The sequence below is a fragment of the Treponema sp. Marseille-Q4132 genome (genome assembly GCF_014334835.1).
GTDB classification, from domain to species: domain Bacteria; phylum Spirochaetota; class Spirochaetia; order Treponematales; family Treponemataceae; genus Treponema_D; species Treponema_D paredis.
Window position 1 is genome coordinate 1,210,271 of record NZ_CP060591.1, and the last position, 57,671, is coordinate 1,267,941.

46 protein-coding genes and 1 tRNA gene (2 of these 47 running past the window's edge) are annotated in these 57,671 nt (G+C 48.2%); 24 read left to right on the forward strand and 23 right to left on the reverse strand.

The genetic code is table 11. The annotated features are described in order from the left end of the window. The 4 genes from H9I35_RS05610 to H9I35_RS05625 form a co-directional block, all read right to left on the reverse strand. On the reverse strand, positions 1 to 362 hold the 5' portion of the coding sequence (locus H9I35_RS05610) for a PSP1 domain-containing protein (protein WP_187420586.1). Its footprint begins 565 nt before the window's first position; the window shows 362 of its 927 coding nt (coding positions 1-362); its start codon is at positions 360 to 362; the stop codon falls past the left edge of the window. A gap of 69 nt (positions 363 to 431) precedes the next feature. After that, positions 432 to 965, reverse strand: coding sequence for a YaaR family protein (locus H9I35_RS05615; protein ID WP_187420587.1), 534 nt, complete (start codon positions 963 to 965; stop codon positions 432 to 434). Beyond that, positions 962 to 1,375: a bactofilin family protein gene (locus H9I35_RS05620; RefSeq protein WP_016521960.1), complete on the reverse strand. Its 414-nt coding sequence runs from the start codon at positions 1,373 to 1,375 to the stop codon at positions 962 to 964. Before H9I35_RS05620 ends, H9I35_RS05615 begins: the two co-directional genes overlap by 4 nt. 3 nt (positions 1,376 to 1,378) lie before the next feature. Beyond that, positions 1,379 to 2,401: a M23 family metallopeptidase gene (locus tag H9I35_RS05625; protein ID WP_187420588.1), complete on the reverse strand. Its 1,023-nt coding sequence runs from the start codon at positions 2,399 to 2,401 to the stop codon at positions 1,379 to 1,381. 194 nt (positions 2,402 to 2,595) lie between these two features. Here H9I35_RS05625 and H9I35_RS05630 point away from each other — a divergent pair, with 194 nt between their 5' ends. Then, positions 2,596 to 4,956, forward strand: a complete 2,361-nt coding sequence (locus H9I35_RS05630; RefSeq protein ID WP_187420589.1) for a DUF262 domain-containing protein — start codon at positions 2,596 to 2,598, stop codon at positions 4,954 to 4,956. A gap of 177 nt (positions 4,957 to 5,133) precedes the next feature. Further along, positions 5,134 to 6,174, forward strand: a complete 1,041-nt coding sequence (locus H9I35_RS05635) for a helix-turn-helix transcriptional regulator (RefSeq protein WP_187420590.1) — start codon at positions 5,134 to 5,136, stop codon at positions 6,172 to 6,174. 118 nt (positions 6,175 to 6,292) lie between these two features. Here H9I35_RS05635 and H9I35_RS05640 read toward each other — a convergent pair whose 3' ends face one another. From H9I35_RS05640 to H9I35_RS05665, 6 genes are all read right to left on the reverse strand, one after another. Next, entirely contained in the window at positions 6,293 to 7,783 is a 1,491-nt protein-coding gene (locus H9I35_RS05640; protein WP_187420591.1) for a DUF2779 domain-containing protein, read from the reverse strand. A 1,034-nt stretch (positions 7,784 to 8,817) separates the two neighbouring features. Then, a tRNA-Ala gene (locus H9I35_RS05645) sits at positions 8,818 to 8,891 on the reverse strand. A gap of 486 nt (positions 8,892 to 9,377) precedes the next feature. Then, a complete protein-coding gene (locus H9I35_RS05650; protein WP_187420592.1) occupies positions 9,378 to 11,213 on the reverse strand; it encodes a phosphoenolpyruvate carboxykinase (GTP) in 1,836 nt (611 codons plus the stop codon). Positions 11,214 to 11,644: 431 nt separating this feature from the next. Continuing rightward, entirely contained in the window at positions 11,645 to 13,330 is a 1,686-nt protein-coding gene (locus H9I35_RS05655; protein WP_187420593.1) for an EAL domain-containing protein, read from the reverse strand. A gap of 115 nt (positions 13,331 to 13,445) precedes the next feature. Next, positions 13,446 to 13,967: an SRPBCC family protein gene (locus tag H9I35_RS05660; protein WP_187420594.1), complete on the reverse strand. Its 522-nt coding sequence runs from the start codon at positions 13,965 to 13,967 to the stop codon at positions 13,446 to 13,448. Continuing rightward, a complete protein-coding gene (locus tag H9I35_RS05665) occupies positions 13,951 to 14,601 on the reverse strand; it encodes a TetR/AcrR family transcriptional regulator (RefSeq protein ID WP_187420595.1) in 651 nt (216 codons plus the stop codon). Before H9I35_RS05665 ends, H9I35_RS05660 begins: the two co-directional genes overlap by 17 nt. A gap of 120 nt (positions 14,602 to 14,721) precedes the next feature. Between H9I35_RS05665 and H9I35_RS05670 the strand changes: the two genes are divergently transcribed. Together H9I35_RS05670 and H9I35_RS05675 are read left to right on the forward strand one after the other, a co-directional pair. Beyond that, a complete protein-coding gene (locus H9I35_RS05670) occupies positions 14,722 to 15,252 on the forward strand; it encodes a DNA-deoxyinosine glycosylase (protein WP_187420596.1) in 531 nt (176 codons plus the stop codon). Between the two features lie 33 nt (positions 15,253 to 15,285). After that, on the forward strand, positions 15,286 to 16,374 hold the full coding sequence (locus H9I35_RS05675) for a YkvA family protein (RefSeq protein WP_187420597.1): 1,089 nt from the start codon (positions 15,286 to 15,288) through the stop codon (positions 16,372 to 16,374). A gap of 31 nt (positions 16,375 to 16,405) precedes the next feature. Here the strand turns inward: H9I35_RS05675 and sdaAA are convergent, their stop codons facing one another. Both sdaAA and sdaAB read right to left on the reverse strand, forming a co-directional pair. Then, positions 16,406 to 17,290, reverse strand: a complete 885-nt coding sequence (gene sdaAA / locus H9I35_RS05680) for an L-serine ammonia-lyase, iron-sulfur-dependent, subunit alpha (protein ID WP_187420598.1) — start codon at positions 17,288 to 17,290, stop codon at positions 16,406 to 16,408. Between the two features lie 3 nt (positions 17,291 to 17,293). Next, entirely contained in the window at positions 17,294 to 17,962 is a 669-nt protein-coding gene (gene sdaAB / locus H9I35_RS05685) for an L-serine ammonia-lyase, iron-sulfur-dependent subunit beta (protein ID WP_187420599.1), read from the reverse strand. A 136-nt stretch (positions 17,963 to 18,098) separates the two neighbouring features. Here sdaAB and galE point away from each other — a divergent pair, with 136 nt between their 5' ends. From galE to H9I35_RS05730, 9 genes are all read left to right on the forward strand, one after another. Further along, the gene (gene galE, locus H9I35_RS05690) at positions 18,099 to 19,076 is read left to right on the forward strand and encodes a UDP-glucose 4-epimerase GalE (RefSeq protein ID WP_187420600.1); all 978 of its coding nucleotides are present in this window, start codon (positions 18,099 to 18,101) and stop codon (positions 19,074 to 19,076) included. A gap of 21 nt (positions 19,077 to 19,097) precedes the next feature. Then, positions 19,098 to 20,327: a M20 family metallo-hydrolase gene (locus H9I35_RS05695; protein WP_187420601.1), complete on the forward strand. Its 1,230-nt coding sequence runs from the start codon at positions 19,098 to 19,100 to the stop codon at positions 20,325 to 20,327. Positions 20,328 to 20,355: 28 nt separating this feature from the next. Then, positions 20,356 to 22,113 carry a glycoside hydrolase family 13 protein gene (locus H9I35_RS05700; protein WP_187420602.1) on the forward strand — a complete coding sequence of 586 codons (1,758 nt, stop codon included), beginning with the start codon at positions 20,356 to 20,358 and terminating at the stop codon, positions 22,111 to 22,113. A gap of 207 nt (positions 22,114 to 22,320) precedes the next feature. Further along, positions 22,321 to 24,456: a glycogen-binding domain-containing protein gene (locus H9I35_RS05705; RefSeq protein ID WP_187420603.1), complete on the forward strand. Its 2,136-nt coding sequence runs from the start codon at positions 22,321 to 22,323 to the stop codon at positions 24,454 to 24,456. A 15-nt stretch (positions 24,457 to 24,471) separates the two neighbouring features. After that, positions 24,472 to 24,930 carry a hypothetical protein gene (locus H9I35_RS05710; RefSeq protein ID WP_187420604.1) on the forward strand — a complete coding sequence of 153 codons (459 nt, stop codon included), beginning with the start codon at positions 24,472 to 24,474 and terminating at the stop codon, positions 24,928 to 24,930. A gap of 219 nt (positions 24,931 to 25,149) precedes the next feature. After that, positions 25,150 to 26,337 carry a sugar ABC transporter substrate-binding protein gene (locus H9I35_RS05715; RefSeq protein WP_187420605.1) on the forward strand — a complete coding sequence of 396 codons (1,188 nt, stop codon included), beginning with the start codon at positions 25,150 to 25,152 and terminating at the stop codon, positions 26,335 to 26,337. 244 nt (positions 26,338 to 26,581) lie between these two features. Continuing rightward, positions 26,582 to 28,525 carry an ABC transporter permease subunit gene (locus tag H9I35_RS05720; protein WP_252722733.1) on the forward strand — a complete coding sequence of 648 codons (1,944 nt, stop codon included), beginning with the start codon at positions 26,582 to 26,584 and terminating at the stop codon, positions 28,523 to 28,525. Then, entirely contained in the window at positions 28,522 to 29,409 is an 888-nt protein-coding gene (locus tag H9I35_RS05725) for a sugar ABC transporter permease (RefSeq protein ID WP_187420606.1), read from the forward strand. The genes H9I35_RS05720 and H9I35_RS05725 overlap by 4 nt, the downstream gene beginning before the upstream one ends. A gap of 4 nt (positions 29,410 to 29,413) precedes the next feature. Further along, complete coding sequence (locus H9I35_RS05730) at positions 29,414 to 31,039, forward strand: alpha-amylase family glycosyl hydrolase (protein ID WP_187420607.1); 1,626 nt, start codon at positions 29,414 to 29,416, stop codon at positions 31,037 to 31,039. Positions 31,040 to 31,209: 170 nt separating this feature from the next. On the opposite strand, the gene H9I35_RS05735 is transcribed toward H9I35_RS05730, so the two are convergent. The 4 genes from H9I35_RS05735 to H9I35_RS05750 are packed head-to-tail and all read right to left on the reverse strand — an operon-like array spanning position 31,210 to position 37,163. Continuing rightward, positions 31,210 to 34,083 carry a peptidase M16 family protein gene (locus tag H9I35_RS05735; protein ID WP_187420608.1) on the reverse strand — a complete coding sequence of 958 codons (2,874 nt, stop codon included), beginning with the start codon at positions 34,081 to 34,083 and terminating at the stop codon, positions 31,210 to 31,212. A 57-nt stretch (positions 34,084 to 34,140) separates the two neighbouring features. After that, positions 34,141 to 35,478, reverse strand: a complete 1,338-nt coding sequence (locus tag H9I35_RS05740; protein ID WP_187420609.1) for a tetratricopeptide repeat protein — start codon at positions 35,476 to 35,478, stop codon at positions 34,141 to 34,143. A gap of 3 nt (positions 35,479 to 35,481) precedes the next feature. After that, a complete protein-coding gene (locus H9I35_RS05745) occupies positions 35,482 to 36,669 on the reverse strand; it encodes a pyridoxal phosphate-dependent aminotransferase (RefSeq protein ID WP_187420610.1) in 1,188 nt (395 codons plus the stop codon). Continuing rightward, entirely contained in the window at positions 36,669 to 37,163 is a 495-nt protein-coding gene (locus H9I35_RS05750; RefSeq protein WP_187420611.1) for an Lrp/AsnC family transcriptional regulator, read from the reverse strand. Before H9I35_RS05750 ends, H9I35_RS05745 begins: the two co-directional genes overlap by 1 nt. 158 nt (positions 37,164 to 37,321) lie before the next feature. Here H9I35_RS05750 and H9I35_RS05755 point away from each other — a divergent pair, with 158 nt between their 5' ends. The 3 genes from H9I35_RS05755 to H9I35_RS05765 all read left to right on the forward strand — a co-directional run bounded on the left by H9I35_RS05755 (position 37,322) and on the right by H9I35_RS05765 (position 39,860). Next, the gene (locus tag H9I35_RS05755) at positions 37,322 to 38,164 is read left to right on the forward strand and encodes a Cof-type HAD-IIB family hydrolase (protein WP_252722734.1); all 843 of its coding nucleotides are present in this window, start codon (positions 37,322 to 37,324) and stop codon (positions 38,162 to 38,164) included. A gap of 81 nt (positions 38,165 to 38,245) precedes the next feature. After that, positions 38,246 to 39,043, forward strand: coding sequence for a DUF4846 domain-containing protein (locus H9I35_RS05760; protein WP_187420612.1), 798 nt, complete (start codon positions 38,246 to 38,248; stop codon positions 39,041 to 39,043). Positions 39,044 to 39,143: 100 nt separating this feature from the next. Then, a complete protein-coding gene (locus tag H9I35_RS05765; protein ID WP_187420613.1) occupies positions 39,144 to 39,860 on the forward strand; it encodes a hypothetical protein in 717 nt (238 codons plus the stop codon). A gap of 153 nt (positions 39,861 to 40,013) precedes the next feature. Here H9I35_RS05765 and H9I35_RS05770 read toward each other — a convergent pair whose 3' ends face one another. Beyond that, positions 40,014 to 41,294, reverse strand: a complete 1,281-nt coding sequence (locus tag H9I35_RS05770) for a class I SAM-dependent methyltransferase (RefSeq protein ID WP_187420614.1) — start codon at positions 41,292 to 41,294, stop codon at positions 40,014 to 40,016. 45 nt (positions 41,295 to 41,339) lie between these two features. On the opposite strand from H9I35_RS05770, the gene H9I35_RS05775 reads away from it, so the two are divergent. The 4 genes from H9I35_RS05775 to H9I35_RS05790 all read left to right on the forward strand — a co-directional run bounded on the left by H9I35_RS05775 (position 41,340) and on the right by H9I35_RS05790 (position 46,380). After that, positions 41,340 to 42,095 (forward strand): ParA family protein, encoded by a 756-nt coding sequence (locus tag H9I35_RS05775; RefSeq protein WP_016521991.1) that lies wholly within the window; start codon positions 41,340 to 41,342, stop codon positions 42,093 to 42,095. Next, the gene (locus H9I35_RS05780) at positions 42,088 to 43,044 is read left to right on the forward strand and encodes a ParB/RepB/Spo0J family partition protein (protein WP_187420615.1); all 957 of its coding nucleotides are present in this window, start codon (positions 42,088 to 42,090) and stop codon (positions 43,042 to 43,044) included. Before H9I35_RS05775 ends, H9I35_RS05780 begins: the two co-directional genes overlap by 8 nt. A 409-nt stretch (positions 43,045 to 43,453) precedes the next feature. After that, complete coding sequence (locus H9I35_RS05785; protein ID WP_187420616.1) at positions 43,454 to 45,397, forward strand: DUF4139 domain-containing protein; 1,944 nt, start codon at positions 43,454 to 43,456, stop codon at positions 45,395 to 45,397. A gap of 89 nt (positions 45,398 to 45,486) precedes the next feature. Further along, positions 45,487 to 46,380: a YitT family protein gene (locus tag H9I35_RS05790; RefSeq protein ID WP_252722735.1), complete on the forward strand. Its 894-nt coding sequence runs from the start codon at positions 45,487 to 45,489 to the stop codon at positions 46,378 to 46,380. A 29-nt stretch (positions 46,381 to 46,409) separates the two neighbouring features. On the opposite strand, the gene H9I35_RS05795 is transcribed toward H9I35_RS05790, so the two are convergent. The 5 genes from H9I35_RS05795 to mntR form a co-directional block, all read right to left on the reverse strand. Further along, positions 46,410 to 47,267, reverse strand: coding sequence for a metal ABC transporter permease (locus H9I35_RS05795; RefSeq protein ID WP_187420618.1), 858 nt, complete (start codon positions 47,265 to 47,267; stop codon positions 46,410 to 46,412). 183 nt (positions 47,268 to 47,450) lie between these two features. Then, positions 47,451 to 48,332 carry a metal ABC transporter permease gene (locus H9I35_RS05800; protein WP_187420619.1) on the reverse strand — a complete coding sequence of 294 codons (882 nt, stop codon included), beginning with the start codon at positions 48,330 to 48,332 and terminating at the stop codon, positions 47,451 to 47,453. A gap of 30 nt (positions 48,333 to 48,362) precedes the next feature. Then, positions 48,363 to 49,253 (reverse strand): manganese/iron ABC transporter ATP-binding protein, encoded by an 891-nt coding sequence (locus H9I35_RS05805; protein ID WP_187420620.1) that lies wholly within the window; start codon positions 49,251 to 49,253, stop codon positions 48,363 to 48,365. Between the two features lie 13 nt (positions 49,254 to 49,266). Further along, complete coding sequence (locus tag H9I35_RS05810) at positions 49,267 to 50,217, reverse strand: metal ABC transporter substrate-binding protein (protein WP_187420621.1); 951 nt, start codon at positions 50,215 to 50,217, stop codon at positions 49,267 to 49,269. Between the two features lie 237 nt (positions 50,218 to 50,454). Further along, the gene (gene mntR, locus H9I35_RS05815; RefSeq protein WP_256397993.1) at positions 50,455 to 50,928 is read right to left on the reverse strand and encodes a manganese-binding transcriptional regulator MntR; all 474 of its coding nucleotides are present in this window, start codon (positions 50,926 to 50,928) and stop codon (positions 50,455 to 50,457) included. Positions 50,929 to 51,282: 354 nt separating this feature from the next. Between mntR and H9I35_RS05820 the strand changes: the two genes are divergently transcribed. The 4 genes from H9I35_RS05820 to H9I35_RS05835 are packed head-to-tail and all read left to right on the forward strand — an operon-like array spanning position 51,283 to position 54,334. After that, positions 51,283 to 51,903: an ATP-dependent Clp protease proteolytic subunit gene (locus H9I35_RS05820; RefSeq protein WP_187420745.1), complete on the forward strand. Its 621-nt coding sequence runs from the start codon at positions 51,283 to 51,285 to the stop codon at positions 51,901 to 51,903. A gap of 6 nt (positions 51,904 to 51,909) precedes the next feature. After that, complete coding sequence (locus tag H9I35_RS05825; protein ID WP_187420623.1) at positions 51,910 to 52,815, forward strand: GNAT family N-acetyltransferase; 906 nt, start codon at positions 51,910 to 51,912, stop codon at positions 52,813 to 52,815. A 29-nt stretch (positions 52,816 to 52,844) separates the two neighbouring features. Next, positions 52,845 to 53,645, forward strand: a complete 801-nt coding sequence (locus H9I35_RS05830; protein ID WP_187420624.1) for a DbpA RNA binding domain-containing protein — start codon at positions 52,845 to 52,847, stop codon at positions 53,643 to 53,645. Beyond that, a complete protein-coding gene (locus H9I35_RS05835) occupies positions 53,645 to 54,334 on the forward strand; it encodes an MBL fold metallo-hydrolase (RefSeq protein WP_187420625.1) in 690 nt (229 codons plus the stop codon). Before H9I35_RS05830 ends, H9I35_RS05835 begins: the two co-directional genes overlap by 1 nt. A gap of 46 nt (positions 54,335 to 54,380) precedes the next feature. On the opposite strand, the gene H9I35_RS05840 is transcribed toward H9I35_RS05835, so the two are convergent. Next, positions 54,381 to 57,671 carry the 3' portion of a UvrD-helicase domain-containing protein gene (locus H9I35_RS05840; RefSeq protein ID WP_187420626.1) on the reverse strand. 459 nt of this gene lie beyond the right edge of the window, so only the last 3,291 of its 3,750 coding nucleotides appear in the window; its start codon lies beyond the right edge, outside the window; the stop codon is at positions 54,381 to 54,383.

Consider the following 57,671-nt stretch of genomic DNA (forward strand, 5'->3'; position numbering starts at 1 on the left):
ACCGCTTCTTTTTCTTTAGTCTGCAGCTCTTCCGATCGCTTCGCATCTTCTTTCGAAACGATACGGTCTATATCGACGATATCGTTTCGGCGCACGCCGCGCGGTTTTTTCGTTTCACCGAGTACGAGTGCGATATCGCGTCCGTACCGCGTCGGCACGATAACCCGCATACCTGCTTTTACACCCTGTACGTTTTCCGCCGTCGCATAGATGCTCTCGCGCGAATATTCGAGCTTTAAATGATACAACGGTTTATCCGGAGTAAAATCCGCATCTCCCTGCTCGCTTTCATCCGCAGCATCTTCAAGCGCTTCAAGGTTTTCGCTTTCATCATCTATATCGTTTTCAAAAATATCGCTCATGACAGCCTCTCCCGCACTTTCGCGCGTTTTTCGGTTTTAACAATCGGATTATTAATTTTTACGGCAGCATCAGGACGCCAATACGTCGACGAGCAATCCCTGAATCTCTTCAACCCGCTTCAAAATGAGCAGTTTGTCGATTTGATTCGCAAGAATTTCCGACGCAAGATCGTTGAGTTTTTCATCGATGATCCGCAGCTGCACGACAACTTTTTCTTTTTTCGTCCGCCGATTCGGCATCCGAAATTCTTCAAGCTCAAAGCTGTATTTTACGACGTACTTCATAAGGGCGCTTACCGCACGCCGGTATTCGGCAAAGGCGTCTTCCGACATGGAATCGACAAGCTTGTCTCCGGCGGTCGTCACTCGGTCTTTCAAAAAAACGACCGCGTCTTCGGCAGACATACCCGCGATTTCGGCCGGAAGCCCCGCCGACGCAAGTTCATTCGCTTCTTCGTTTTTTTTCAGCATTGCGGAAAATATTCCCGTCTTTTGCCGAGCGCCCGATTTTTCTTTTTTTTTCGCTTCCCGCGCCGCCTCTCCCGCAGCCGAAGACACCGCGGTAAAATAAAGCGATTGATTAAGCGGGTCGACCGTGTTCATGCAAACGCCGCCTTTGTACGGATGGCTTTCGCTTCGAGATAGCGTTCAGACGACGCAAGATACTTCGCTTCATCTTTAATGGAAATACAATGACCGTGAAAGATCACCTTTTCTTCGATCTGCACTTTTTGCGAAATGATATCGCCGATGACGGCGGCCGACGAAAGCAGCGTTACGCTTTCTTTTGCAATGATGTCGCCGAGTACGATGCCGCCGACAATTGCGGACTTCGCAGTAAGATTGCCGCACAGCCGAGCACGCTCGCCGATCTGCACGTTGCCGTCGGTATGGAGATCGCCGCGTACGTCGCCGTCCAAACGGACTGAACCGTTTATCCGCAGATCGCCTGAAACAGCCGAACCTTCACCGATAACCGTGTTGATCGAAAAGTCGTCGGATCGCAGCGCCATAAATCAGTTCGAAAGCTTTACGTTGATATATTTTGCGGGATCCACGACATCCGAACCGATATGCACTTCGTAATGCAGGTGCGGTCCCGTCGTAACGCCCGTGTTGCCGACATAACCGATGACATCGCGCTGGGAAATAAACTGACCCTTCGTCACGCGGGAAGACATGAGGTGCGCGTAGCGCGTATAGATGCCGTGCTTATGTTTGATAATAATATAGTTGCCGTAACTCGCATCGTAGCCGACCGTAACGACTTGCCCGCTCGCCGTCGCGATGACCGGATCGCCCGAACGATAGGTCGAAAAATCGATGCCCTTATGAATATACCACTGCCCCGAAATCGGATGCACGTTCGGTCCGAACGCCATGGAAATATGCGCGTTGATATTTTTCAAAGGCCAGATACTCGGAATCTCCGTAAAAAGCGTATTTTGATTTTCGAGCATTTTGCCGATCTGTTCGACAGGCTGTACCGCATTTTCCAGATAGGATGCAAGCTGCTTCACGTCTTCCGTTTCACGCATGGAACCCGCTACCGTTTCCTGTGTGCCGAAAAGCGAAGAAAGGTCGCTGTTCGAAACCGACGCACGCGCAACGTTCGAACTGTCGGTAATGCCGAGCAGGGCAAGCGACTGCGATAAGGACGTTTGAAAGCGCTTTGCCGCCTGCATGAGATTCATATTTTCGTCACGCAATTCGTCGAGACTCGCCTGTGTCAAACGGTTTTGCGATGACAGGCGCGATATTTCGGCACGCGAACCGATTGCCTTTCGGTCAAAGTAAAAAAACGAAGCGACAATACCGAAAACAAGCACGACGCCGAGACCGAGTGCGAAAACATTCGTTTGAAAATTAACAACTTTACTCTGGGAATGCGGAACGATCATTATCGTCAGCTTACCGTCGAGTATCTTAAATATGCGGAGCGCCGCATTTTTTATGAAAGTCAAAAAAGAAAAAAACGCGCTGCTCGTTTTTGAAGCAACCTTTTTTTCCAACTTTTTATATTTTTGCGTTCGAGCCACAATCTCGCTCCTGTTCCACCCGAAAATAAGCCCGCTAAGATACAGGCTTCAACGCTCTATTTTAGCACATTCGGCACGGTTATGTCAAATAGTTAAAATCTCCATTTTTCGGCAAATACATCGGCGGCAGCCGTCTTTTTGCAGTAACAAATTGAAGTTAATAAGGCAAAACGCCGAAATAAAGATACAAAGTTATGGATTTTTTTGTAAGGTTTTCGAAAAAAATGACAAATACATTTACTTTAAAAGAAATATCAAACAAAACAATACACGGAAAATATGTAGAAATTCCTTCAATACAAAGAGGTCTTGTTTGGACTCCTAAACAAGTTGAATTCTTGTGGGATTCTATTTTGCGAGATTTCCCGATAGGAGGTTTTGTTCTTTCGGAGAATACCAAAGGTTCTTATGACTTAATGGATGGACAGCAAAGATTTAATTCAATACAGATTGGATTTGCCCAACCGGATAAAAACTCTAAAGCAATTCTTTGGCTCGATCTTAAACCCGGTGATACCGCACGAGGAATTACGCGAAAATATTATGTAAAAGCTACAACGATTTCACATCCGTGGGGATATAAAAACAATGATGAATGCAGTGTACTTTCAGCCAAGGAAAGAAGAACCGCTTTGACATTATATTATGATACAGATTCCAAAAATATATATAAAGATGATATTAAAATAATCGATACATATCCATATGAATCCAAAGATGGTTTTCCTATACCTTTAGCCTTTTTCCTTAATAATGACGCAAGGAATTCGGGAGATTTTTTACAAACTATTACCAAAAGTGTAGAATCCTTACCTGAAAAATGGCAAACAAGATTCTGGAATGAAAAGAATAAGAAATTATTAGATAATAAAAAAGAAAAATTATACGAATTATTTTCTCGAATAAAATCTACATACAGAGTACCTTTTAGTATTCTTCCAAGAGAATCTATAGAAAGAGAAGCCGATACAGAGATGAATTCAGAAGTACAATCCGATTTAGAGATATTATTTAATCGCTTAAATACAGGTGGGACTAAAATAACTCAATCGGATCTATCGTATTCGGCTATAAAAGCATATTGGAGTGAAATTAACAGTAAGAATGAGGAGCTTGCAAAAGAGTTTATGCCGGCTCCAAAATTAGTTATGCTACTTTTCCGTTTATATCTAACTTTGGAAAAACCTTATTGTGAGAAGTTCGAACCTCAATTATCTATAAAAAAAATCCGTTCTTTGGCACTGGATCAAGAAAAGAAAAGCAAGATTACAGATTTTTTTCTGGACGATGATAAAGCTAAAAAAATTTTAGACTCTGTTAGATACGCTTTAACAGATATCCCTAAATTCGTTCAAATGAGAATCTTGTCTGAAAAACAAGAATGTTTCTTATTGTTATTTTTTTTAGCGGCCAAAGGATTCGATTTAAATAAAATAAATGCAAAAGGGCTTATCTTATTATTCTTTTGGTTTTGTCCGGATATCAATTATACTTGTAATACATTACTTAAAAATTTATCAGAATGTTGTAATGAAACAGATATTCTTAACGAGATTAGGAATTCTATTTGCTTCCTAATTGAAAATGAAAAAATAGTAATTATATATAGTCCACAAGATATAAAGGACGGTCTTTTAAATGAAAAAGGAGTATTGAAATCAGATTTTAAAAGAGAAGCTGTGTTTCCTTTTTTACGCAGAGTATTATCAATGAAAACATGTCTCTTGTATGCACAACGAAGTTATATTGATATTCTATTCCCCAAATTTAATCCTGCTGATACGATTGCATGGGAAGATCACAATCGTCCTTGGGATTATGATCATATTATGCCTAAAGATTGGTCTTATAACCATTCTAAGAGTGTTCTTAAAACAAGGGTTGATTTCTGGCGTGATACTATAGCTAATTTGGCTGCCATTCCTTTTGAAATAAATCGAGCAAAAAGTAATTATGATAATTATGATTATTATTCATTGCATACCAAAGAATTGTTCTTTGATGAAGGATACAGAGAATTAAACACTTCAATAACTTCAAATGAGCAAATGGTAACAAAATTTGAAAATTTAGTATTTCAAAGATTTATGAAGATTTATTCTGAATGCTATAAGGCTTTTTCAGATCTAATCACATACAAAGAACCGGAGAGAATAGGTATATTAAAAAATATTATTTCAAAAGTTGGAAATAATTCCAAAATATATTTTATTAATTCTCCCTATGAAACAGAAGTCATCAAACGAATTGACTATCTTCATACATGGTTAAGTGTTGGGATAGAACTTTCAAAAAACTGTATGCTTAGTTTTACGTGGTATAAAAATTTAACCAGTAATAAATATGAGTTTGGTCTAAGAAAGCATATAAACAGCGGTGAAATAGACAGAAATTGTTATAATAATAACAAGGAATTGTTTGATGAGTTGGCAAAGGATTTTAACTTTAGCATTGAAAATAAAGGATGGTGGTATTTATTAAAATCAATTAAGCCGGAGGAAGCAGCAGAAAAGATTCTTGAAGTTTACACCCGAATAAAAGATAAAATAAAGTAGATATTCATACTATCGGATCCGTGCAAAACTGCTTTCTTTTACAACTTTTACAATGAGGTCACGGTGAGACTTTATCGAGCTGAATAACAAATCGTTTTAGGAAACCTTTGTCACGGCTAAAAATAGCGGATAAGACGTATTGCAACTCCTTATATATTACTGTGTTATAATATGAGTATGAGCGACAAACTTTCAGAAGAAGAAAAATATGAACGTAAATTAAAACGAGAAGAAAGACAACGTGAAAAAGATCTCACTGATCGGCTCGATAAACGCGGCTATGAAATATTGCGTATTTTACGAGATGCTCCGAATCATCCTGAAGTAAAATACAACTCAAAATATTTTGAAGAGTACTTCCAAACATCAAATATTACCATTCTACGAGCGGTAAAGAAACTGAAAGATATGGATTTGCTTGAGGAAAAACAAGTAAACGGAAGCTATGTCATCAAAAAAGATGTAGAACAATTTTATTCGGAAGAAACACAAAAGAATATTGCACTTGTCGCAAGCATGAGAGGTCTCCTGCTGCGGTATAAAGACACCCCGCTTTATGACAGTGTTACAGAGCTGATTCATTTTCTTGAACCGAAAGTTGCGAAGGAGGATGCCGTTTTCTCATCCGGCCGCATAATTGTTCCCCCTCAAATGGAATATGACATCAACGTCAAAAACTGGGACAGAGTTTATGAAGCCATACAAAAAAATCATAAAATCAAATTCCGTTATATAAAATCATATACAAATAATGATGTCATCCGTATAGCCCGGCCGTATCAGCTGATACTAGATAATGGATCCGTCTATCTTTTTGCTTATAGTGAATACGCCGACCTTGTTCTTTTGTATGATTTGAATTTTATGACCGATATTGTTGTCACAAATGAGGAATTTCAACTCCCGAAAAATTATGATTTCAACAATTATTGTGCAGGCGGAAGACTCGGTACTTTCAAATGTGACAATATCCGGACATTCAAAATCCGCTTTACAGGATACGCGAAAGACTGGATTAAATATCATAAATGGGCAAATGACCAGAAAATAGAAAAAGAAACAGATGATTTTACAACCGTCAGTTTCACATCGGCTCAAGAAGAAAAGGTTTTCGAGGAAGTCTTAAAATGGGGTTCTCAGGCAGAACCTCTTGCCCCAAAATCTTTGGTAAAACATTGGAAACAAGAGATTACCGCACTTTATGAAAAAATCAAATAATTTTAAATTATAAACTATTGCAGCTTGACAGCTTTTCGGATTTATTATTATTCCAATCAATATCTCCGCGTGCTCAGTATAAATATGAGATACCATCATGTAGTAACGATAAGCGAAATTATTCCACCGCTTCCCTTAATTTTTCCAGAATTTTTACCATGGCGAAAGTGTCCAGCTCACAGTAACGAAGAAGATGTTCTCGCCATTCTCCGAGTTCCTTCTTATCCATCTTTTGCATTGCAAAGAAAACATTGCTTGCTTCACTACCGTTATGAACTCCTTCGAGATTATGATAATTAAGTCCGGGTTCATCCGGAAATAAAGCCGGCAACACATATTTAATTGAATAAGACCCCTGCATTTCCTTTGTGTAATACCAACGTTTCCGAAATGGGAGCATTATATCTTTAATATTGTCATGAATATTCATCAAATGATCATGCAAATCGGGATATAAATCCGCTAACGCACGAATCTGTCCTTTTTCAAATCCCATATTATAAGCCGCCGTACACGCATCCGGAGGAATATCGCGACAAAGTTGTTTTGCAATCTGACGCCGAGGATCACTCCCGGGATAAGCAAGACATTCTTTATGTTTAAGCACAGCTCCCTCTTTCTCAATATAGTGCAGCGAATATTGGAATACAATCTGTTGATACGGAGAAGAATTATCGTAAAGCGGAACTGCAGGATTGAATGTTTCAAAATCAAGAAAGTAAAGAGGATAACTTAATGTTGAAAGAAACTTCTTTATCTGAGGTTTATCTATCTGAGGCGGAAGATCCTTGATTTCAACTTCTATCTGCTGAAGATATTTTCCTTCCAAGATTCCGGCATCGTACAACTGTTCAAAAGTAACATAGCCATTATCATAATACCATTGCTTATTTCTGAGGCTGGCAACTTCCCAGACCGTATGACTGTTATCCTGCGGCATATCACTTGCACAATGAGACCAATAACCGCACTCATAGGGATCGGAACACTGACAGCCAATTTTACATTCGGGCTCTGTTTCATTTTTAAGATACTCGCGGAATTTTTTAATATTTTCTTCTACTTCGCCGAGTTTTTCTTTTACGGTTTCCGTCAAATCGACAATTGAAAAGAGTTTATCCAGTTCAAGCTCTCCGTGACGAACATACTGATTATTTATATGAACGAGGCAAGCTTTTTGAACATCATAGCCGAGTTTAGTAAGCACATAATATTGATAAGAGATATCATGTTCATAAATCCATCGAACACCTGTTGAACTTTTTACTTCATAAAACGCAACCTTCTTGTTTCCAAGATTACGCAAAATATCTACACTGCAAAAACATCCGTCAAAACTGAATGACGCTTCACAAATATTCCGGACAGCATCTTCTATGAACTTTTGAGTTGCAGGTATCATATCTCCGAGCTTTTTTGTAAAAGGAACTTCCGTATAATCACCGAAAAGCCCCATAGCCAAATCCCCGACATCATTCCCTGTAGAAAGAATTACCGGATTCATTACGCCGGCATCAAACTCATCAGGCATATTTTCTTTTAGCCAAAGAATTTTAGGGCATTGAATACCGCAGCAATAGCGGAACTTTGAGAAATGATATTCCCTCATTACGACCTCTTTATAATATCACCAATCGCCGACAGCGGAAGCTGCGGGCAAACTTCGGCATTTACTTTGTTAATATTCCGTACATCCTGCACTCGCATGAACATTCGACATCATACGAATACGACTCCCCCTTTACTTCCAACATACATTCTCCTTGCCTCGTCCCTCATATTTTATTACACTTTTTGTCCTATCAAAATATGATAGACTCACATTTTTCTTCCGTCGGGACTCGAAACAAAAACCCGGGCGACGAAAACTTATATGCTACTTATTGTACTACAGAAGATTCTGCAAAGAATAAAATTGAACATAGATAATTCCTTCTCTTTTGTTCCCGGTTCGAGAAGGCCGACAATACAATTTGAATGGAGTTTTATATTTTGATGATGAGGTGCTTTTCATAAGCACCCGCCGTTCGGTATGCGTCGTGTCTGATGGGCAGACATTCGCTTCATACCATCGAAAAAACTGATTACTCCGCATTCTTTGCGGAAGTAATATAATTCTTTATCATATAAAGAATTACAACCTTGAAGATGATCGGACTTGAACCGACCCCTTCGTTCAGACGCTTCCTGCGCCTTCCTTAGGGCGCCTCCGTACGCTGCCGGCGGCATCCCTGCCGCCTTTTCCTCGCACTACTCAGATATATTTCAGTAAGTCGGAAGGTGAAAAACGGCAGAGCCGTTTTTCTTTCATAGGAGACGCTCGCAAATCCTGCGCACTGCTCGAATTTGCTCGCTCTTCCTCAGCACGCACTCCGGTAGTCGGTTCTTTACAAATTTACAGTCGGATTTATTATCAGCAAAATAACAGTTAGTTTTTTATTTTTTTGGAGATGATCGGACTTGAACCGACCCCTTCGTTCAGGCGCTTCCTGCGCCTTCCTCAGGGCGCCTCCGTACGCTGCCGGCGGCATCCCTGCCGCCTTTTCCTCGCACCTGCTCGGCGCGTACTCCGGTAGTCGGTTCTTTATAAATCGACAGCTGTATGTAATATACCGCGCATAACGGTCAGTCTTTTATTTTTTTTGGAGATGATCGGACTTGAACCGACTACCTCTTGCATGCCATGCAAGCGCTCTAGCCAGGTGAGCTACACCCCCGTGTTTATTTACTATAACAAAATTTCGTCTGCACTGTCAATAATGCGGTGCACTCTAAATACAGCCGATCCCGATCGTAACTGACGCGGCAAGCGTATGCACGTTTCGGCACGACCGATCGGCATTTGAAAACGGGACCGGCAAAAAGCGAATGTTTAAAAGCGCCGCTAAAATAGCGCGGCTCGTTTAACTTCGAGTTTTCAAAAGAAAACTCGCGGATATACGCGTGCGCTCTCGCGCACTAATGCGGCATTTTCGAAAGTTGATACTTCCTGCAATGCCGCATTTATAGGAACGTTTAAAAGCGCCGCTGAAATGGCGCGACGCTTTTAATTTCGAGTTTTATTTCGAAAACTCGCGCATCAACGTGTGTGCTTTCGCGCACTAATTGCACAGCTCCTAAATCTGAAAATTTACTCGCTGTGCAATTTTAAAGAATGCTTTTTGAAACAGCCCCGTTCCATCCGTTTCGTTTATCCGGCCTTATTATTTATTCAGCCGTTTTTCCAAATCGTCGAGACATTCGCTCAGTTCTTTCGGCAAATGCTTTCCGAACTTGGGATAGTGATTTTCGCGGATGTCTTTGATTTCCTTTTTCCAGCCGTCGACATCGACAGAGGTAAGCGCGGGCATATTTTTCTTATACTCGTCGCTCAATCCCGACGTATCGATTGCGCCTTCTTTCGGCATATAGCCGATCGCGGTGTCGATGTAGTTGTCTTTGCCGTCGCAGCGGTCGAACACCCACGCGAGGACGCGGCTGTTTTCGCCGTAACCCGGCCACATAAAGTTGCCGTCGCCGTCTTTGCGGAACCAGTTTACGTAGAAAATCTTCGGCAGTTTATCTTCGGTCGATTTGTGACCGATGTCGATCCAATGCGCGAAATAGTCTCCCATATTGTATCCGCAGAACGGAAGCATCGCAAAAGGATCGCGGCGCACTTGTCCGACTTGATCGGAGATAACGGCGGCCGTCACTTCCGAACCGACGATCGAACCGAGGAAAACGCCGTGGTTCCAGTTTCTTGCCTGATGCACGAGAGGAATCGTTGAAGGTCTGCGTCCGCCGAACAGGAAGGCGCTGATGGGCACGCCATTCGGATCTTCCCAATTCGACGCGATACACGGACACTGATATGCAGGCGCGGTAAAGCGGGCGTTCGGGTGCGCGACGCACTGTTCTTTGTCTTTCGGCGTTTTGTCGTTTTCCGGGCACGGGCGTTTGTTGCCGTGCCAATCGACGATCTCTTTGCCTTCCGGTTTGTAGCCGATGCCTTCCCACCAAACGTCTCCGTCTTCGGTCAGGCCGCAGTTCGTAAAGATCGTATTCTTCGACGCAGCGCGCATCGCGTTGTAGTTCGATTCGTCCGATGTTCCCGGCGCAACACCGAAAAATCCGTTTTCGGGATTGATCGCGTACAAGCGGCCGTCTTTGCCGAACTTCATCCATGCGATATCGTCTCCGACCGTTTCGACTTTCCAGCCGGGCAGCGTCGGGCGCAGCATAGCGAGGTTCGTTTTACCGCAAGCGGACGGGAACGCACCGGTGATATATTTTACTTCGCCTTTCGGGTTCGTCAATTTCAAAATGAGCATGTGCTCGGCAAGCCAGCCTTCATCGCGCGCAAGCACCGTCGCAATGCGGAGCGCAAAGCATTTTTTGCCGAGCAAAGCGTTTCCGCCGTAACCCGAACCGTACGACCAAATCGTGCGTTCTTCGGGGAACTGCGAAATGTACTTGTGCTCCATGTCGGCGCAGGGCCAAATGCCGTTGTCTTTTTCGCCCTTGTTGAGCGGCTTTCCGACCGAATGCAGACACGGGATCCATTCTCCGTCCGTGCCGATATTGTCGAGTACTTTCGTTCCGACTCTCGTCATGATGTCCATATTGCACACGACGTATGCGCTGTCGGTGATTTCGATACCGTCTTTGCCGATCGCCGAACCGACCGGCCCCATGCTGAACGGAATGACGTACATGGTGCGGCCGTGCATACAGCCTTTGTACAGCGCTTTCATCGTCTTTTTGAGTTCTTCGGGATCTATCCAGTGATTCGTCGGACCGGCATCTTCTTCTTTTTTCGATGCGATAAAGGTACGCGCTTCAACGCGCGCGACATCCGACGGAAGCGAGCGGAAAAGATAGCTGTGCGGCTTTTTTTTGAGTTCGGTCGCGAGTCCCGCATCGACGAGCTCTTTCATAAGCCTGTCGTACTCTTCTTTCGAACCGTCGCAGATATAGACGCTGTCCGGCTCGCACCATTTTGCCCACTCTTCAACCCACGCTTTGATTTTAGCGTTTTTCAAGTCTTTTATTTCCATAAAGAACTCCCATAAAGACTTTTGCAGGAAATATCAATTTCCGAAAAAGTTTTTAGCCGTGCGCGAGAGCGCACACATTCAATAGTCGAGTTTGCAAAATAAAGCGTATCGTATTCATGCGATTTTTATCGAAACGACACGTATACACGTCTTCTGCAAACATCCAAACAAACTCGAAATAAAAAGTGTCGGCGATATTTCAGACGACACTTTTTATCGTACCTCCTATAAATATAAAATACTTACGAAAAATTTAACGGTGATGATTCCTTACCGACTTTATAAGAAATATAGCGCATTTACCGGTTTTTGACAATGCTGCGATTCGTACCGCGCGGCCTAAGCCTGCCCAAAACCGTATTCTCCGAAAGTGAATCGTCTGCCGCCTTACCTTTTTCACTCGCTGCGAGCCGCCAAAAATGTCTCGATTTTTATCGATGCAGATTTTCTTTTGCAAAGGTACGCGCATCGACGGGACGGCTGAACAGGTAGCCTTGAAATTTATCGGGGGCGAACGGAAGCAGTTTTTCCACACTGCCGTATGATTCGATCCCTTCCATACATACCGTCATACCGAGCGCATGTGCCATATCGACGATAAATTCGATTATCTTCAAATCTTTCATATCGCCCGAAAGCGCTTTTTGAATAAACGTATAATCGAGTTTAAGCGTATTCGCGCGAATATCCTGCAGATAGCGGAGATTGGAAAAGCCCGTACCGAAATCGTCGATATCGATTTTGACGCCGAGCGCCGACAGCTCGGAAAGCATCGATTGAATTTCTTCATCGTCGATATTCCCGCTTTCGGTTATTTCGAGCACGATATTTTTCGGATTGACTCTGGTACGTTCGAGGGCAATCTGCACTTCACTCACAAGATTCGACTGCAAAATCTGCACGAATGAAATATTGACGCTCACGTAGAGATCGGGAAAGAGCGTGTTCCAAGCGGCGCACTGCGCAAACGCTTTCATGAGTATCCATCGGCCGACCGGAACAATCAGTCCGCTCCGCTCAAGTATGGGGATGATTTCGCCTGCGCCGACCGTGCCGAAACGATCGTTTTTCCATCTTAAAAGAGATTCCGCACCGACGACGATTTTTGACAAAGAGCCGCCTGCGTTTTTTTGCACTTCTTTTGCGTTTACGATCGGCTGAAATACAAGCGTAAATCCCTCGAATTTATTTTTTATGGAATCGCGTATGGCGCTTTCGATTTCAAGCGCACGAAGATAAAGCGCGTATTCGCGGGCGTTGAACAGACACAAGGTATCTTTTCGGTTATTTTTCGCCGTCGCTACGGTAAACATGAGTTTTGCAAGCATTTCCGTAAGCGAACTCGTATCGTTGATAAAAGCGATGCCCCCTGCTGAAACGGTAAACATACGTTTATAGCCCGATTCGTATTCGGCTTCGCGTATGCTCTGCTTTATGCCGCTGTAGCTGCGCCGTATTTCGTCGGCGTTCCCGCCCGTAAAATTCATCAGCAAAAATTTTCTGTCCGAAAGCAGATAGACTTTGGTGCCGTTTATACATTGTTTTTTACACGCTTGCGCAAGGATGCTGAGGATCTCATTACCCGCTTCAAAGCCCGCATGTTCGTTTATGGAAATAAAATTATCGACTTCGATCTGCACGGCAAAACCGCTCAGCGAACCTTCAGTCATGCGGGCGGTATCGAAATCGAACTGCGCGTCGCGTTCGGATGCAAGACTGTCGTCTTCAAAAAACGCATGCTTTTCCCCCGGATTGACCGAGCCTGCGACTATTTCTCCCCACGACGCAGAGATGCGCCGCATTCTGACTTCGGCGGGAATATATTCGCCGTATCTGTTGCGGATATGGTACGAAGAACGGATACTTTCTTTTTTATTTGATATGATCGATTCGATATCGGCGGCACAGCGGACACGTTCGTCTTCGTATATGAGCGTAATGATTTTTCCGACCGCGGCGGAAAACTGCGAGCAGGGCAAATCATAGTGAGCCAAAGTACGCTCGGAAATAAAAAACATATCGGAAGATATATCGTAAACGAAGGCGAACGAATCGGTACAGATTTCAAGAAGCGATATGATATTTTTTACGATATTTAAATCAATTTCGTTCGCCAACTTTTTATCCTGCTGTACTGAGTGCTATATTATTACTATATAACAACTTATACAATAATGCAAGATTTTCACCTCGCATTTGCTGCAGGACACCCGCACAAGCGCGGGCGAACTTTTATTTTGCTCCGGCTTTTAAGCGTTCGACGGGAATGCGCTCGGGATATTTCCCCTCGGTAAGAATTTCGGTTAAATACTTATTGTCCAAAATCATATCGTCGCGGATAAGCTGCCAGTTGCATTTTTTACGGAAGATGATTTTGAACAGCAAAAAATTCATAATAGGCCCGATGACGGGCGTCGTTATGCCGAAGGATTCCGTGTGCGAAAAACGGCAGCCTTCTTTTGTCCGCGTTCCTTCAAAGGTGATAAAAGCGGTTCCCTTGACGCTTTTAAATACGAAGCGAAAATGATTGTCGTCGCGTTCGCTCGTTACGATGGTACCGGTTACGTCGTAGTCGAGTCCCATAACGATTTCGTAAAAGCGGACCTTGCTGCCCGCATGTACGTTCCCGTCGTACAGTTCGCACTCCAAATGATACGGACTCCACTTGACGAATTCCTCTTCAAAATTGTCGGCCCACGCGCAAAGCTTTTCAAACGGCGCGCTAATGTCAACCTGTTCATGCAAAGTTATCATACACAATCCTCCTATATTTTTCTTTTTCCGCAGCCGGCGCGTTCAAAACACCGGCGCAAAAGTCAATTATGCAGTCCATGAGTTTTCGGGCGCTGCCCTCTTTTTTTTCGTGAACGTAGCCGAAGTCGTACATCATCTCTCCGATGCCGCCGGCAATAAAAACGGCCGTTTTGTGAACCGTTTCGGCATCCGCTTTGTACCAATCCAGTGAGCGGATAAACAGTTCCCAAACTTCAACAAATTTTTGCGTCAATTCTTCTTTGAGTTTTAAAGCGTATAAAAGATTGTCCGGCGAAGCGGCGGCTTCTTTTCCGTGCGCGTCGGCTTTTACCGTTTTTAAAAACAGGGACGTTACTCGGACCATAAGAGATTGCGCATCGTCTTTGTACGCGTCGATTGCATCCTGCACGGATTTTACATAGCGCTCGGTATAACGGCGCAAAACGGCTCGATAAATTGCATCCTTCGATTCAAAATAATAATAAAAAACGCTCGGCGAAGACGTCCGGTCGTTTGCCTCATCCAAAATATCCCGCACAGAAGTGTTCGTATATCCTTTTGAAAAAAACAGCGTTGTCGCCGCATCGATCAATTGATTTTTCCGGCTCTCTCTTTCTTCGTTTTTATCGGACATAGGCTTTTTCCTTTTTATAGAATACTATTCTACAAGAATTATAGAATATTGTTCTACAAAATACAAGAGGCCGACGTTCGTTTTCTTGACGCGCAAAACGCTTGTTATTACTATATATACATGCGCATTGAAAATCCGTCCGACGCTTCGCGGGTTCAGCATCCGTTTGCACCGGTATACGATTCCGAAAGCCGCGTCCTCGTTCTCGGAACCATGCCTTCTCCGCGCTCCCGAACGGCGGGCTTTTACTATATGCACGGGCAAAACAGGTTTTGGCCGGTTATCGCCTCTCTTGCCGGAAAAGAGCTCCTTTATCCGAACGACGGGGGAAGCAAAGCCGTCGATGAACGGAGAGCGCTTGTCATGCGGCACGGTATCGCACTCTGGGACGTACTTGCTTCGTGCGATATAAGGGGAGCCGCCGACACGAGCATAAAAAATCCCGTGCCGAACAATTTTTCAAAGATTCTTGCATCGACGCATATCGGGCGTATATATTGTACGGGGCAGGCGGCATATACATTTTATACAAAGCTGTGCGAAAAATCGACGAGCATACGCGCTGTATGTCTTCCGTCGACGAGCAGCGCGAACCGCGGCCGTTGGCCGCTGGACGCATTGATTGCGGCGTATCGTCCTTTATTTGATTGAAAATACATAAAAAAAGAACAAGAGAGCTGCGTAATGAAACACCTTTTTATAAAACACAGCGAGCGGCAGGACGAGGTCAATAAAAAAGCGATAAAAAAAGCGGACGAACTCGGAAAGGCAGCCGAAAAGCGAGATGCAAAAAAGATCGGATCGCGTCTTGAAAAAATGAAACGCGGACCTGTCGCCGACTTATGGCACATCGTCGAAGCGCTGTGGGCGGGTTTCAACTCGCCGGATATTCCGACCGAAACGAAAGTTATGATAATCGGCGCGCTTGCGTACCTCGTCAGCCCCTTCGATATCGTGCCCGATTTTTTACTGCCCGGCGGTTTACTCGACGATGCCGCGGTTATCGCTTTTATCTACGCGCAGTGCAAGGACATCATCCGTGAAACGATTCCGAAAATGTCCGCGCAGGTAAAAAACGGCATCCGCAGCGTCGGAGATGCGGCATCCGAGCAGATAGGACGCATCACCGAAGACGCCGTTTCCGCGTCGGTCGGAAAACAGTTTCAACGGTACTGCACGCGGACGTTTTTCAATTCGCTTGTAAAGCTTTCTCTTTTTACCGTATCGATGTTGCTCCTTTGCGTGTCGAATCCCTCATGGGCGCCCGGTATAATCGCAGCGTCCGTTCTGCTGATAATTCTCGGTATATGGTTTATTATCTCCGTTTCGTTATCGTGCATTTCGTGCATCAAATTTTTTAATAATTTTTTTCCGGCGCTCAAACAAATCCGTACCCGCGAAGCGCAAAATACGCTCGCAAATCCTCGCTATAAAAAATTGCATGTGCAGGATATTCTTGCAGAAGCCGCTTACACGGCGCTGGCCGAAGATGTCTATGCCGAATCGAAACACAAAAAAGCGCTGTATGCGTTTTTTTTCCGCTTATGGAACGAAGGCAAACTGCCCTCATGGATTCCGCGGAAGCGTGCGATGGCCGAACATTTGTGGAACGCGCTCAAATCGCGCATCGTTATTTTTATCGGAACGATTTCGGGCTACCTCATCGTCTACCATGTATTTGTGCGGAATTTTCTTTTACCCGCCGTAACCGACTATACGCTGCCCGAACTGCTCGCCTACCCTTTTATCTGTATTCGAGATTTTTTCCGCTGAAATGCCGAGCGTACCGAGCGTTTCCGATCGGTCAACTTTTCCCGAATACTTTTTCTTTTAATTTTTGTGCGGTGGGAGTCGCCGCAAGTCCTCCGAGCGATGTCTCGCGCAAAGAGGACGGCAGCGCTTCTCCTACTTGGCGCATCGCAAAAATGCATTCGTCCGCCGGGATTTCGGATGAGATGCCCGCAAGGGCCATATCGGCGGCCGAAAAAGCGATCATGATCCCCGCCGCATTGCGCTTGATACACGGAATTTCGACGAGTCCCGCTACCGGATCGCACACGAGTCCGAGCTGATTGGAAATCGCAATGCCGCACGCATCGGCGCATTGTAAAGGTGTACCGTGCTCGAGTTCGACAAGAGCTGCGGCGGCGATCGCAGCGGCGCTTCCGCATTCCGCCTGACAGCCGCCTTCGGCACCGGCGATGTTCGCTTCGTTCGCTATGACCATGCCGAACGCGCCTGCGGTAAAAAGGGACATGACCACCGCTCTGCGGTCGATTTTTTTATCTTCATACACGGAAATCAAACAGCCCGGAAGAATGCCGCAGCTGCCGGCAGTGGGAGACGCGACGATTTTACCCATAGAAGCATTGCAACCGGAAACCGCCAAAGCCCGGCTCAGCGCGCGCGTTATAAACGAACCGCACAGCCCGCCGCCTGAAACTTCGGCATAGTGCAGCATTTTATAGCCTTCGCCGCCGGTCAAGCCCGACATCGATTTTTGATTTTTTTTCTGTCCGTATTGTACGGCTTCGATCATCACTTGAAAGCTGCGATCCATTTTTTCGTACAATTTTTCACTCGTGCTTTCCATTTCCGCAGCCTGATCGGCGATGACGATTTCGCTTATCGTTTTGTTTTGCGCCAGTGCGGCTTCCGTCAATTCTGCAATCGATTTATATGCAAGCATAGGTTAAATCGCCTTTATTAATAAAATATGTATCACATTCGGAATGTGTTTGATATCTTCCGTAAGCCCGTCCGGAATCTGTCCGTCGACTTCAATCGTCATGAGCGCCGGCCCGCCTTTAAAAGACCTCGTCAATTTAAAGTTTCCGATGTTCATCGTTTTGTATTCTTCGAACATGAGATTCGTAACGGCGGCGACAAGACCCGGCTTGTCGTAATGCAAAACCAAAAGCGTATTGTTTTCGCCTGAAAAATCGACTTTCATATCGTTTATCCGCGTTATGCGGATATTACCGCCGCCGATACTCGACCCCTGCACGATAATTTTTTTACCGTCTTTTGCGGTTATGGAAAGGCGAGCCGTATTCGGATGCGTGTCGGGTATGTCGACGGGAACGATTTCGTAGCGGATGTGTTTCCGCTCGGCGATCGCAAACGCGTCTCTGATTTCGGGAGAGTCGCTGTCAAAACCCATGATTCCCGCGAGCAGCGCCCTGTCCGTGCCGTGCCCCGCATAAGTTTTTGCAAAAGAACCGGAGAGTTCGACGATGATTTCCGCAGGTTCGGCACCTTCGAGAATTTTATATGCGACGCGCCCGATACGTACCGCCCCCGCCGTATGCGAACTTGACGGCCCGATCATGACGGGTCCGATAATATGAAATACGTTCATAGATGTACCGAATATAAATAGTATCATTACGGAACATTAAAATCAATTATCGGGCACATCGATTAATTGGGGTTAATTGAAACTATGGCGGTTGTACCGAAAATGCGCTATACTTACGGCCGTAGCGGAGGCATACATGAATGTGTTGGTAATCGGCGGCGCCGGATACATCGGCAGTCACGTCGTTAAAGAATTGATGAAGCAAAAGCACCGCGTAACCGTTTTTGACAATCTTTCGAGCGGGCTGCGTCAAAATCTTTTTAAAGAAAACGAATTCATATACGGAACGATTTTAATACCCGGCGATTTGGATGCGGCATTTGCAAGAGGCTTTGACGCTTTTATCCACTTGGCGGCTTTCAAAGCGGCAGGCGAATCGATGGTGAGTCCCGAAAAATATTCCATTAACAATATCAACGGTACGCTCAATATCTTAAATGCAGCCGCTTCTCACGGCTGCAAGCGTATGGTGTTTTCGTCGTCCGCAGCCGTATTCGGAGAGCCGCAGTATCTTCCGATAGATGAAAGCCATCCGAAGCATCCCGAAAATTATTACGGCTATACGAAGCTTTCGATCGAAGAGTTTATGGCGTGGTACGAAAAACTGCGCGGCTTGCGCTTTGCAGCTCTCCGCTATTTTAACGCCGCAGGCTACGACGTCGACGGCGAACTCTGCGGTCTCGAACAAAATCCCGCAAACCTTTTGCCGGTGATTATGGAAGTTGCCTGCGGTATGCGCGAAAAGCTTAAAATATTCGGGAGCGATTACGATACGCGAGACGGAACCTGTATCCGCGACTACGTGCACGTAAGCGATTTGGCCGCCGCCCACGTAAAAGCGCTCGAATACATTGCAGAGCACGACGAAAGCATTTCGGTAAATCTCGGAAGCGAAAAAGGCACGACGGTTACGGAAATGGTCGAAGCCGCACGGCGCATCACGGGCCGCCCGATCCCCGCCGACTATGTCGAACGCCGTGCAGGAGATCCCGCGTCCCTCGTTGCGACGAGCAAATACGCATACGAAAAACTCGGCTGGAAAGCGCAGTACTCCGATGTAGATACGCTTGTCCGTACGACGTGGAACGCATATCAAAAATACAATGCACGATAGTATTGCGCTGTGAGGTGAAAAATGGATAAAGATACGAAACAAAAACTCTTCGATTATATTGCATCTTCGAAACGCGATATCGTCGCGCTCGAAACGCTTTTGACAAGCCATCCCGCCCTCGCTCCTGAAAACGGCGGACAGGGTGAGATCGAAAAATGCGAAGCGCTTATCGCGTGGCTCCGCGAACAGGGTTTTACGAATATCGAACGCTACGACGCGAGCGATCCGCGCGTTGCAAGCGGCATACGACCGAACGCCGTTGTAACGCTTCCCGGCAAATCGGACGATTTTTCGGTGTGGGTTATGGCGCACTTGGATGTCGTACCCGTCGGCGAAAAATCGCTGTGGCATTCCGATCCGTGGAAAGTCGTCGAAAAAGACGGCAAGCTCTACGGGCGCGGCGTCGAAGACAATCAGCAGGGACTCACGTCCGGCGTCTTTGCCGCCCTCGCCTATATGAAGTGCGGCATCGTCCCCGAACACACGGTCAAGCTTTTGTTTATGGCCGACGAAGAAGTGGGCAGCGAATACGGCATAAAATATTTATTAAAAGCGCACAAACTTTTCCGTAAAGAAGACATCATCGTTATTCCCGACGGCGGAGACTCAAAGGGAGAAACGATCGAAGTCGCCGAAAAAAATATTTTATGGCTCCGCTTCCGCGTAACGGGAAAACAGACGCACGGTTCGCGGCCCGACACCGGATGCAACGCCTGTCTTGCCGCCGATGCACTCGCGCTTTCGCTCCACGACATGAAAGACGTTTTCGACAAACGCGATCCGCTTTTTACGCCCGACTGTTCGACTTTTGAGCCGACGATGAGGATGCAAAACGTCGGCAGCATCAATATCATTCCGGGAGAAGACGTGTTTTGCATGGACTGCAGGATCATCCCGTGCTACACGCTCAAAGAAGTGTACGCTGAAGTCGATAAGCGCTGCAAAGCGATAGAAAAAAAATACGGCGTAAAAGTCGAATATACGATGCCGCAGGCAGGCGAATCGCCGGCAACTCCCGTCGACGCTCCCGTCGTACAAAAGCTGTCCGAAGCGCTCAAAGAAGTGCACGAAAAAACCGCGCGCACGATCGGTATCGGAGGGGGCACCGTCGCAGCTCCGCTCCGGGAGCTCGGCTACAACGCCGCCGTATGGAGCACGCTCGACGATATGGCTCATCAGCCCGATGAATACTGCATCCTCGACAATATCGTTTCCGACGCGCAGACGCTCGCATTTTTGTTCGGCGCGTAAACGGCGCGCAATTTTTACAGAGGCGACCATGAACTTTGCCGCAGTTGAACACCGTTCGTTTGACAATTACTGTTATCCGCTTGATAAAGATACGCTTTCGATACACATACGCACCGGAAAAGATATTCGGCGCGTAACGCTTGTGTGGGGCGATCCGTTCGACCGCGGCCTCATGGGAGGTGTGTGGAATTGGAGCGGAAAACGCACGGAAATGACGGACATGCGCGAGCTGCCCGATCACCTGTGGTGGTCTCTCGCGGTAAAGCCCGAATTCAAACGATGTCAATATTATTTTGAACTCGACGACGGAGAGCAAACGCTGTGTTTTGTCGAAAACGGTTTTTTTACGCAAGCGGATTTGAAAAAGCAAACCTTCCCTTTCGTATTTATATTTCCGTGGATGAACGAAGCCGATATCTGTACGCCTCCCGTATGGCCGGAAAATACGGTGTGGTACCAAATTTTTCCGTCGCGTTTTTGCAGGAGCGGCAAAGCCGATACAAATGCGTATCGCAAATGGGCGTCTCCCGACAAAAAGGTAACGAATGAAGAGCGATACGGCGGTGATCTGCAGGGCATTATCGACAAGCTCGATTACCTTGTGCGGCTCGGCATAACCGGTTTGTATCTCAATCCCGTCAACCGCTCTCCGTCGCAGCATAAATACGATACGACCGATTATCTGCGGATAGACGAATCGTTCGGTACGAATGACGATATGAAGCGCCTCGTATCGGAAGCGCACAAACGCGGCATCCGCATTATGCTCGACGGCGTTTTCAATCATACGGGTACGGATTTTTTTGCATGGCAGGACGTGCTTAAAAACCGAGACAAATCGAAATACGCATCGTGGTATATCGTCAATAATTTCAATTTCGACGGCGGCGGCAAAGCGCGGCACGGCGATTATTATACGTTTGCGTTTGCGGACGGCATGCCCAAACTCAATACGAACAATCCCGAAGTGCGGGAATATTTACTGAACGTGTGCGAAACATGGGTAAAAGAATACGACATCGATGCGCTCCGCATGGATGTCGCAAACGAACTGTCGCACGTTTTCTGCCGCGAACTGCATGAACGTATGCGCAAACTGAAAAGCGATTTTTATATCGTCGGGGAAATATGGCATAATTCGATGCCTTGGCTGCGCGGCGATGAATTCGATGCGGTTATGAATTACCCGCTTTCGAATGCCGTTTCCGATTTTGCATTTTCATCCGCGGCATGCGCAAAAACTTTTGAACGGAATATCAATTATTGTCTTACGATGTATTACAACCAGACGACTCGCGTACAATTCAATTTATTGGACAGCCACGATACCGTAAGACTTGTCACAAAGACGAAAAACCGAGACAAAACGCTGCAGCAGCTTGTATTTTTGTTTGCGATGCCCGGCAGCGTATGTCTGTATTACGGCACCGAAGTGCTTCTCGAAGGCGCCCACGATCCCGACAACAGACGGTGCATGCCGTGGAAAGAAATCGAAAGCGGCAAGTATGACGGGCAAATCGATTTTACAAAAAAACTGATCGCGCTCCGCCGCACTCACCGCGCGCTTCGAAGTGCCGACCTGCGCTTTGTATATGAAGGAGCGGCAAAAGCCGATTCCCGCCTTGTGCATATACGCAAATTTGCCGAAGGAGAAACGGCGGATATCGTGTTTAATTTCGGATGCGAAGACGTCCGTATCGTCGATACCGGCGGAAAACCGGTGATGAGCGGCGCGTACGAATCGGGCATACTGCATAAAGACGGATTCGTCGTAACGATTACATAATCTTCCTCGATATGATGTGAGTGCGAAGTTTCGAGCGGCGCACACCTACATATATTCATCTCTACTTATATAGAAAAGTCCGTAAAGCCGAATTTTTGCCGCTTTTTATCAATTTTATCAAATTTTCCGTAAAAAAATTTTGTTGACAGATTAAAAATAACGAAAGATAATTACTATAACTAAAAAAGGCTTTTCAAGGAGGCTTTAATGAAAAAGTTTTGTGTTTTCATCTCTGTTTTACTGATACTCGCCGTTCATGTATCGGCGGACGTATCGGTAAAAAAACTGGCCGACGGAAACGTAGAAGTAACGTTCTTCTACGGGAATCCGCGCGCGCAAGAGGTTGTCCTCGCAGGAGACTTTACCGATTGGCAAAACGGTGCTCTGCCGATGACAAAAGGTGAAAAGGGATGGACCTATGTCCGTATCGTTCCGCCGGGAACCGTTATGAAATATAAATTTATTTCAGACGGAAACTGGACGGAAGACTTACGCGAGCCGGACAAAGTGGACGACGGTTTCGGCGGACACAACGGCCTTGTCGATGTCGACGTTTTGGTTGCGGCGCAAAGCAAAGCGGAAAATGCGGCTGCAGGCGCAAAACGCGCGGGAAATCTGAAATTTGCAACATGGGGTATGCTCGCCTATCAGATGAAGTGGGGCGACGGCTCGAAAAACGCCAAAAACGAGCTCGACAGTGCAGGGTTGAATCTCACTTCGTACCTTAAAATAAGCGGTGAAGCGCTTCCTCGTCTGCCTATTTACATAGAAGTGGCGCTTGCCGAACAAAAAGGTTTCGACAATCTGTACAAACGCAATGTCAGAAATTGGGACGAAGGCTGGAAAAATCTTTTGGTCGACACGATTTTCGATCCGATTTATTATTACGGAGGACAGGATAAGGCGAAAACCTATCTCGGCCATCTTAAAATGGGATTGAATACGCCGATTGTAAACTGGACGACCGGCTATAAATATGCGAAGCTTTCTCCTCATCAAAACGTAAACTGGAACACGATCGATAAAGAATGGGAAGCGGGCTACAATGAAGTCGGCGGTTTCAATCAATTCGATTTCGCGCCGCTGTTTGCAAAAGTACTTGCGGATACCGGCGTTGAAGCGGATGTCGTCATCGCTCCGAACCGCTCTGCAGACCGCGCGGGTTCGCAGTACGGTATGTACGCCTACGGTTGGTCGCGCTTTAGCATCGCCGATTTCCCGCAGTATATCGATCTCCAATATAACGGCGCATACGGCAAAACCTATGATACGATTTTCAAAGAAGTGATGGAACACGACATCATCTTCGGTTACCAGGGTATTTACGGACCCGTTACCGTAAAAGCGAACGCTCTCTACAACCGCTACGGTTCGTACGATAACGGCGACGGAACGAAAACCCTGTACGCACCGGCGACATCCGATGTCGGTTTGGTTCACGACGAAAATAAAAACTTCGGCGATAATTCCGCTTCCAACGTGAACGTTTCATACAGTTCGGATACGGTCAAAGCGACGGTCGGCTATCGGCACCGCGGTATTCAGGCGAATATGATGTATGTCGAAGAAGGAGCGGACGATCACACCGACATAACCGATCAGCTCGGTTTCCGCAATACGCAAGTGATCTTCGGCGGCGCCGATGTCATGCTTCTCGACAACGCGCTTACCGTCGGCTTGGACGCGCAGCTTACGATAGCGCTCAACAAAGACAACGATTATTACTATGATGAAGCAAAGAAATTCAACAGCAAAGATACGGCTCTCATTAAAATAAAACCGCGCGCCGCGTACGACTTCAATCCGTATTTCGATTTCCCCGCAAAGCTCGACGGCTATGTCAGATTCGACGCGGTTACGAAAAGCGAAGACGAATTTGTGCGCAAAGATAAGAGCCCCTTTATCGTTGCGGAAGCGGGTTTGCGTTATAACCAAACCTTCGATACGGCCGTTATAAAAGATCTGACTGCAACCTACGCGTTCGATAATCTCGGAGGCGAATACGTATTCAATACGCTTTCGGCGGATGTTTCGCTTTTGCGCGACATCGTGGCAAGCTGCGGTATCGGAGTCCGCACGGAAGGAACGAAAACCTTTGACGATATTTTGAATCCGTTTGCATTCTTTATCGGCGCTCGGAAAAAGCTCAATGTCGCAGCCATTTACAAGCCGACCGCATACTGTTACGTATTGGCCGGTATGGATCCGTTCAAAGAATTCAACGACGGACCGACGGCGTATTGGTACAATACCGACAGCTACACATGGCATCGCAATACGGACGGCAGAAAGGACTATGACGGGGAAACGGCAATTCGCATAGGTCTCGTGTGGGATCTCTAATCCGGAGGAAAAATGATGAAAAAAATGACAATGGCGGCGCTCATCGCCGCAGCGATAGCGGCGCTCGTTTTTACGGGATGCACGACGGGCGATCCCGACTTACCGGTATCGGTCAAGCCCGCATATATCATCGGGGGCGCGACGGCAGGAGATGCGGCGGGCACGGAGAAGTGGAACACAATGCGCGTGCCGATTACGTTTGCCGCGGGAAAAGCGACATACGAGTTTACGCATTCGGCGGAAAAAGAGACCGCATGGGGTAACGGTGCCGGTAAAACATCGTTTAAGCTTTTGCTCGACGAAGGAGGAGCTACGGCGTGGGGAACGAACGGCGGGCCGATCACAGCGGGCACGGAAATCGTTACGGATGTCGGAGGCGCCAATAATATCGTGCTTAGCGGATTGACGGGCGGCACGAAGTATAAGATTACGATTACCGCCAGCGGATTGGCTATAAAAGTCAAATTCGAATAAAAAGCTTCGTATACGGACTGTCCGAAAACCGAAGTTTTCGGACAGTTTCCTGAATTTACCGGCGTATATGACTTATTTGTAGGTACGGCGCCGCTTGCCTTAAAGAAGGCGATAAAAGGCTTCCTGCAGGCGGCGTGCCGTTTTTTCAAAGCATAAAGTTGCCTCTAAAAACTGCAGTTTTAAGAGGTTTCCATTTATAAAAAATAAGTGAGGAACAGTATGAAACATAAGGGATTTTTATGCGCGCTCGCAGCGGCGGCACTGTGCACGGTTGCGGCGTCTGCGGCTCCCGCAAAGCGCATTTCGTTAAAAGTGTGGGAATCGGCCGGCCCCGAACAGGAGTTTATCGTTTGGGCTATAAAAGAATTCAGAAAAACACATAATCGAACGACGATCACGTACGAACCCGTTCAATCGACGGATGCGCGTGCAAAGATCGAATTGGACGGACCGGCGGGCGTCGGTGCCGACGTTTTTATCGCCCCTCACGACCATATCGGGGCTCTTGTAAACGGCGGACACGTCGTTGCAAATACGACGGCAGGTTACCTCGATCCGTTCATTCCGGCGGCAAAAACAGCCGCGACATATAAAGGCAAAGTCTACGGATATCCGCTCGGCATTGAAACCTACGCTCTTTTTTATAATAAAAAAATTATTAAAACGCCTCCGAAAACGTGGGAAGACGTTATCGCCTTTGCAAAGACATACAACAATAAATCGCAAAACAAATATGCACTCGTGTGGCCGGTCGGCGACGGCTATTACGAATATATGTTTATGAGCGCATTCGGCGCGCAGCTTTTCGGACCGAACGGCGACGACAGACGGCAGCACAATATCAACAGCCCTGCTGCGATAAAAGGATTGACCTATCTGCAAAATCTGCGCAAACAGATTCTCGACGTTCCGTCCGCCGATATGACGGGAGATTTTTGCAATTCTTCGTTTATCGAAGGAAAAGCGGCTATGACCATCACCGGCCCTTGGAAGATTGCGGACTTTACGAAATCCGGAGTCGACTTCGGCATCACAGCGCTTCCGGGATTTCCGGGCCAAAATAAACCGGCAACTTCTTTTTCCGGCGTACGTCTCGCATTCGTAAGTTCGTATTCCGAAAATGCTGCGGAAGCGGCCGCATTCGCCGCGTTTATTACGAGCAAAGAAGCGCTTATGAAACGTTTCGAAATCACGAAGCAAATTCCGCCGCGAACGGACATCACGACGAACGATCCGATTTCGAACGGAATTTTGGAGCAGACAAAGTATGCCGTTCCCATGCCGACGATTCCTCAAATGGGTACGTATTGGTCCGCGATGAATGCGGCTTATGCCGGCATTTGGGACGGTGACGATGTGAAAAAAGATCTCGATGCGGCGGCCGCTGCAATGGATTCCGCACGCTGAATCGGTTTTATCGTTAAAAACGGTGCGTGCCGGCGAATACGGCGGATGCAAAGAACCTTGTTTGTACACGGACTTTGCATCCGCTCCGCCGTTTATGCATGGATTCGTTTATTCCGCTTTCGATTTCACAACATATCTTCGCCGGTACGCTTTCCGTTTTATTCAAAACCGCAATTTTTGCAGTACGATTTTGCGATACAATTCCAAATTCATATTTTCTCTGTTTCAAAAGGGGATATAAAAAATGAACAATAGGGTAAACCCTGACAAAGTGAGGAAAGCTCCCGTCGCTTCGTGTTTTTTTATGGGGCTCGGACAAATTCTTTACTTAAAACAATACCTGCGCGGCATCATCCTCGCGCTCTTTGAAGTCGTCATACTTTGCTGCGTTATCTTCGGCACAAAAAGGATCATACCGAAAGATCAGAGCGCCTACGAATATATGCAGGGCGCTCCCGATACCGTCGAGATGATCGATTATCTCGAAGCGAACGACTTGCCGAACCTTGCACAGATCGTGCTTGCGCGCAAAGAAAAAATCCGCACCTATGTGCAAAACAGTGCGCGATCGTGGATCGCTTCCGTTACGCGCTATTACAAAAAGAAAGATACCGCACTCGGCGCTGCGGTGCAAAATCATTTCGACGATTTTATCCCCGGCTTTTTCTCTTCGGTCGATTGGGATGATCCCTATGCCGTCGAAGACGCAGTTTTCAATTTTGTCGATGAAGTCAATACCGCAGTCGATGATTTTCAATCTCAGCTTGCGGACAAAGCGGACGATGCCTATGCCGATGAAATCGACCGTGCCGGAGAAAAATTCATAGACCGTTACGCCGCGGCGGCCGCAAAATACGATCGTAAACTTTCCAAAGCGACGGCAAAAACCGCGCTCGCAAAAGGCGAAATGGAATTGTTCGACGAAAATTACGACGGATGCGCCGTTTGCAAACATGCGGCCGCAGCCGGACGCAGAACGCAGGGACATCGCGCGTTTTTCCGAGGCCCCATCGTTACCGCGATCGCAGGCTTGATCACGCTCGGTTCTCCGCAGGCGACGACGGTAACGAAATACGCCGACCATTCCATCTTTATGATGATAAACGGCTTGCTTTGTCTCATCGTCCTTGCGATTTTTTTCATCACGTATGCGTACAATATAAAATCGGCAAAAGAAGATGCCGAAAAAATAATAAAATTCAATAAATTTCCGACGCTTCGCGAAACGCGCAACGATATTTCGCAGCGTTCGTTTGCGGTCATCGGAATCACGCCGTGCATCATCCTCATAGCGTTTTTTACGGTCATACCGCTTTTGTTTTCGGCGTTCGTCGCGTTTACGAATTATTCTTCGCCGGATCACATTCCTCCGAACAGCCTCGTCGATTGGGTCGGTTTCAGAAATTTCGTAACGATGTTCAGTTCGCACGGAAGCAGCGGCGGACAGTGGGCGAACACTTTTTCGCGCGTTGCGCTGTGGACGCTCGTTTGGGCGGTTCTTTCGACGACTACCTGCTTTTTTACGGGATTCTTTTTTGCCGTCATCTTGCAGGACAAGCGCATAAAGATCCCGGAACTGTATCGAACGGTATTTATCCTTCCGTATGCGATCCCCCAGATGCTTTCGCTTTTTATCTGGGCAAATTTACTGAACGGAACTTTCGGGCCGATAAACCGCACGCTTATCTTTTTCAAAATCATTTCACAAGGCATACCATGGCTCTCCGATCCGATGATGGCAAAAGTGACGCTTATCCTCGTCAATATTTGGATCGGATTTCCGTACAGCATGATCCTCATCACCAGCAGTATGACCGCTATTTCAAATTCGATGTACGAAGCGGCCGTCATCGACGGCGCAAATAAGTGGGAACAGTTCAGAAGCATTACTTTCCCGCTCGTGATGTACCAGCTGAAACCGATTCTCATCATGCAGTTCGCAGGAAACATCAACAACTTCGGTGCGGTATTTTTCCTGACCGCCGGAGGACCGAACTTGCCCGATACGATTTCGACGCAGGCGGGATCAACGGATATCCTCATATCGTGGATATTTAAATTGACGATGAATACGCCGAATATGTACAACATAGCATCGGTGCTTTCTATTTTGGTCTTTATCGTACTCGTGCCCTTTGCACTGTACAATTTTATGCGGACGAAATCGTTCAAGGAAAGCGAAATATGAAACAAGACAGAACAAACAGTCATTCTCCGGTAACCGTTTTTTTAACAATCATATTGATAATCCAGCTCGTCGTCGTGCTGTATCCCATTGCATTTACGATCGGCGCGGCGTTTACAAAATCGAATTCACTTGCGGCGACATCGATCGTACCCTTCCCCCGCAATCCGTCGCTGTTCCAGTTCCGGCGCCTGCTCACGCCCGCCAATGAATTCGTTAAAGGGACGACGGACGTGCTCGGTACCAATTACGTACACTGGTATCTGAATACGCTGCAGATCGCATGTATGAATACCGTGCTCACCGTTCTTCTGTGCAGTACGGTCGGATATATTTTTTCGCGTTTTACCTTTCCGTTCCGCAAAACGGTTATGGCATCGATGATCATTCTCCAGATGTTCCCGAGTTTTATCGGAATGATTGCGACCTATGTCATCCTGTGGAAAATCAACGGCCTCAATACCTTGTGGGGACTCGTGCTCGTCTATGCCGCCGGAAGCCTGCCGTTCAATTCGTGGCTTATGAAGGGCTACTTCGATACGGTTCCGAAAGAACTCGCGGAAGCGGCATATATAGACGGCGCTTCTCCGTTTAAGGCCTTTATCCGCGTCGTTTTGCCGGCCGCAAAACCGCAGCTCGTATTCCTTGCGCTTACGAGTTTTACCGGACCGTGGATGGACTTTATCTTCCCGCGCCTCGTACTCAGAAGCGACGACAAAAAAACGCTTGCGGTCGGTCTCTATGAAATGATAAGCGGCCGCGCTGCCGATAACTTTACGATGTTCGCTGCAGGAGCGCTTCTCGTTGCGGTTCCGTTTACCGTTTTATTTATGCTCGGACAAAAAGCACTCATTCAATCGCTCGCCGGAACGGGCGGGAAGGAATAATCTCATGAAACGCGTATTACTGTTGCCGCTTGCACTCTGCGGTATGCTGCCGTTTTTTTCGTGCAGCTCTTCTCCGAAAAGCGCTGCCCGCTCGCGGCACGTTACCGAAAAATCTTCGCCTATCGTACGCTTGGCGGACAAACCGTCGGAAGGCGTATACTACAGTCTTTTCGTGCGCTCCTTTGCCGACTCGAACGGCGACGGGATCGGCGACTTTGCCGGCATTATCAAAAAACTCGATTACTTGAATGACGGTGACGATGCAACGACGGATGACCTCGGTATCACGGGTATTTGGCTTTTGCCGATTTATCCGTCGCAGTCGTATCACGGTTACGACGTCGACGATTATTATAACGTCAACCCCGATTACGGCACGATGGAAGACTTTGAAAAATTGCTCGCCGAATGCAAAAAGCGCGGTATTTCGGTGATACTCGATATGACGTGCAATCATTCGTCCGTTTACAATCAGTGGTTTATCGATTCGCGCAAACCCGCAGACAGTCACCGCACGTGGTATCGATGGATCTCACCCGACGACAGCCGCTATAATATGCGTCAGCAGATTTGGGGACACAACGTATGGAATTATTCCGACGGCTATTATTATTCGGCGATTTTTTCTCCGACTATGCCGGATTACAATCTCGACGACGGCGCTCTTCGATCGGAATTTAAAAAGGTGATGAAATTTTGGCTCGACAAGGGCGTTGACGGTTTCCGTTACGATGCCGCAAGTCATGTGTATAACAGCGCAAAGACGCTTCCCGGTACGAATTCGGTTGCAAAAGGTGTCGCGTGGTGGAAAGAAATCGTCGGTTACGACAAGAGCGTAAAGCCCGACGCGTACATAGTAGGCGAAGTATGGGAGGCGACTTCGACGCGCGCCGAATATATGGCGGGATTGGGATCGACATTTCATTTCGATATGGGAACGAAAATTATCGATGAAGTGAGAAGCGAGAGCGCTGCGAATAACAATTTCGCAAATGCGCTGCAGCGCGAATACGAACGGTATGCCGAATCGAATCCGAATTATATCGATGCGCCGTTTTTAACAAATCACGATCAAAACCGCATTGCGGGGTACCTCCGCGGAAACACGGCGCGGCTAAAACTTGCCGCGGCGATGTATATATTTGCGGAAGGCGTACCGTTTATATACTACGGAGAAGAGATCGGTATGATGGGAGCAAAGCCCGACGAACAGATCCGAACGCCGATGCTGTGGAATAAGGCGGGTAAAGACAAGCTGCAAACGACGTGGGAAACGTCGCGTTACAATAAAAATACGCTGAGCGTTGCGGAACAGAAAAAAGATCCCGATTCGCTGCTTGAATTTTACAAACGCATTATCAGAGTAAAGACGGCTCATCCCGCTTTATTCGCCGGCCGCTTTAGCGCCGTCAACACGGGGAACGAATTCGTTTCTTCGTGGGCTATGAAAAGCGAAACAGAAACGGCGTTCGTGCTGCACAATCTTTCACCGGAAAAAGTCGCCGTTCCCCTTCCCCGCGAATACCTTATGCCTGTCGTTTTTTCGACATATCCCGGCACCGTGTGCGACGACAAGGGAAACATTACGATCCCTCCTCTGTGTACGGTCGTCCTTGCAAAAAACAGGTGACGGGAAGGGGCTGCCTTTGTGAAGTTTTCAATCAACAACCCCGACGCAGCCTCGCAGCGAAACTTCAAACGGCGGCGGGGTATGTTATTCTCATAAGGTGGTTGCGGTCGGCCGGTATTCGACGCCGGTACCGATTGCAAGACTGTCCGACACGGGGGTAAAAGTGTCGTTTACCGTTTCGAATCTTTCGAATAAAGAGCGAGCGGAGCACTTTCGGAAAAATATACTTTATACACGCTCAACGCTTTTTCCTGCGAAAGCTCGTCGATGATTTCGTATGCGTCAAGGTAAGAGCGCGCATCGGCAAGCACATCGCCCTTTGCGCCCGCTTCAAGCCCTTCGTGTATAAGAAGCGCCGTTCCCCTGTTTGTCTGTGTACCCGAAAGTTTTTCGATCACCCAATTTCTCAGCAACTCTTCTTTGATTTGCGGAAACGATGTTTCGTTTTCCAATTCCGTGCCGAACGCGGAAAGTGCACTTGCATACATTTTATCGATTGAGGAAGTGCGGCGCGCATGAGAAAAAGTTATGACGGCCGCCTGCATCGCATACGTCGAAGCGTCCGCGTTCACAGCGGTATCGGCGGATATGCGGCGTGCATCTTTTTGCAGACGGGCGCACAGCGCATACAGGAACGCATTGAACACGATGCTATCGTCCGTACCCGCAGGAGGAGCAGGAAGCCAATACTGTACGGGATCCGAAAAATCGGTCGTCGGAACAAGAGTTTCGGGACGAGGGCCCGCATCTTTTGCCGCAATATCGGTAAAAAAAAGATGGCGGAGCGCGACGGAAATTTTTTTATTTTCCGGAAAAATCGGAACCGCCGTCGAAGACGTTCTTTCGATTCTCGGGTTTTGTTCGGCAAGCATACCGAGCGACGAAGCGAGAGCGTCGCGTATAACGGGAGCGTCGAATTTGCCGGTGACGATAATCGTATAACGCCCGGCATCGAGAAGCGACGGATAAGCTGCAAGGACTGCCGCATATTGCGTCCCTTCGAGAATATCCCGATTGCTGTCGAATACCGCGGTGTACGAAGTATCCGGAAAGAGAGCGGCGACGGCGCGGCTGTATAATTGATTTGCGGTGTTTCCGTCACGCAGCCTTTTTTGCGATCGCGCATTGTACACCAGTCCGTCCGCTTGAGACGGTTGAATATCGCCGTAGATGAGCGCGCGCGATATGCACGGAATAATGACGCTCATATCGTCCGCAAAGCTTTCGACCGAAATCGTTCCGCTCGTCAAATCGATTTCCGCACGAACGGAAGGAGTACCGTCGATCGTGCCGAGTTTTTTTTGCATATCGATTTCTTTTTGAATATTGTCCGCAAGCGCATAGATGAGTATGGAAAAAAATCCGGGATTTGCCGCGGAGCCCAGCTCGCCGCCGCTTACGGAAAGCATGAGAAGAGCGGTCGATGAAAAATCGTTTTGTTTGCATACGACGGGAATGCCGTTTGCAAGCGTAAACGATGAAAACGCGGCGCGGTTTTGTGCGCGGTAAAATGCCGCATCGGAAAGCTCATTTTCATTTTTATCCGCCGTTTCTTCGGCGATATCGGTTTTTTGAATGTTTTTATACAATTCCTGCGTATACCACGATCCGTTTTTTTGCGTTATCGATTCGTAGCCCGCATCGGCGAACGCTTTTGCATAACGCTTATAGACGCCGCTGTTGACGAGTACAAACACAAAGGGCGATTCTTCGGAATACGCATCTTGAAATGCCCGGACGTCAAAATTAATAATAGTATCGGTTCGTGAAAAAAGCCGTTCGATAAGCGGCACCGATTTTTCTTCCTCCGAACGGCGCACGTCCGCCGCCCACAGTTCGGAAAGAGCCGTCATCAGCGCTACGGGATTTCCGAAGAGCTCCCGATACGATGCGACAAGATTTTCTTTCGCATATATGAGTTCGTCGCTTGAAAGCGCTTTCGCGGCGTTTTCCACGCATGAAAGAAATGCCGCACTTTGTTTTACGGGAGATGCTTTCGATTTTTCAAAAAGCGCTTGAAAAACGAGGCGAGCCTTTCCGCCGCTATGAACGGCAGCCGCATCGATGTAGTCGGGCGAGCGGATACCGAGCTCTTTGTGAGACAGCACCGCCGATTTAAAAGACGATGCGCGCTCGTTAAATGCCGCACCTGCAATATCGGCTTCCGATGCGGAAAGCTCCGTATATTGTACGACAATTTGCGTCAAGTCCGAAGAAAAAAGAGGATCGCTTATGACGAACTTTTTTTGCCGCGCTTTATCGCCGCCGGATTCCGCCCCAGTCTTTTTTCCGCGCGATATGTGCTCCGCCGGAAGCGACGGCCGTGAACCGAACGTTTTTTCCGCAGCTTTAAGCATCGCGGACTTTTGCATGCCGCCGCTTATAAAGAGCGCGCTGTTGTTCGGTACGTAATACGACCGGGCAATATTCATAAGAACGGAACGGACGCCGGCAAGCGGCATTTTCATAAAGAGCGCGGGATATACGCCGCTGTTTTGCTTCCATGGTTCGGCAACGTGCATACGCGCATCCATGCTCGAATTGATAAAACCCGCCGCGCTGAGTGAATAATTCATCGATTCGTTTTTCATCGCGGAAAAGTACGTGCGGATGAGTTCGTCGTCGAAGGAAGGAGAGAACGCGCAATTTGCAAGCGCTTCGAGCGTTTTTTCAAGATCCGAAGGAGCCGCCGTCAGAGTACAGCGGACGGCATCGACCGTACAGGAAACTTTTGCAGCAGAAAGCATATCGCCGCCGCTCCGCGCCGAATCGGATGCTTGCCCCGCACGGGTAAAGAGGCGCGCATACAGAGGAAAAAAATCGGCCGTTTCGGGAGTTTGAGCGTTTGTACCCGCGCGTACCGCATATTCGATTCTTATAGGGGCCGCCGAAAAATCTTCGAGAACAAAGACGCGCATACCGTTTTCGAGCGTATATTCGGCAAAGTTCGACGGAGAAAATCCGTCGGCACCTGCAGCGGAAAAAATGCAGAACGTAAAGAGCAAAATAAAAACGGAAAAGCGGATCGATTGTCGGAACATCATAAAGTTATTGTATCATATCGTATATGCTTTCAACAGCATAGTCTCCGCCGTGTTCGATCACATAAGTTTTTTCAGCATCGAAATGAGGCGGCCTTTTTCAATCAAGTCGATGGGACGGCCTTCGGAAAATTTATGAGCGCCTTCGGTAAAGGCGCCGGCCGTAATGCAAAAGCCCTTGTCGCATTTCATATCGCGGAGCTTTGAATGAAATTCGCGCACGTACAATTCGCCGATCGCGCCGGTACTGCGGTAAAAGCGGAACAGCTCGGAATCTTCCCAGCGGGGCGTATCGACGGTACAGAGGATTTCGACAAACTCCTGCGTCACCGTAGAGTCTTCGATCTTTACCGTCGCATCGGAATAATACGAAGTGACAAAGCGGCGGCACAACGCGACGAAATCGGCCGTCGGCGACATGATATAGGTTTGCAGATTCGCGTTCGTATTGAGTTCCTGATAGCGCTGGATCAGGGCGGGCACGTCTTTATAACCCGGCACCGTATCCTGAATCTCTTTGAGGCGAATAAGCGCTTTACCGATATTCTTTTGCGCGAGATGCGCGTTCGCGAGCCGATAGCGGAGCGTCGTCTGCAGATCGAGCGGTACGTCTTCGAGCTTCAAACCGATTTCATAATCCTGCTCGGCAAGCTGATATTGATTTGCGTGTTCGTGAATCAAACCCGCCGAAAGACAGGATTGAGCGCCGTACTGCGGATGGGGGCGCAAATGCATAAACACTTTGAGCGCTTTATCGCCGTAGCCGGTTTTATCCATCGCCGTCGCTATTGCAAAAAGCGCATCTTTGTCCGCAGGGTTTTCATCGAGCACGCGGCGCAAAAAAGGAATGCTTTCACGGTAGTGCTGCGATTTAAAATACGAAAGCCCGAGCGGCTCATCAACTTCCGCCGCATCGGGATTGATGGATCTCGCTTTTCTGAGACACAGAACGGCTTTTTCGTATTCGTTTTTTTGATACATGAGCCGTCCGAGATAAAAGTTCGCATCGAAATTGTCGGGTTCGAATTTGCATGCGGCCAAAAGTCCGCGCTCGGCATCTTCGAATTTGTCGAGATGAAAAGCGGAGATGCCCTGTCGAGCCGCGGTTTTTCCCGCATCGATTTCGACATGCGTCGATATCAAATCGAAAAGGAGATTGTAGAGCGGAAACGCTTTATCCCAATTCTGCTCGTTATAATACAGATCTCCGAGCGTCGAAAGCGCCTGCACGTTGCGCGGATCGCGCGCGAGTTTTTTCGAGCATTCGCGGATGACGAGGCGTCTCGCTTTTTGTCCCCCCGTTCCGCCCCGCGCCGCTGCCGAGCGGAGCGCCAAAACGAGAGATACGACGACCGCCGCAAAAACGACTGCTGCTAAAATCGGTATGACTGCATCCATGTGTTAACGATTCGTCTCCCGCTTTTTTCGAAGCTCGGCCACCAATTCCGCAATGCGCGAAACGGCAATCTTAATTTTATTAATATCGGTCGCATAGCAGCATCTGATAAAGCCTTCGCCGCCCTTTCCGAAGCAAGTACCCGGCACGACCGCAACTTGATAATTTTCGATAAGCTGCGTTGCAAAATCGTCGCTCGACAAACCCGTCGAACGGATATCGGGGAAAAGATAAAAAGCCCCCTCGCCTTCCGTACACGGAAGACCCATATCGCAAAACGCTTTATACATGAGATTCCGCCGCTGCTCATAGCTCCGCCGCATACGCTCCACTTCGTTCCATCCGTTTTTCAAGCCTTCGATGGCCGCGTATTGACTCATGATCGGAGCGCAGATCGTCGAATACTGGTGCAGCTTACACACCTGTTTTGACAATTCCGCATTTGCGGCGAGGTAGCCGATGCGCCATCCCGTCATCGCAAAGGATTTTGAAAATCCGTTGATGATGACCGCGTAATCTTTCATACCGGGAAAACTGCCGATCGAAACGTGCTTGCGTCCGTCGTATACGAGTTCTCCGTAAATTTCATCGCTGATGCACCAAAGCTTGTGCGCTTTTACGACTTCCGCAATTTTTGCAAGTTCGTCGCTCGGAATCATACGTCCCGTCGGATTTGAAGGAGAGCACAGCATGAGCGCTTTCGTGTGTTCGGTAATCGCAGCTTCGATTTTTTCCGCCGTCGGGATAAAATTCGTTTCGCTCGTATCCAAGTGAACGAGGGTTGCGTCGCACTGTTTGGAAAGCGGCTGGTACGAAACGTAACACGGCTCGCACACGATGATTTCATCTCCGGGATTCAAAACGGAACGGAGCACCGCGTCCACCGCTTCCGAGCCGCCGATCGTCGCGATGATTTCATTTTTCGGGCTGTAGTACATGCCGTAACGCGCAAGGTAGCGCGCGATCTCTTCGCGCAATTCGAGCAGTCCCCAGTTCGACGTATACGAAGTCTGCCCTTTTTCGAGATGATAAAACGCTTCTTCGCGGAGCTGCCACGGCGTCGGAAAATCGGGTTCGCCGACACCGAGAGAAATGATATCGTCCCTGCCGATTATCAAATCGAAAAATTTGCGGATGCCCGACGGAGGAGTTGCGAGAATTTTTTTTGAAAAGCGGTCTTCGCGCGTATTCATCAGGCGGTTACTCCTTCACGTCCGTCGCGATCCTGTTCGACGTAGACGATATCGTTTTCTTTGTATGTCTTTAAAATAAAATGCGTTTTCGTCGAGCGCACCCCGTCGATCGTCGAAAGTTTGCTTGCAACGAAAAGCGCGACTTCTTTCAGCGTATCGCCTTCGATGATCACTTTGAGATCGTAGCCGCCGCTCATGAGATAGAGCGATTTTACCTGCGGGAAACGCCATATCCTGTCGGCGATCGCATCGAAGCCCCTGTCGCGTTCGGGCGTGACTTGTATTTCGATTTCGGCGTGCACGCGGTCTTTGAATTCGCCGTCCTTTTCGGGATTGACGATAGCCGCGTACTTCATGATGACGCCGCCGTCTTCGAGTTTTTTAATAACGGCGCGCACTTCGTCTTCCGTCTTTCGCGTCATCGCGGAAATGTCTTCGACGGAAAGGCGCGCATTTTCACGCAGCAAATCGAGAATCTCTTCGGCAATATCCATACCACGGCTCCTCAAAAAGTATTAAATAACTATAGCATATTTGAACGGGGCTTACAATGTGCGGGGAAAATGAACCGGTACACGCAAAGTTTTTCCATACAAAACACACGCAAAAGCGCAACATTGACACGGGCGCACTTGAACGATACCATTTGCTCATGATGCACGAAAAACTGCCGCACGGAAAACTTGCCGTCAAACTCATCGCCCTGGACTTGGACGACACGCTTTTAAATACGGAGCTGAAAATTTCTCCGCGTACGGTTTCCGCTCTGAGACGGGCCGCTTCTCAGGGCATTTTCGTCGTCATCGCTTCCGGCCGTCCCGAAAGCGCCATCCTGCCCTTTGTCAGGGAGCTTGACATTGCAGGCTTTCAAGCGGGGCGCTACATCCTCGCGCTCAACGGAGCGGTTATTTTCGACCTGCACGAAAGGCGGACGATTTTTTCTAAAAAAGTTTCAGGCGATGTACTTGAGAAGATTTTTTTAGAAGCGCACGATCGCGGACTGAGCGCGGAAATATACGACGGATCGATTATCTGCGTTTCGGAAGAAACGAAGTGGTCGCGTACCGACGCGGATCTTTCCGGACTGACGCTCAAAGTCGTCCGCGATTTTCCGTCGCTCGTCAAAAACGGTTATGCGAAAATGATCCTTTCGGCGGATCCGAAAGACGTCGATTCCTTTATCCCCGTACTGCGTGAAAAGTTTTCCGGCGCGGCAGATTTTTTTATCAGCAAACCTTTTTTTCTCGAAGTGATGCCTCCCGGCTGCGGCAAAGGCGAAGCGATCGCTTTTCTTTCGGATATGCTCGGCATAGATCGGAGCGAAACGATGGCGTTCGGCGACAGCATGAACGACGAATCCATGATTCGCATGTCCGGACACGGGGTTGCCATGTCGAACGGCTTAAGCGCAATCCGGGATGCAGCCGCGTACGTAACGCGGAAAACGAACGACGAAGACGGCATCGCGGACTTTCTCGAAGCGTTCGTACTGTAGCGGTTCGGCAAAAAACGGCGGAGGATTTTTGTGCGATTTAAAATAATGTTAGACGGACTGCCTGTCAGACAGCGGAGAAAAATGAAAAAACATATTTTATTAGGATTATTTTTTCTTACGATAATAGAAGTATACTCTCAAAATATTAATCAAAAAGGAAATTCAATAATTGAAAGATTTTTACCCCCTGAAGGATATGAGAGAGTTGCAGTGGAAGAAAAATCATTTGGAAACTATTTAAGAACATTTCCGTTAAAAAAATACGGCTCACCTGTTTTATTGTACAATGGCAATGAAAAAAGAAATAAAGTTTATATTTCGGTTTTTGATTTTCCATTATTAAAAACAGATTTAATTCAATGTGCAGATGCAGTAATAAAATTACAAGCTGAATATTTATATAAATATGGCAAGTATTCAGAAATAACTTTTCATATTACAAATGGAATGATTGTTCCCTTTGAACGCTTTCTTAACGGTGAACAACTTATTGTTTCGGGAAATAATGTAACTTGGAAAAGCGGATATAAAAAAGAGGCGGTAAGAGACAGCTTTGATGATTATTTAAAATTTATTTATAGCTATGCCGGTACATATTCACTTTCTAAAGAAGCAAAAAGAAAATCCATAGGTAATATTACACCGGGTGATTTTTTTATTTACGGAGGGAGCCCGGGACATGTTGTTCTGGTATTGGATGTAGCAATTAATAAAAAAACCGGAAGAAAAATAATGTTACTCGGACAAAGTTATATGCCTTCACAAGAGTTCCATATATTAAAAAGTTATGAAAATATAAATCCGTGGTATTTTGTAGAGAATGAAGTATTAAAAACTCCGGAATGGACTTTTGAAAAAGGGAGTTTGATGGAATTTTAGCAAACATCTAACACCGTTTTCAAAGCCGCCATTGCACTTTCGTGCAATACGATTTAAAATAATGTCAGACGGACACCCGTACCGGGGCACAGGAGACAAAATGAAAAAATATATGGAAGCTCTGATAATAACAATTTCTTTATTATTATTCGGCTGTGCATCTACAAATCCTAGAAATTCAGGAACGAAGACGACTGAAGCCGAAAAAGCAGCATCAAAAATTTCCGATACCAGAGAAACAGTTGAAAAACAATTATCAAATGATGAAAAAGAAATTTATAATTATGTTTTTGCCGTTTTATTACGAAACAATTCTTCAAGAGTATCTGTTGAAAACGGGAAAGTATCCGAAATCCCTACAACTAAAATAGTTGTTTCAAATATAACTTCATCAAGAATAGATGTAAAAGAAGGTTATGAAAAATCTTCTGCAAACTATAAATATTATTTTGCAGGTAAAATGAATTCAAATTACCTGAGTGCATTTGATTCTTTCATTGAAAACAATAAGACTTTTAACAATATTGCCGATTTTATTAAATCCGATAACAGGATAATTTCTCTTGAAGAATTAACTTCACGAATGAAAAAAGCTTCAGGCGTTTCCGATTATTGGGATAATTTTTATAAAACTGCTCCGGAAGCTTGCGGAAAATTATCTGTTTCAAATATCGGATTTAATCCTGCAAATGATATAGCGATTATCGAAATTTCATTCCGTAAAAGCGGATGGAGCGGTTATACAAATTATTTAGTGTTCGGAAAGAAAAACACCGGTTGGAAAGTGATCGACGTTTTACAAACGGTTGTTTCATAAAAAAAAGACCGATACATCGTCTTTTCATCGGATCATCTTCGGCATTTCGGCGGCCGCCGGTTATAAACTTGAACGCTGTCCGCCGCAAGCGGACGCCGTATCCGCTTGCAGCGCTAATCGGTGACGCCCGCACTCTGCCGCAGTGAAGCGAATTCAGTGTTTTGTTTCCTGCTCGGCAGCCCCCGATTCATGCAGCAACTTTCGCAGCACGGGCTCGGCGTGCAGTGCATCGGTAAGCGCTTTTGCCTCTTTGCTTGTACGGGCTTCGGCTTCTGCGGCGGAAGCTTTCGCTTTTCCTTCGCCCGCTTCCCGTTTGACGGCGCGGATCAAAATATTTTTCGGCGTGTGTTCGAGCGCGATGAATTCGAGGAGCTTGACGTCGTAACCCGCTTTTTCAAGGTATTCGGCACGGAGCGCATCGGTTGCAAGGGCGGCAAAACGCTCTTTGATGATGCCGTATTTTAAAAGCGGAGCGAACGCGGCGTCCGCGGTATTTTTATCGAGAGCGGCGTTCAGTTCGTGCTGACAGCAGGGTACGCTTAAAATCGCTTTGCAGCCGCAGTTCACGGCATAGGCGAGCGCGTAATCGGTTGCCGTATCGCATGCGTGCAGCGTGATGACGATGTCGGCTTTATCTCCGTCCGCATAAGAGGCGATGTCGCCTGCGGCAAAGTCGAGCCCTTCCGCTCCGAGCGCCGCCGCCGTTTTATTGCAATAAGCGACGACGTCTTTTTTCAAATCGAGTCCCGTAATGAGCGCGTCGATTTTTTTTATCTCTTTGAGGTAATAGTGAAGCGCAAAGGTGAGGTACGATTTTCCCGAACCGAAATCGATGATGCGAAGCGGACGCGAAGTGCCCACCGAGCGCATGACAGCAGGAATGATATCGTCGATAAATTCGAGAAAGCGGTTTATTTGCCGGAATTTATCGTACTTCGACGCGACGACTTTTCCTTCCGCCGTCATCACTCCGAGAAGCACGAAAAACGGCGCGGGTTTTCCTTCGGGGATGAGGTACTTTTTTGTACGGTTGTGTCCTCTCGCACTTGATTGCCCGGCGCAGGAATTTCCGCACCCCGCGCCGCCGAATTCCGCATCACCGCAGTTCGAGCCGAATCGTTCGGACGGCGCATTTTCGATCGATTTTCGGAGCGTCGTCGTCTTTCCGTTTTTATTTCCGAGTATCGTGATGATTTCGGTTTCCGTGCGCTCGACGCAGTTTCTAAACGTCGTACCTGCGTGCGTTTTCAAAAAATCGCCGAATTCTTCTTCCGTGTAATACTCCTGAAAGGCCTGCGTCGCGGTAAATTTTTCCGCAAAATACGCTTTGCCCGAAGAAGCTGCGTGCCGTTTGATTTTTATGCGCGTGTACGGTCTGCCCAAAATCGCTTCGACGTTTTTTACCGGTTTCGAAAACGTTGCCGAAAGTATCATACTATCGAGTATACTATTTTCCGAAAAAATGATATAGTAAAGCGTATGGGTAAATGTCTCGTATTCGTAAATCAAAAAGGCGGCGTCGGTAAAACGACGTCGGTTATCAATATCGGCGCATATATGGCGCTCGCCGGCAAAAAAACGCTTCTCGTCGATTTCGATCCGCAGGGCAATATGTCCAGCGGCGTAGGAGTATCGAAAGACAAGCCGACCGTTTACGAACTCATCGCCGACCTCGCATCTCCCGCCGACGTCATCAAACACGCGTCGGTAAAAAACCTCGACGCCGTCAGCGCTTCCATCGATCTGTCGGGAGCCGCGATAGAACTCGTCGATCAAAGCGACCGCGAATTTTACCTTAAAAAAGCGCTCGAAAACTTAAAGAACGAATACGATTACATTCTTATCGATTGTCCGCCGTCTCTCGGCATTTTGACGCTGAACGGTCTTGCCGCCGCGGACGCGGTGCTCGTTCCGATGCAGTGCGAATATTTTGCGCTCGAAGGCATTACGCTCCTGCTCCAAACGGTAAAAAAAGTGCAGCAGGGCATCAACAAAAATCTTGTGATCGGCGGTATATTTTTTACGATGTATGATTCACGCACGCGCCTCGCGCAGGATGTGGTGACGCAGGTAAAGTCGTATTTTAAAGATCTCGTTTTTTCTACGATCATCCCGCGCAACGTGCGGCTTTCCGAAGCGCCGTCCAGAGGTCAGCCCATCTGCGAATACGATCCGTCGTGCGTCGGAGCGGTCAGCTATAAAAAACTTGCGGAAGAGGTGATGCGTCGTGGCTAAAAAAGGCGGACTCGGATTGGGACGGGGACTCGACGCGCTCATGAAAACGAGCGGAGAAGATCGGAAGGACGCTTCCGTCGGCGCGGATATCGTATCCGTATCGGATATCGCCGCCGGTGCGAAATTGCCCGAAGGTATAGAATCGGATGCGGACGGCGCGCTGTGGGCGGACGTCGCGCTTTTACAGCCGAATCCCCGCCAGCCCCGCAAAGAATTCGATCAGGCGTCGCTCGAAGAACTCGCTTCTTCGATCAAAGAACACGGCATCGTGCAGCCGATCATCGTCGAACCCGCAGGTGAAAAAAACTTTTTTATCATCGCCGGTGAGCGGCGTACGCGCGCGGCAAAGCTTGCAGGACTTCAAAAAGTTCCCGTGCAGATACGGCGCTACAACGATCAAAAAAAACTCGAAATCGCGCTCATCGAAAATATTCAGCGTACCGATTTGAATCCGATCGAAGAAGCAGCTGCGTATTACAATCTCATGCAGATGGGAGATTTGAGCCAGGACGAAGCGGCGCAGCGCGTAGGCAAAAAACGTTCGACCGTTGCGAATGCGCTTCGGCTTTTAAAACTCCCCGACGATATGCAGGCTTCTCTCATCGAAGGAAAGCTTACGGCAGGTCATGCGCGTGCGCTGCTTTCGGTCGTAAACCCCGCAGATCAGCGCGTGCTTTTTAATAAAATTATCGCGGGCGGTCTTTCCGTGCGCCAAGCGGAAGAAAGTGCCGCATCGTTCAACGGCGGAGGCAGAGCCGCAGACGCGAAAAAAAAGCAAAAAAAGCGCGGAGCAAAAGATACCGATATCGCCGCGATCGAACAAAGGTTTATCGAAAAGCTCGGTACGAAGTGCAAAATCAACGGAACGCTTGAAAAGGGTTCGATCGAAATCGATTATTTCAGCCGCGCCGATTTGGACAGAATCTACGCCCTCATCTCCGGAACATAATTTTCCGTTTTACGTTCGGCGCTGCCGGAAACTGCGGTACCGAAACGTACGCCTCTTTTTTGTAACTGCATACGCGCGCATCTGTTTTTCTACGGAGGATGCCGTGAAACATATTTTATTAATATCAATTTCGAGTTTTCTAAAACTCGAAATCTTCCATCCTGTCCGCAGATCAAGTGAATGGCGATTTTTGAAAACAAATAATATTGTGCGGAGACGAGGTTCCGGCCGCGTGCCGTTTCGAGCGTTAGGCTTACGGAAGCCTGCTTCAAAAGCTCGACTGCGGCTAAGCGGACGGGTTCTCGCCGAAAGCACATCTTTTATTATGTCTCAATTTCAAAAATCGACATTCATACTATTAATATCTTTATCGATTGCATCTGCAGCTGTTTTTGCACAAGGAGCGCCTATGTATAAGGACACGACGGTTCCGCTGAAAAACGTGACGCTGTATTCGTCGGGCGTCGCCTATTACGAACACGAAGGAGAAGCATCGGGTGCTTCCCGCATCGGTTTATCGTTTACGCCGGAACAGATCAACGACGTTTTAAAATCGCTTATCGTTTCCGATTCGGCGGCGAAAAATATTTCGGTCGCCTATCAGTCGGAAGACGCGCTTCGGAAAATTCTCGAAAGTTTGAGCGTCAACCTGAGCGAAGTTTCGGATTTGGCCGATATATTGTACGCCCAGCGCGGCGCGGAGCTTGAAGTCGTCACCGGAGAAAAAGCCGCCGAAAAAATCGTCGGAAAAATTCTGACGGTCGACAGACGCGAGCGCGAAGCCGGCGGCGATACGCTTTCGCTTTTTGCTTCCGACGGCGTTCACATCGTTCCGTTCAAAGAGATACGTTCGTTCCGCTTTACCGATCCCAAGCGCGGAGAAGATTTAAATACCGCACTTTCCGTTTTACTTCGCTCTTCATCCGCTTCGAAAAAAAATCTTTCGGTTCTCATCGATGCGGAGGGAAAGCGCTCGGTTCGCCTCGCATACGTTATGGAATCTCCCGTGTGGAAGCCGACGTATCGCATCGACGCGGGTTCCGGTACTGCCGAATTTCAAGCGTGGGCTATCGTCGACAATTCGACCGACATCGACTGGAACGCGGTGCGCTTGACGCTGACGACCGGACGTCCCGTAGGATTCAAACAGAATCTCTATCCGCCGTATTTTACATACCGTCCGACGCTGCCCCTCATGGCGGGTGCGGCCGCCGCTGCGGAAACCTACGATTCCGCGTACGGAGAAGCCGATGAAGCGTACAATGAAGCTTCCTCTCCGCGCATGATGATGTCCATGAACAAAGTCTCCGCCGAAGCGAAAATGAGTTCAAGTTATGATTACGGCGATTCGATTCGCGATACCGTAAACCGGAACGTCGCGGCATCCGACGCGTCCGCCGAAATGTTTACGTTTACGCCGGTAAAACCCGTTACGATCGGCCGGCAGGAAAGCGTTATGATTCCCATCGCCGCGGTAAAACTGCCCGCCGAAAAATTTTCCGTTTTTTCGAATATGCACCTCAGAGAAAACACGCATCCGAAATTCTGCGTCCGCATCGAAAATACGTCGGGTATGAAATTCCCGGCAGGTCCCGTTTCCGTTTCGTCAGAAGGCGCGTATGCGGGAGACGCCGTACTCGAATTTTTGCCGGCGGGAGACACGCGCATTATCGGCTACGGCGACGATATGGAAGTGAACGGCAGCTTAACGAAAAAATCTTCGTCATCGATCGATACGGTAAAGATCGCGGGCGGACTTTTGCGAACTACGAAAAAACGCGTTTACGATTCGACGTATACGGTAAAAAACTCCGCCGCAAAATCGCGGAAAGTCCTCATTGAACACCCGATCACGGGCAATGCCGCCCTCGTTGCGACGAAAGCGCTGCTCGAAAAAACGCCCGCCCTTTACCGCTTTACGCTTTCGGTCGATAAAAATGCAACCGGAACGCTCGCGGTAAGCGAAAGCGAAATCGTCGAAACTACCGCCGCTCTCATAAAGATGACCGCAAACGATTTTATCGCCTACTCAAGCGATGCCGATATGCCGAAAGCGGTGCGGAAAGCGTTTGAAGACATCGCGGCGAAAAAGGCTAAGCTCGACGAAGCGAAGAGCGACTACGAAAAACTTTCCGCCGATTATAAAAGAATCGGCGACGAGCAAAGACGCGCGCGCGAAAATCTCGAAGCGACGGGTTCTTCGACTGCGCAGGGCAAACAATTTCTCGACAAACTGATGCGTCTCGAAAGCGAACTCGATTCGATTAAGACGAAGACGGAAGGTGCCCGCGCGAATCTCGACAAAGCCGAAAAAGATTTTTCCGATTATCTGAAAACGGTAAAAGCCGGCTGAACGACAAAATATATTTCCGCTTGATACTGTATAATCGGTAATGCATATTTCATTTGCCACGAGCGGGAAAATAGTATATGCTTGCACCTATGCGACAAACGGTACATAAAATTGTTAAAAAGCACATGGAAGGCGTCGGTGCGCACCTTCGGCGGATAATGCTCATTCTCATTGCGGCGGTCATTCCCGCACTCAATATGAAAACCTTTATCCGTGCGGGAGATCTCTTTCCCGGAGGTTTTACCGGATTGACACTGCTCATCCGGCACGTTGCGCACACGTATTTTTCGCTTGATCTTCCGTACAGCCCCGTCATGCTCGTCATAAATGTCATCCCCATCGTCATCGGCTTTAAATATGTCGGCCGACGCTTTACGCTGTACACATGCCTCATGGTTGTCATATCTTCCGTACTCGTCGACATCTTTCCCGATTTGGCAATCATCGACGACGTGCTGCTGTGTGCCGTTTTCGGCGGTATCATTGCGGCGTTTTGCGGCTATCTGTGTCTCCGCGCCGGAGCGTCGGGCGGAGGTACGGAACTCATCGCCATCTTCATTTCCGAAAAATGCGGCAGAGATGCGTGGAATTATATGCTCGTCTTTAACGCGGTCATTCTTTCGATCGCGGGCGCCATCTTCGGCTGGGAGCGCGCACTCTATTCGATCTTTTTCCAATTTTCAGCGACGCAGCTGCTCAATTCCATATATAAGCGTTATCAAAAGACGACGCTCCTTGTCATTACGAACCGCCCCGACGACGTGTACCGAACGATTCACGAAATTACTAACCACGATGCGACAGTCTTCAAAGGTACCGGATGCTACTTGAGAGCCGAGCGCGATTTGGTCTATTCGGTCGTCGCCGCGGACGAAGTGCAAAAAGTTGCGCGTAAAATTAAAGAAGTCGATACGCTCGCCTTTATCAATATCCTCCACTCGAAGCAAATCCTCGGCCGATTTTTCCTTCGCCCGAACGATTAAAACAATCGGGCGTTCGGCGCTTTTCCATGTCAAGAGCCGGAAGAACGCTTCCGTAATTTCCGGCGTACAATCATGCCGTACTTCGGCGCAAACATCATCGTCAAAACGAAAAACAGCGCTTCACTTAAAATAATGCACGCTCCTGTCGCTCCGTTCAAAAAATAGCTTACATATGTTCCGACGAGCGCACTCGATGCGGCCGACAGCGCTGAAATACAGAGCATGCGGTTAAGTCTGTCCGTTAAAAGATAGGCGATGCAGCCGGGTATAATCAGCATTGCAACCGTAAGCAAAATCCCGACCGCTTGCAATGACGCGACGATCGTCAGCGCCGTAAGCGCAAGAAAAAGATAATGTATAAACGCTACGTTGAGCCCGATCGCTCTCGCATGATTTTGATCGAACAAATACAAAAGAATATCCTTGCGCTTGGCGACGACCAGCACAAGCGTTATGAGCGAACAGACAACCGCCTGTATCATATCGCGCTTTTCAATTCCCAAAAGGCTCCCGAACAGAATGTGCATAAAATGGATGTTCGAACTCACCTTCGTAACGAGGATGAGCCCCAGCGCCATCATGCCGGTAAAAACCGCGCCCATAACCGAATCTTCGCGGATGCGGCTCCGCTCTTTTATCCAGCCCGTGGCGGCCGCGTTGAGCAAGCCCGCCGCAAAGGCGCCGACTCCCAACGGAATGTGAACGAGGTAGGCGACGACGATGCCCGGCAGTACGGCGTGCGAAATCGCATCTCCCATGAGCGACCATCCCTTTAAAATAAGGTAGCACGAAACGACTGCGCACACGCAGCCGACCAAAGCCGCAATCACGAGCGCCTTTACCATAAAGCCGTACATAAACGGTTCGATAAGTTTTGTCCACAACATACCTTTCTCCCAACTGACTTCCGCTTATTAATTTTTATTAATTTTTTTCGGGCGGCTCGGTTTCCGCACCTGCGAAAACCGCCGGGCTTTCCGGGGTTCCGCTGACGCTGCATCGTCCTCGTCGCTGCGCTCCTGCGGTCGACGGCTCCGCCGCCCCTCCAACCCCTGCCGCAAAAAACACTTTCAGCCTTCGGCCGTTCTTTTTGCAAAAAAAGCCCTTATAGCCTTTGCCGCGTTCAGCTTTGCCGCAAGTATTCCGTGACGCGGCGCAAAAAAGAGGACGGCCAAAAAAAACAAAAACTGCAGCGTAACGATGCAGCCGCCTGCCGACCCGTTCAAAAAATAACTGATATACGCGCCGGCGGAAGACGTAAGCAAGCCGATAATCGACGCGAGGCGCATCATCGAAGAAAAATTATCCGTAAGCAAATAGGCGGCTGCTCCCGGCGTTACAAGCATCGCGACGACCAAAATACTGCCAACCGTCTGCAGCGCGGCGATCGCCGTAACGGCAAGCAGCGTAAGCAGCAAGAGGTACAAGACATTCGTGTTGAGACCTATCGCCCGCGCCTGCGCCGGGTCGAATGAAAACAGGCGCAAGTCCTTCCACTTAAGCAAAATAATCGCCAAGCTGCTTCCGGCAATAATCAGCGTTTGAACGATGTCGCGGTCGGCAATGCCGAGGATGTTTCCCATAACGATCGTCGAAAGCGTTATGTTGCTCGGAAACAGCGAAATAAGCAAAACGCCCAGCGCAAAAAAAGTCGTATACACGATTCCGATAACGGCGTCTTCGCGGATCCTCGTGCGCTTTTTTATAAACCCCATCGCTCCGGCGGCGAGCATACCGCTTATAAACGCGCCGACCGAAAACGGTATGCCGATTATGTACGCGACCGCAACGCCCGGAACCACCGCATGCGATAAGGCATCGCCGAGCAGCGACCAGCCTTTGAGTACGACAAAACACGAAAGCAGCGCGCACACACCGCCGATAAAGCCGCTGACGAGAATCGCCTTTACCATGTATTCATATTGAAACGGAATCAATAAATTCGAAAGCATTCATATTCCTCCGCAATTCCGTTACGCCGATTATTTCGGCGAAACGACTTCGGTATTTCTGACGCCGCGCCGATAGGGCTTGCCTTCCCGCTTTGTAATCAGAGCGCCTTCATCGTCGGTAAACACTCTGAATTCGTGCGCGCTGTCTTCCGGATTGTCGGTGTGATCGAGTTTAATAGTACGCAGCGCGCCGCCGAAGGCTTTTATAAGATTGTCGGCCGTAAAAGTCGTTTCCGTCGGGCCTGCGGCAAGCACCGTTTTGTTGATAATCACGACGTGATCGCAGAATTCGGGAACCGAACCCAAATCGTGTGTCGACACGAAAATCAAGTGGCCGTCGTTTTTAAGCTCGCGCAAAAGATCGATTATCGCCATTTCGGTTTTAACGTCGACTCCGGTAAAGGGCTCGTCAAGCAGGATGATTTTTCCCCGCTGCGCCAAAGCGCGCGCAAGAAAGACCCGCTTTTTTTGCCCGCCGGAAAGCTCGCCGATTTGCCGGTCTTTAAAGTCAAGCATTTGGACGCGCTCAAGGCTGCGCTCGGCAATTTCTCTGTCTTCCTTATTCGGCACGCGCAAAAAATTCATATAGCCGTAGCGTCCCATCATAACGACGTCCCACACACTCACGGGAAACGACCAGTCAACTTCTTCCGACTGCGGCACGTAGGCAAGCAAGTGATGCTTTTGCGCCAGCCTCACCGGTTCGCCGCAAATCGTTACGGAACCGCTCATCGGTTTAATAAAACCCATTATCGTTTTAAAAAGCGTGGACTTGCCGCTGCCGTTTACGCCGACGAGCGCCGTAATCGTTCCTTTTTGCAAGCGGAACGACGCATCGTAGAGCGCAACGTGGCCGTTATTGTACGCGACGCTTACGTTTTGTACCGCAAGTTCAACGGAAACGTCCCTATCGGTATTCATATTGTGCCTCGCATTATTTTAATAAACTGACCTGAAATCCCCTTACAATCGTATCCGCATTGTATTCGAGCATTTTCAAATACGTCGGCGCGTCTCCGTCTTCATAGGTTAAAGAGTCGACATACAAAACGCCCCCGTAACGCGCGCCGGTTTCTTTGCACACTTGCAGCTGCGGCTTATTGCTGATCGTGCTTTCGGAAAACGCGACGGGAATGTGATTTTTCCGTATCGTGTCCACAACCTTTTGAATTTGCTGCGGTGTGCCTTCTTCGTCGGCGTTTACCGGCCACAAGTACAATTCCTTCATATTGCAGTCCCGGATAAGGTATGAAAAGGCGCCTTCGCAGGTTACAAGCCAGCGCTGCTCTTCGGGGATTTCGGAAAGCTTGTCCGCCAAAAAGGCGTCGATTTTTTTAATGCTTTCGCCGTAGGATGCCGCGTTTGCGTTAAAGGTTTCGGCGTTGTCCGGATCCAAAGCGACAAAGGCTTTTCGGATATTTTCGACATAGACGAGGGCGTTTTTCGGCGACATCCACGAGTGCGGATTGGGCATGCCGTTGTACGGACCTTCGCCGATACCCAGCGGCTCGATGCCCTCGCTCAGCGTTGCGCTCGGCACGTTTTTAACGCTTCCCATAAATTTTTCGAACCAGCGCTCAAGGCCGAAACCGTTGCGCAAAACCAAATCCGCAGACTGCGCCTTTACGACGTCGAGCGGCGTCGGCTCGTATTCGTGAATTTCCGCACCGGGCTTTGTAATCGATTCGACGAGAATCTTATCACCCGCAATATTTTGCGCCATATCCTGCAAGATCGTAAAGGTCGTTACGACGCGCTTCGGCCGCGCCGAATCCTGTGCATCTGCTGACGCCGCGCTTTTTTTTGCGCATCCAGTAATACAGACGCCGCACAACACTGCCGCCGCGGCAATCGAAGCGGCGGTAACCCCTATGTTCTTTTTCATAACAACTCCTGTAACAAGCGCTATTTCAAACGCCGTTTTTTATCATAACTCCCGGCAATATATGTAGTTTATACTACATATATTGCCGGACTTCCCCCCTGTCGACACTCGTAGCAGTCGGGGTATTCCGACAATGTAGTATGTACTACATATCGCCCGCCATAAATGTAGTACATACTACCTTACTTTGTCAAGAGGTAAACCTTAAAAATTATAGAAAAAAAATGATGCGGGAATTTAATCTTTCGCTATAAAGTTTTTCATGCACTCGAGCGTTTCGGAACTGATGTGATGTTCCAATCCTTCGGAGTCGATCATCGCGGTTTTTTCGCTCACACCGATTTTCAATAAAAAATTTCGGACAATACCGTGCCGCTTGGTACATTTACGCGCAAGCGCACAGCCTTCGTCGGTAAGGAGTATCGGTTTGCGGGCTTCGTTTTCTATAAAACCGTTGGCTTTTAAGCGCTGCAAAACCTGAATGACCGATACGTGGCTCACACCGAAATACCGCGCAAGATCCATAACTCGGCACTCGCCCCTTTCTTTTATTATCTTTGCGATGACTTCGGTATAGTCTTCGAGTATTTCCGCCGCATGATCGGCGCGGGTACGTAAAAAAGCAAGCGATGCTTCCGTTTTTTCTTCCGACATTATGCGCTCCGTCTCCGTATCGTTCGAATCCTTTTCGGCATACGAGCTGCAAAGGATTCCGCATTATACACTATAAACCGTTTTTTTTCAAAAGGCCGGCTGCAGACGATTAGAAATGCCGTATGCATAAGCTTTACCTGTATGAAATTTTCGTGCATACCGCTTGGCAATATGCAATCAACAACCCCGACGCAAGCGTCGAGGTATTAAACCCTCCGCACGAATAAGAACGAGGGACGGCGAGAGCGAAGGCTTTTCGAAAAGATTTTCGGCGAACAGGAATATGACGGCACGGCACAGGCGAAAACTCCCGCCTTGCTCACAACGCATTATTTCAGTATATTATTATAAGTTATTTTCCAACCGTTTGACGGTATTTTGTTAGGAGCAATCGTGTATAAGTATGTGACGATGTCGCCTCGGTGCGATGAAGACGACGATGAAAAGAAAAAGATGCCGGAGATGCCCGATCCGCTTACGGAAAAATTCTTAAAGACGCGGCAGATTATCCTGTCGGGCGAAATCAATAAAGATTTGGCGGACAAAGTCGTGCGGCAGCTGCTCGTGCTCGAAGCGGCAGACGATAAAAAAACGATCTATATGTATATCGATTCGCCCGGCGGAGATGTCGATGCGGGTTTTGCGATCTTCGATATGATCCGCTTTATCAAAGCGCCGGTAGTCCTCATCGGCATGGGACTGGTTGCAAGCGCGGCCGCCCTCGTGCTGCTCGCCGTTCCGAAAGACAGGCGCGCGGGGCTTCCGAACAGCCACTATCTCATCCACCAGCCGATGAGCGGCATGAAAGGCGTCGCGACGGACATCGAAATACACGCGAAAGAACTTGCAAAAACGCATGCGAAACTCAACCGTATCATCGCCGAAGAAACGGGTACGAGCGAAGAACAGGTCGCAAAAGATACCGACCGCGACCACTGGCTCGACGCGGACGAAGCGACGCAGTACGGCCTTATCAGCCGCGTCGTCAAAACGCGGGCTGAAATTGTCAAAGGCGATTCGGCCACAAAATAAATCGATATGACGTTCCTTTTGACCGAAGAGCTTGCGGATGCGATCGCATCTGCGCTCGAAAATCAGGAACGGCGTTTCGTCGTGGACGCTGAAAAACAAGAGCTTTCGGATGCGGCTTCGGTCAAAGCGGATGAAGTACGCTACTATGCGTTACCCGAATGGGATTCCGCGGCGGGTTTTAAATTGCGGGAAGCTTTCGCCGCTTCCGTATATGCGCCGCTTGTAAAAAGCGAACTGATCGAAGTTTTGCATTCGGGAAGGGGGGTGTTCAGAAATTTCAAGACTGTCTTAAAAAGATTTCCTGAAGTCGAAAAACGGTGGCATCGATTCAAAAATAAAAAGCTCCGTGAATACATCGGCGGATGGTATAACGATTTGCGCGAAATATGGGGTTTGGAAAAGCTCGATCATATCGTCGAAGAATACGATGATTTGCTTCGAAACGACTTCACATTTCAGGCATACGATTCCGCACGGGACGCGGATTGCATTCTTCATTCGGTATGCGTGCGCGGTTTTTGTTCCGCCTTGCCGGACGATACGGATTGCGATGAAATCGAAAACGCCGCAGGCGAATTATGGCGGCATCTTTTTGCATTCGGGGAGTCCATGCGGCAGACGGGTTTTATATGCCGCACGCCGAACGGCGATTTTGCCGGATGCATTACGGCGGCGGACGTTTCGTCCCGAACGGAAACGGCGGCCGTCTTAACAAGTTTTTTCGTGCCCGAAAGCTATCGCGGATTGGGCATCGGAAGCGAACTTTTTTCACTTTGCCTCGCCGATCTTCAAAAGCGGGGCAAGCGTTATGTAGTGACTGCAAACACGATTATACCCGACAGCCTCGTCGCTCTGTTCGAGCGCAACGGTTTCCAAAAAACAGGCTCGGGTTTTGCAGCGAAGATTCAGTAATTTTTATTTTGATTTGAAGAGGTAATGATATGGCATTCCAACGGGAGATTGAAATCGACAAAGAGCGCGTAGCGTCTTTTTTGAAAAACGCGCTGAACAAAGTGATGACCGAAGAAAATCCGGATCTGCTCAACGACTTAAAGAAAATATTCAAACAGACGATTCCGTTTTCAAAACGCATGTACGTCGCCGCTTATCTGACAAAGGAGATGCAGGGGAGATTTCACGGCGTTCCGAATGCGAGACGGAACGGCAATTCTCCGCACGGTGCGCGCGGAGGAAGAAATTTCAAAGATGCATCCTACGGCAGACCTTCGTATGACGAGCGAAGAGGAAACGGAGAATCGTTTTCGGGCGAATCCCGCGAAGAAGCGCACAGTCCGCATCCGCGCGTACAGATCGACGAATCGCTTGCCGCAACGATATTCATCAGCATCGGGCGGAACAGACGCGTGTATCCGCGCGACCTCGTCGGTCTCCTCGTAAGCGTCGCCGGTCTCGATAGAGACAGGATCGGCGATATCCGCGTACTCGCAAATTATTCGTTCGTGCAGCTGTTCAAAGACGATACGGATAAAGCGATCGCCGCGCTCAACGGCTACGATTACCGCGGTCGAAAACTCGCGGTGAGCTTTTCCCGCCAAAAAGACGATGCGGATGAGGACACAAGCGCCTATACTTCCGATGCGCACGATACGGTGCAAACGGCGGAAGACGAAAAAGCCTATGCAGCGGCTGAAAAAGCGGCTTACGACAAAGAGCCTTTCGCTTCTCCTTCGTACAAGAGCGAAAACGAAAACTCGGAAGGAAGCGGCGACTACCTCGTGTAATGGAAACATTAACGATTTTACGGACGGGACCGCTCGGCGTAAACACGTACATCCTGCCGCTTGCAGGAAATGCGGTATGCATAGTCGATCCCGCCGCCTCCGCCCTCACCCGAGACGAAACCGAAATTACCGGATGGCTCGCCGAACACAAAAAAGAGCCGCGCGCCATCGTTTTAACGCACGGGCACTTCGATCATATTTTAGGGCTTGGGGTTTTAAAGCGCGCGTACCCCTCCTGCCCTATCGCAATTCACAAAGCCGATGCACCTTCTCTCGGCGGCTCCTCGCCTTCGTCGCAAATCGAATCGCTTCGTCTCATGGGGCTTGAAGCCGTAGCCGACGCTCTTCGCGATATGCCGCCTCCAGATCTGACGTTTTCGGGAGGAGAGACGCTCGGAGAAGTCATACCCTGCGAAAAAGAGGACGTGCGCGCTTCTCTTTTGCAGTGGAAAGTATTGCACACGCCCGGACATACGCCCGGTTCGATTTGCCTTTACAGCGCCGAACGGCACGAGCTCATCTCGGGCGACACCATATTTTACCGAAGCTCGGGCCGCACCGATTTACCCGGAGGAGATGAGCGCACGATGCTTTCAACGCTCTCTTCGATCAAAAAAACGATTCCGCCCGAAACGCTCGTATACCCCGGACACGAATACTGCGGTTTTCCGATTCGGGAAAATTATTAATATGATTTGAGAGAGCTCCGCCGATCGATTCGATCTCCCGCACAATTCACGAGCCGATTGCGTTGTCTTCGAGTGAAAAATCTCCGTACGGGATTTCCGCAAACTCGTCATGCCTGACGTAGTAGAGCACGCAGCGTACATTTTCTTCCGGCACATTGCCGAGATATGCGGCCGCCTTTCGATAGCACGCTTGCTGACGGTAATACCGCGCAGGATCTATTTCGTGATCGGTTTTATAATCGATAATCGTATACGTGCCGTCGCCGTTATCGAAAACCAAGTCGATCGAACCCGTGACGATATAAGAATCGATGCACATCTTAAAGGCGTATTCGGTTTTTATCCAAGCGCCTTCATCCCGCGCCTTTAGGGCACGCGCGCCGTATTCGGACGCGGCAAAGCGCATGCAGATTTTTTCACACACGGAAAGTATTTTTTCCTGCTGCGTTTCGGAGAGTTTCCGCATATATTTTTCCGAAGCGATTTTTATACCGGTGAAATCGCACCCCTTCATTGAGTTTTCAAGACAGGCGTGAACGAGCGTGCCGAATTCGTCGAAACCGAAGCGCACGTTTTCTTTTGCAAGTTTTTCAAGCAGCTCGTCGATTTCGGGATAGAGCTCGCCTCCTGCCTTCTTTCCTCCGCCGGCAGACTCCGTTCGCACCGCAGTTTCAGCGTCGGCACTTTGTGCAACATCTTTCGTGAGGCCTGCCTCCGTGTCATAGAATTTTTCCAACGAACTCGGCGTGATTCGTTTCGAAAGCACTTCCGGCATTTTAATAAAATCGATTTCGGAAGACGAAAAGAGCGCGTCGGCGTCCCGTATTTTACGCTTCCGCAGAACATCGATAGATTCGGGTATACGGGAAGACACGTATATTTCCCGTTTCGATTTTTTTTCGATGCATTCAAGGTCGAAGGGCGCGCCGCTTGTATATTGCACCGCAGCGTCCGAGTCTAGAAAACCGGGATAATAATATGCGATGACAGGATCCAAAACGGATGCATCGCTTACGCGGTGTTTATGATCTTTGTCATACGAATACGTTCCGACAAAATAATAATCTTTGATCGCGCGGGTTGCACCGACGTAGATCAAACGGCGGAATTCGGCGATATCTTTTGCAAGGTTTTCTTCTCGCTGTTTGATAAAAAAATAATTCCTCTCGCCTTCGGCGGGCTTCAGCGAAACGCCCGCTTCTTCGCTGAAAAAATATTTTTCTTCGCTGTCGTTTTTTACTCCGTCGAAAGCGCCGAGTACGAATACGTGATCGAACTGCAAGCCCTTGCTTTTGTGAACGGTCATTATTTGAACGGCATCTCCTTTTTCGATCGGATAGGATATATCGCCTATTCCCGTATCATCGTCTCCGAAATCGAAACCTTTATCCGCTTCTTTTTGAGATGCGAGCATATCGACAAAATACGAAGCATCTTTTCCGTCGGAGTCCGCCTGCCGCGCCGCTTCGAACAGCAGATCGTATTGCTCTGCAAAGAGGCTTACGGCGCGGTTTAACATCGTCTCATAGCGGTAGCCCATGTCATACCACAGCGTATTGAGCGTTTTCGTAAGCGGCTCGGCGAGCACGCGCTCTTTATGCGTTTTAAAAAAATCAGCTGCACGGATATAGCGCTTTCGTTCGACCGACCCTTCGGCAAATACGGCAGCAATTTTTTCATCGTCGGAAAAGGGAGCGAACACGAAATCTTTACTGCGATAATCCGATGCATTTGCCAAAATAATTTTCACATCGTTTTCGGTAAGACCGACGAAAGGCGAACACAAAAACGCGGCAAAGGCATTCATGTCCGACGGATAGACGCAGAGTCTGAGGAAGGCGTATATATCGTTTGCGGGCGCATCGGAAAAAAGATCGCTTTGCCGGTCGAGTACGTACGGGATGCGGAACTGTTCGAGCCGGCACTTTAAATAATTTCTCTTCGTACGCGACCTGTCGAGCACGGCAAACGACGAGTAGGGCTCCCCCGCTTCGTGCATTTTAAATATTTTTTCCGCGATATAATACGCGAGCTGTTCCTGAACGTCGGGTACGAGGTTCGATTTTTTTTCGGAAGCGTAATCGTCTTTGTTGTACGGCAAAAGTGCAAAGTGCGATCGGATATTCGATTTGTCGAGCGCGATCGGGGTCCCGCGTTCGTGAGTGCTTTTATCGACAAAGCGGGCGACGGTATCTTCCGTGTACATCGCTTCATAAGAGGCGCCCTGCGTTTGAGAAAAGAGAGAGGGGGTATCGCCTTTGCGGACGTAGTCATCGCCTGATTTATGGAAGCCGCCGAATATCTGATTAAAGCTCGTGAGCAGCTCCGGAAACGACCGGTAATTGTACACCATGCGGAGTTCCGCTTCGTCTTCGCCGCTGGCAAGGTCGCGCTTCAATTCATTGAACACCGACACGTCGGCTCCGCGGAATTTATAGATCGACTGTTTTTCATCGCCGACAAAAAATAATTTATCGCCGGCAATATTCGGCACGAGCGCCTTTCGGCTCGCAGACGGATCGCCAAAAGCGACTTCAGTATATTCGTCGAGGCGTTCGGCAAGGAGAAAGAGGAGATCGCGATTTCGGCCGTTGTTGTCCTGAAATTCGTCGATCATGATTTTATTGAATGCGGCCTTTTCCTGATTGCGGATGTCTTTTTGTTCGATCAATATTTTCAGCGCCATATCGCTCACGTCTTTAAACGTCAACGCGCCCGACGTCCGCTTTTGCCGGTTTACAAGCTCAAGCAGTTCGTCGAAGAGGCTGCACATGTCTTTGATGTACGGAAACTCTTTGACATACACGGCAAGGGATGTAAGTTCGTCGGCGTAGCGCGCAAGGCTTTCGGTACAGGCTTTTATCGCTTTCAGGGAAGAAGCGGCATTGCCGGGCTTAAACGCGGATAAAACCGTAACCCAATTCGCGACGGAAAAAAGTTTTTCGTACAAAGCTTCGTTCTTCTCCACATCGTCGGGTGAAAATACCGTCGAAGCGAAGTCGGGAAGAGGCTGTGTGTCGAGAAAGGAAAAAAGTTTTACGGCAGCACCGTTTTTTTGCCACTTTGCCGCATCGCTTTTCGCCTCATTGCACAGCGAAAGGGCGTTTGAAACTATATCGAAGAGGGAGCCGTCAGTCTTATCGCTTACGATTTTTTTCCACGCATCTGAAATTATTAATTTTTGTGTTTCGAGGGAACGCATAAACCGGCCGCTTTCGGTTGCAAGAGAAGTGTACTCGCCGATAATCTTTGCGACAAGGGAATCAGAAAACTCCTGCACTTTGCCCGCTTCGGCAAAACGGCGGACACCCGGCCGCGAAAGATTTTTCAATACAAA

What these genes read in the sequence shown, in the direction of transcription:
- H9I35_RS05660 (WP_187420594.1), bottom strand. Translation starts at nt 13,967, where the DNA reads ATGATAACTTTGCATGAACAGGTTGACATTAGCGCGCCGTTTGAAAAG.
- H9I35_RS05835 (WP_187420625.1), top strand. Translation starts at nt 53,645, where the DNA reads ATGGAAACATTAACGATTTTACGGACGGGACCGCTCGGCGTAAACACG.
- H9I35_RS05620 (WP_016521960.1), bottom strand. Translation starts at nt 1,375, where the DNA reads ATGGCGCTGCGATCCGACGACTTTTCGATCAACACGGTTATCGGTGAA.
- H9I35_RS05775 (WP_016521991.1), top strand. Translation starts at nt 41,340, where the DNA reads ATGGGTAAATGTCTCGTATTCGTAAATCAAAAAGGCGGCGTCGGTAAA.
- H9I35_RS05810 (WP_187420621.1), bottom strand. Translation starts at nt 50,217, where the DNA reads ATGAAAAAGAACATAGGGGTTACCGCCGCTTCGATTGCCGCGGCGGCA.
- H9I35_RS05640 (WP_187420591.1), bottom strand. Translation starts at nt 7,783, where the DNA reads ATGAGGGAATATCATTTCTCAAAGTTCCGCTATTGCTGCGGTATTCAA.
- galE (WP_187420600.1), top strand. Translation starts at nt 18,099, where the DNA reads ATGAATGTGTTGGTAATCGGCGGCGCCGGATACATCGGCAGTCACGTC.
- H9I35_RS05630 (WP_187420589.1), top strand. Translation starts at nt 2,596, where the DNA reads ATGGATTTTTTTGTAAGGTTTTCGAAAAAAATGACAAATACATTTACT.
- H9I35_RS05720 (WP_252722733.1), top strand. Translation starts at nt 26,582, where the DNA reads ATGAACAATAGGGTAAACCCTGACAAAGTGAGGAAAGCTCCCGTCGCT.
- H9I35_RS05755 (WP_252722734.1), top strand. Translation starts at nt 37,322, where the DNA reads ATGATGCACGAAAAACTGCCGCACGGAAAACTTGCCGTCAAACTCATC.
- H9I35_RS05785 (WP_187420616.1), top strand. Translation starts at nt 43,454, where the DNA reads ATGTATAAGGACACGACGGTTCCGCTGAAAAACGTGACGCTGTATTCG.
- H9I35_RS05615 (WP_187420587.1), bottom strand. Translation starts at nt 965, where the DNA reads ATGAACACGGTCGACCCGCTTAATCAATCGCTTTATTTTACCGCGGTG.
- H9I35_RS05745 (WP_187420610.1), bottom strand. Translation starts at nt 36,669, where the DNA reads ATGAATACGCGCGAAGACCGCTTTTCAAAAAAAATTCTCGCAACTCCT.
- H9I35_RS05765 (WP_187420613.1), top strand. Translation starts at nt 39,144, where the DNA reads ATGAAAAAATATATGGAAGCTCTGATAATAACAATTTCTTTATTATTA.
- H9I35_RS05735 (WP_187420608.1), bottom strand. Translation starts at nt 34,083, where the DNA reads ATGATGTTCCGACAATCGATCCGCTTTTCCGTTTTTATTTTGCTCTTT.
- H9I35_RS05825 (WP_187420623.1), top strand. Translation starts at nt 51,910, where the DNA reads ATGACGTTCCTTTTGACCGAAGAGCTTGCGGATGCGATCGCATCTGCG.
- H9I35_RS05665 (WP_187420595.1), bottom strand. Translation starts at nt 14,601, where the DNA reads ATGTCCGATAAAAACGAAGAAAGAGAGAGCCGGAAAAATCAATTGATC.
- H9I35_RS05705 (WP_187420603.1), top strand. Translation starts at nt 22,321, where the DNA reads ATGAAAAAGTTTTGTGTTTTCATCTCTGTTTTACTGATACTCGCCGTT.
- sdaAA (WP_187420598.1), bottom strand. Translation starts at nt 17,290, where the DNA reads ATGCTTGCATATAAATCGATTGCAGAATTGACGGAAGCCGCACTGGCG.
- H9I35_RS05710 (WP_187420604.1), top strand. Translation starts at nt 24,472, where the DNA reads ATGAAAAAAATGACAATGGCGGCGCTCATCGCCGCAGCGATAGCGGCG.
- H9I35_RS05790 (WP_252722735.1), top strand. Translation starts at nt 45,487, where the DNA reads ATGCGACAAACGGTACATAAAATTGTTAAAAAGCACATGGAAGGCGTC.
- H9I35_RS05725 (WP_187420606.1), top strand. Translation starts at nt 28,522, where the DNA reads ATGAAACAAGACAGAACAAACAGTCATTCTCCGGTAACCGTTTTTTTA.
- H9I35_RS05770 (WP_187420614.1), bottom strand. Translation starts at nt 41,294, where the DNA reads ATGATACTTTCGGCAACGTTTTCGAAACCGGTAAAAAACGTCGAAGCG.
- H9I35_RS05695 (WP_187420601.1), top strand. Translation starts at nt 19,098, where the DNA reads ATGGATAAAGATACGAAACAAAAACTCTTCGATTATATTGCATCTTCG.
- H9I35_RS05750 (WP_187420611.1), bottom strand. Translation starts at nt 37,163, where the DNA reads ATGGATATTGCCGAAGAGATTCTCGATTTGCTGCGTGAAAATGCGCGC.
- H9I35_RS05650 (WP_187420592.1), bottom strand. Translation starts at nt 11,213, where the DNA reads ATGGAAATAAAAGACTTGAAAAACGCTAAAATCAAAGCGTGGGTTGAA.
- H9I35_RS05800 (WP_187420619.1), bottom strand. Translation starts at nt 48,332, where the DNA reads ATGCTTTCGAATTTATTGATTCCGTTTCAATATGAATACATGGTAAAG.
- H9I35_RS05820 (WP_187420745.1), top strand. Translation starts at nt 51,283, where the DNA reads ATGTCGCCTCGGTGCGATGAAGACGACGATGAAAAGAAAAAGATGCCG.
- H9I35_RS05700 (WP_187420602.1), top strand. Translation starts at nt 20,356, where the DNA reads ATGAACTTTGCCGCAGTTGAACACCGTTCGTTTGACAATTACTGTTAT.
- H9I35_RS05730 (WP_187420607.1), top strand. Translation starts at nt 29,414, where the DNA reads ATGAAACGCGTATTACTGTTGCCGCTTGCACTCTGCGGTATGCTGCCG.
- H9I35_RS05740 (WP_187420609.1), bottom strand. Translation starts at nt 35,478, where the DNA reads ATGGATGCAGTCATACCGATTTTAGCAGCAGTCGTTTTTGCGGCGGTC.
- H9I35_RS05715 (WP_187420605.1), top strand. Translation starts at nt 25,150, where the DNA reads ATGAAACATAAGGGATTTTTATGCGCGCTCGCAGCGGCGGCACTGTGC.
- H9I35_RS05760 (WP_187420612.1), top strand. Translation starts at nt 38,246, where the DNA reads ATGAAAAAACATATTTTATTAGGATTATTTTTTCTTACGATAATAGAA.
- H9I35_RS05795 (WP_187420618.1), bottom strand. Translation starts at nt 47,267, where the DNA reads ATGTTGTGGACAAAACTTATCGAACCGTTTATGTACGGCTTTATGGTA.
- H9I35_RS05805 (WP_187420620.1), bottom strand. Translation starts at nt 49,253, where the DNA reads ATGAATACCGATAGGGACGTTTCCGTTGAACTTGCGGTACAAAACGTA.
- H9I35_RS05670 (WP_187420596.1), top strand. Translation starts at nt 14,722, where the DNA reads ATGCGCATTGAAAATCCGTCCGACGCTTCGCGGGTTCAGCATCCGTTT.
- H9I35_RS05830 (WP_187420624.1), top strand. Translation starts at nt 52,845, where the DNA reads ATGGCATTCCAACGGGAGATTGAAATCGACAAAGAGCGCGTAGCGTCT.
- H9I35_RS05635 (WP_187420590.1), top strand. Translation starts at nt 5,134, where the DNA reads ATGAGCGACAAACTTTCAGAAGAAGAAAAATATGAACGTAAATTAAAA.
- H9I35_RS05675 (WP_187420597.1), top strand. Translation starts at nt 15,286, where the DNA reads ATGAAACACCTTTTTATAAAACACAGCGAGCGGCAGGACGAGGTCAAT.
- sdaAB (WP_187420599.1), bottom strand. Translation starts at nt 17,962, where the DNA reads ATGAACGTATTTCATATTATCGGACCCGTCATGATCGGGCCGTCAAGT.